Raw genomic sequence first — 57,671 nt, forward strand, 5'->3', positions numbered from 1 at the left:
AACTATTTTTACCATTTTGAAGATAAAATTCGATGACTTGTTGCTTGAAAAGAAAATTGTATTTGGTCATAAAAAATCTGCACCTTAGTGAGTTGGTTATTTAGTCCAACTTTTGGGGTGCAGATCAATAATCCCCCCATTTTATTTTACGCAACTTGTATGAAGAAATCTTTTAATCCGACTAATATATTATTTACGGCCACTGTTGCCAATATTAATCCCATCACACGACTAATGATTGCGGCTCCAGAGTTTCCAATAATATGTTGAATGCTATTTGCCGCAAGGAGCAAGAAGTAGGTAATGAGCAGCACGATTAGCATAATGCCACCAGTGATGATTTGCTCGGTAAGATTAAAACGATGATTATCAGTTAAAAGTACGATTGCCATCATTGCACCTGGCGAGGCAATAGAAGGTACTGCGAGGGGATAAACAGCAATTTCAGTAATGTTTGCTTTTATTTTAATTTCTTGTTCAGGCTTACTTTCACCAAAAATCATAGTTAAGGCAAATAAGAAAAGCACTAAACCACCAGCAATTTGGAATGCGGGAAGTGGTACTTGCATCGCTTCAAAAAGAACTTGTCCACCAATTAAGAAGAAAAGCAAAATGCCAGCTGAAATCACAATGGCATGACGCACAATTTTACGGCGATCTTCTAATGAAAAACCAATCGTTTTCGAAAGATAAACAGGCACAGAACCGATAGGATCGATAACTGCCCAAAGTACCACAAATTGTACGATAAGAGAATCAAACATAGACTTTTCCGATTAAGATTGTAAACGATAGCATTCTATCAGATTGAGTTATGAAAGTGGGATCATTTTTAAATGAATTTTTATACCTTCATTTTTCATGAAAAACACGAAAAAAACCCACCGCACTTTGTAAGGTTCTATCATAAAAAATGAGTGGAATGCGGTTCCGTTGCCAAGGCGGAACACCGAGCTCTTGCCAGATTTTTTTCATGGTTTCGGCAGGGCGATTATGCTGTCGTTTCACTTTGCCAGTATAAGCAAATCGTATTTGAATCGGTTCTTGTGTATCGGCAAGTTGAACCTGTTTTTCGTTCCAATTGACTAAAATGCCTTTCGCGTTGTGGGCTGCAAAAATTGTTCCAAGATTATCAGGCAAGGTAATCTGTTGATTTAATGGCATATCAATACAAGTTTGCGACAAATCAACGAATTTCTCTGTTAAATAGAGACGTTGTTGATATCGGCGAATAATATGTTCTCCGAGTTGAAATTGGGGGGATGCATCCGCTTTTGCCTGAATAACATCATCAATAATATGTATTAATTGAACCTGCGTTGGCATGGCTATCTGATTTTTAGCTAGCCACATTCGCAAAAGTGCGGTTTGTTTTTGCGATGAATATTCTAGAAAGTTTACGAGTGAAAACTGTTTTTGATCATCAAGAAGATGCTGCTCAAAGCAAGGTTGTAATAATTCATTAATTAGTTGTTGTTGCTCAAAACAATGTTGTGCGGCACGCTGAACTGCATGATCAAAATGTCTCCAGCGTTGGCGTATTTCAGGCAAAATTTGGTTACGTAAGAAATTGCGATCGTATCGGTTATCCTCATTACTTTCATCTGTAATCCAGTTGAGTTTTTCTTTTTGCGCATAATCTTCTAACTGTGGGCGAGTAAAGCCTAACAAAGGACGTAAAATTGGCATGCCAAATAATACACTTTGTTGTTGCATTGCGCCTAAGCCTTGCAGTCCGCTGCCACGTTTTAAGGCTAAGAAAAATGTTTCAGTTTGATCGTTTAGATGATGTGCCGTAACGAGTACTTCTTGAGTTTGAAGATGTTTTTTTATGGCTTGATAGCGTGCTTCACGTGCGCCAGCCTCAATGCCATTGGTTTTATCTACTTGTACTCGCTCGATAATCAATGGAATTTGAAATTGATCGCACAAGTTTTGGCAGTGTTTAGCCCATCCGTCTGCATTGGGGCTTAATCCGTGATGAATATGGATTGCTCGTACTGATAAAGGCGGTAAGTGCGGTTGTTTTTGACGAAGTTTTGCAAATAAAGAAAGAAGTACAGTGGAATCTAAACCACCACTCAAGGCGATAAGAAATGCTTGAGCGGTGGTTTGTTTGAGTTGTTTTTCAATGTCTGAAAGTAAGTCCATTAGGCAACTTTTTCAGCTTTATAGTTGCTGCTTGGATTGAGAATTTCAAAACGTGCGGCAATGGTTTGTAATTCATAAGAACCCAGTTCAAAGGTGGTTTTCATTACGCCTGCTACTTCGTTATTCATCGCTTCAAAGGCTTCTACATCAGATTTTCCATTGAGTAAATTAGCTAAGAATGTACCCGCGATTAAATCGCCCACCCCCACTGGTTCAAAGTTGAATTGATAAAGTGGACGGCTTAAATGCCAAACCCCCTCTGGGGTTGCCATAATAATTTCAAATGTATCAGGATCGTTGATTTTACCCGCACTTCCTAAATGTTTAACAAGAACTTTCTTCACGCCTTTTGCAATCAACGCATTCACTGCTTTTAATACATCGTCAAAGGTATTAATTGGGAATTCGGTCAGTTGGCGTAATTCGTGTAAGTTTGGCGTCATAATATCTGCCACTGGAATGGCTTTTTCAATAAGTGCTTCGCGAACGCCATTGGCAACCACACAGATTTTTTTCGGATGTGGCATTACAGGGTCGCATAAATAAAGTGCATTGGGATTACGCAGTTTGATTTGTTCTAAGGCAAAAAGAATTTGATCAACTTGTTCCGCAGAACCTAAATAACCTGATAACAAAGCATCACATTCTTGTAGTTTTTCAATATTATCAAGTCCAGTTACAATTTCTCGGATTTGTTCTTGTGGAATGACCATGCCTGTCCATTTTCCATATTGGGTGTGATTAGAAAATTGAACGGTATTTAATGCCCATACATCGATGCCTAATAACTGCATTGGAAAAGTCGCGGATTTGTTACCCGCAAAACCATAGACCACGTGGGATTGGATTGAAAGTACGTTTTTCATTGTGTTTTCTCCTTTGTTGTATATTTAGATCAAAAAAGAGCGGCAAAAATCACCGCTCTTTTAGAATGTCAGTTAGCAATAACCGTAAGACATTAAACGTTCATAGCGTCTATTTAATAATTCTTCTTTGCTTAGCCCGTCGAGCTCTGCTAAATCTTCTTTTAAACGAAGTTTTAAGTTTTCAGCCATTTCTAGATAATTACGATGTGCACCACCTAAAGGTTCTTGCACAATGCTGTCGATGAGATTTAATTCTTTTAAACGGCTTGCGGTTAATCCCATTACTTCTGCTGCTGTTGATGCCTTTTCCGCACTTTTCCAAAGAATAGAAGCACAGCCTTCAGGCGAGATCACAGAATAAGTGGAATACTGCAACATATTAACTTTATCGCCCACGCCAATAGCTAACGCACCGCCCGAACCACCTTCGCCAATAACAGTACAAATAACAGGAACGGTAAGTTGTGCCATTTCGCGTAAGTTGCGAGCGATAGCTTCCGCTTGACCACGTTCTTCTGCGCCGATACCCGGATAAGCCCCAGGGGTATCAATAAATGTGATAATTGGCAATTTAAAGCGTTCAGCCATTTCCATTAAACGTAACGCTTTACGATAGCCTTCAGGTGCGGGCATACCAAAATTGCGTTGCACTTTTTCTTTTACGGAACGACCTTTTTGATGACCGATAACCATCACTGGGCGACCATCTAAACGCGCCAAGCCACCAACAATCGCTTTATCATCAGCAAAAGCGCGATCGCCTGCAAGTTCTTCAAATTCCGTAAAAATATGTTCGATATAATCTAATGTATAAGGGCGGTTTGGATGTCGCGCCATACGTGAAACTTGCCAAGCATCAAGGTTAGCAAAGGTTTTTTTAGTGAGTTCGTTACTTTTCTTTTGTAAGCGTTTGATTTCATCAGTTAAATCAACTTTATCATCGGATGCTGCACGTAATGCTTCAATTTTTGCTTCTAATTCTGCAATCGGCAATTCAAAATCTAAATATTCTTGGCTCATTTTCTTATCCTAAAAAGACCGTAAAAATTGACCGCACTTTATCAAGAATTAACCTGTGGCGCAAATGGTTTTCACTGGTTGGGCAAGCTTATAATCGCTCTTTTTTAAAGAGTGATAAGACAAATAAAAACGCTGAACAAATCACAACGGAAGGCCCTGCAGCGGTATCATAAAAGGCTGATAAGATTAGCCCGCCTATAATTGATAACATACTGACTACAATCGCCCAGCCCACCATAGATTCTGGCGTTCTCGCAAAACGACGAGCGGTTGCCGCAGGGATGATTAATAACGATGTGATTATTAATGCACCGACAAATTTCATGCTCAAGGCAATAGTCAATGCGGTTAATATCATTAAAATAAAACGCATTTTTTTGATATTAATGCCTTCAACTTGCGCGAGTTCTGGCGATACGGTGGTGGAAAGTAAGGATTGCCAAAAGTAAATTAATGTTGAAAGCACAATTATCACGCCAATTCCAATATAAATTAAATCGGTATAATTAATTGCGAGCAAATCCCCAAATAAGTAACTCATCAAATCTACGCGTACATTCTGTAGTAATCCTACGGTTACAACCCCGAGTGATAAACAGCTATGGGCGATAATGCCGAGCAAGGTATCGATCGAAAATTGTGTATTGCTTTCTAACCACACCATTGCGATAGCAAGAATTAAGGTAAGCACGACAATCGCAATGTAAGGATTGACTTGTAAGAAAATGCCTAACGCTACGCCGAGCAACGCAGAGTGAGAAAGAGTATCGCCAAAATAAGCCATTTTCCGCCACACCACAAATACGCCAAGTGGTGCGGTAATAAGTGAAAGCAAAATGCCTGTTAAAAGGGCAGGAAATAAAATTTCAAACATTATTTATCCTTATTTTGGCAATGCACTGCTGATGAATTACAACCACATACATCACCGTGTAAGGTATGGTGATGATTATGATGATGAGTATAAAAGCCGACATTTTGTGCGAGCTGATTTCCCCATAAACGCATAAATGTTGGATCATTTGACAGAACATCGGGCGTACCTGCACAACAAATATGTTGGTTAATACACAAGACTTCTTTACTATCCGCCATCACAATGTGTAAATCGTGTGATACCATCAACACGGCACAATTTAGTTTTTGTTGGGTTTGATGAATTAGCTGATAAAGCTCTGCTTGACCAGTAATGTCTACGCCTTGAGTGGGTTCGTCTAGCACAAGTAAATTTGGTTTATTTAAAATTGCACGAGCCAATAATACGCGTTGCATTTCACCGCCAGAAAGTTTTTGCATATTACTTTTGCGTAAATGTGAAATCGAAAGTTGCTCAAGTGCGGTGGATATTTCTTGTGTTTTAAGGCCTTTTTTTAGCGAAAGAAATCGCTCCACCGTAATAGGCAAACTATGATCCAAATGGATTTTTTGTGGTACATAACCAATGCGAACATTTTTACTGTAAATCACTTCACCAGAAGTGGGCGTTTGTAGTTTTAATAAGGTTTTTAATAACGTTGATTTACCGCCACCATTTGGCCCAACAATAGTGATAATAGAATTCGGATAAATATTTAAATTAATATTTTGTAGTGCAGTTTTTTGTGCGAAAACCACATTGATATTTTTTAATTGAATGAGCGGTTGTAGGTTTTGCTCGTTGCGAATGGCTGTGATATTCATAAAATCGCCGTGTTTTCAACAATGGTTGGGGAAAATAGCGCATTTTGACAGATTTCTCAAGATTTTCTCTCTTGTGTCGAATATTTAAGCATTTGAATAATGCTTTTTCCATAGGAATGAATTTTCTTTATAATCTGTAGTCTGAATGCTGAAAACTTTTTTATTTTAGGGATGCCAGTGCAACACGTAAAATTAGCTCGAGATAGACGAAAAAAACGCGCGTATATAAAAGTAGGCGTGTTTTTTGTTGCTATTCTGCTTATTTTGACAGGCATTTTACTTACAATAAAAGACAAATCTGAAGAAAATCCCGTATTCTCTACCGCAGACAGTGGGGAATATCACGCATTAAATACATCGCCAAGTAAAACTCCAGTAAATTCTACCGCACTTCAACCTGACGAAAATGCCACCTCTTATGATGATGAGCTACAAGCAAAAGATGACGAAGTTGATGAAATAAAACCACCTACGGATGACTTCGATACTTTGCCTCAACACGCACAAGATGCGCTCAATGGCGTATTGGATGCTGCCGATCAAGCTATAAGAATCACTGATCAATTTAGCTATACGGTGACCGAAGGGGACACCTTAAAAGATGTTTTGGCGCTGTCTGGCTTAGATGATTTAACAGTACAACAGTTGCTTGCGCTAGATCCTGATTTAGCCCACTTAAAAGCAGGTCAGCAGTTTTATTGGGTTTTAGATAAAAGTGACAACTTAGAATATTTGAATTGGCTGGTATCTGAAAAAGAAGAACGGGTTTATGAACGTGTTGAAGATGGGCAATTTAAACGCCAAGTCATTGAAAAGAAAAGTATTTGGCGAAAAGAAGTATTAAAAGGCGAAATTAATGGTTCTTTTTCGGCGAGTTTAAAAGCACAGGGTTTAGATAATCGCCAAATTAGCCAATTAACCACGGCTCTTCAATGGCAGGTAAGTATACAGAAATTGAAAAAAGGAACTCAATTTGCCATTTTAGTTTCTCGTGAATATTTAGGCGATAAACTCACTGGTCAGGGTAATGTTGAGGCGTTACGTATTTCATCTGGTGGTAAGAACTATTATGCAGTGCAAGCTGCAAATGGTCGTTATTACAATCAACAAGGAGAAACCTTAGGCAAAGGTTTTGCTCGTTATCCATTGCAACGTCAAGCTCGGGTTTCTTCCCCTTTTAATCCAAATCGTCGTCACCCAGTAACAGGACGTGTTCGTCCACATAAAGGTGTGGATTTCTCCGTTTCTCAAGGTACACCAATTATTGCTCCAGCAGATGGTACAGTTGAAAAAGTCGCTTATCAGGCTGGCGGTGCTGGGCGTTATGTTGTATTGCGTCACGGGCGTGAATATCAGACTGTTTATATGCATTTGAGCAAACCCTTAGTAAAAGCAGGGCAAACAGTTAAAAAAGGCGAACGTATTGCGCTTTCTGGTAACACGGGAATTTCTACGGGGCCGCATTTACATTATGAATTTCATATTAACGGTCGGGCAGTGAATCCTCTTACCGTAAAATTACCGGGTACTAGCAGCGGTATGAGTTCAGCTGAACGAAAACAATTCCTTGTTCGTGTTCGTGAAGCAGAAAGAATGTTAAAACCCTAACTAATGTAAAGTGCGGTCAAAAATGGTCGCATTTTTACCTTATGTAAAATAATATTTACACTTTGTTGTAAAGAAATTATCATAGCTATATCTTAATTATTTCCATTTCCTGAATATGACAATTTCTAAATTTGATCCACAAAATCCTTTCGAGTGTTTTATTGTACAAAGTGAAGCCATGAAAAGTGCGGTAGAAAACGCAAAACGTTTTGCTATGTTTGATGTGCCTTTGTTAATTCAAGGCGAAACGGGGACAGGAAAGGATTTGTTAGCGAAAGCCTGCCATTATCAGAGTTTACGTCGTGATAAAAAATTTATCGCAGTAAATTGTGCTGGGTTGCCTGATGAAGATGCCGAAAGTGAAATGTTTGGTCGAAAAGTTGGCGACAGCGAAACCATTGGTTTTTTTGAATACGCAAATGAGGGTACAGTTTTACTCGATGGTATTGCTGAACTTTCATTGGGTTTGCAGGCTAAATTATTGCGTTTTTTAACGGATGGATCTTTCCGTCGAGTAGGCGAAGAAAAGGAACATTATGCAAATGTACGCGTAATTTGCACATCACAAATTCCACTTCATTTGCTTGTTGAGCAAGGTAAAGTACGTGCTGATTTGTTTCATCGCTTAAATGTTCTCACTATTAATGTGCCACCATTACGTGATCGAATTGCAGATATTGAGCCGCTGGCACAAGGTTTTTTACAGGAAATCAGTGAAGAATTAAAAATTGCAAAACCAACTTTCGATAAAGATTTTCTTCTTTATTTGCAGAAATATGACTGGAAAGGGAATGTTCGTGAGCTTTATAACACCCTTTATCGTGCCTGCTCTCTAGTACAAGATAATCATTTAACTATCGAAAGTTTAAATCTTGCTCCGCCACAAAGTGCGGTAATTTCTTTGGATGAATTTGAAAATAAAACCTTAGATGAAATCATCAGTTCTTATGAAGCACAAGTCCTAAAATTATTTTATGCAGAATATCCAAGCACGAGAAAATTAGCTCAACGTTTAGGCGTTTCCCATACTGCGATTGCGAATAAATTGAAACAATATGGAATTGGAAAATAATTTTCTATAAATTAGACATTGTCCGATTGTATTTTAATATCCGCTAATCTAGAAAATTGCTTACATAACTTTAACCACATAATCTTATCAATCTGCACATCTAACAAGAATTCTCCTTGTTCAGAAATTTGTTCATGGCGTACACAATCAAGTTGATAAAAAGCATGGCGAAGTTTGCCTTCGTGTGGTTGTAAAATTAAAGAAAGAGAAAGTATCTCGTTTTTTAACCGCACTTTAACGGCTTCAAACAATAAATGAATACCCAGCTCATCTTGCGCAGAGAGATAGACTGCAACAGGCTGATTTTCATCATTGTATTCGATATGCGGCGCAACATTTTCCAACAAATCAATTTTGTTATATACCAATAGAACAGGCACTTCTCCTGCACCAATTTCTTCTAGCACATCATTGACTGCATCGATATTTTCTTGTTTTCGCGAGTCAGCGGCATCAATGATATGGAGTAATAGGCTTGCTTCTACCGTTTCTTGTAAAGTCGATTTAAAGGCTGAAATAAGATCATGCGGAAGCTGTCGAACAAATCCTACTGTATCCGCTAAAATTGCCGTGCCTACATCTTGAATCTGTAATTTTCGTAAAGTTGGATCTAATGTTGCAAAAAGCTGATCTGCAGCATAAACCTCTGCATTGGTTAAAAGATTAAATAAGGTTGATTTCCCTGCATTGGTATAGCCAACAAGTGAAATCGTCGGGATGTCTGCTTTTTGGCGTGTTTGGCGATTTTGATTGCGCTGTTTTTCCACTTTTGCCAATCGATTTTGTAATTGAGAAATGCGCACTTTAATTAAGCGGCGATCTGTTTCTAACTGGGTTTCACCCGGCCCACGTAATCCTACCGCCCCTTTTTGTTGATCTAAGCCTGTTTTGCGACGAACTAATCGAGTCGATAAGTGTTTTAGTTGCGCAAGCTCAACCTGTAATTTTCCCTCATGAGAACGTGCTCGTTGGGCAAAAATATCTAAAATGACGCCAGTGCGATCGACCACTCGACAATGACATAAACTTTCTAAGTTACGTGTTTGTGCTGGGGTTAATTGATGGTTAAAAAGCACAACATCAGCATTATGTGATTGCACCGCATCTGCAATTTCTTGAGCTTTTCCCTCGCCTACAAAATATTTGGCTTGAGGAGTGCTACGGCTTGTGGTGATTGTATCCAATACATCTACATTGGCAGAATCAGCGAGTAGCAAAAACTCTTGTAGATCATCAGTGTTTTTATCTTGCGCAAAGAAAACGTGAACCACGATGGCGGTGTCACGAGTATTTTCAGATTGTTGAGATGAAGAAAGTGCGGTTGAAATTTCCTGAGAATTTTCAACCGCACTTAATAAATATTGATTATCCATCGATGGAGCTGTGATTATTCTGCTTGAGTTTCCACGCTTTCAACGGCTTCAGGTGTTGCTACATGATGGCTGCTATTGTGATGAGAAACAGAGCGCGCAGGCACAACAGTTGAAATTGCGTGTTTATATACCATTTGGTTCACAGTGTTTTTTAATAAAATCACGAATTGATCGAATGATTCAATTTGACCTTGAAGTTTGATTCCGTTTACAAGGTAGATTGATACAGGAATGCGTTCGCGACGAAGCGCATTTAAATAAGGATCTTGTAAAGATTGTCCTTTTGCCATTTTGCTATCCTTTGTTGTCGTTATTATGAAATTTGTTGATAGAAACGAGTTGTCTCCGTACGCAAGTGTAGCAATAAACACAAATGTTGTCTATTTGCTTTCCCGTAACTTTTGTAAAATTGCTTTCATTTGACTGTCTAATGGCGCATTAAAGCGCAGCGTTTCGCCATTTTTAGGATGCTCAAACCGAATTGAAAAAGCGTGTAAAAATAAACGATTCAATCCTAATTCATTCATTTGTTTATCAAAATCTTTATCGCCGTATTTATCATCTAATGCGATAGGATGCCCTGCATGTTGTGTATGCACGCGAATTTGATGTGTTCGCCCTGTGACTGGTGAAGCTTTCACGAGCGTAGCATTTGTATAGCGTTCTTCAATGCTAAATCGGGTTTCAGATGGTTTGCCTTGCTCGCTGACACGCACAATGCGCTCTCCGCTGGATAATTCATTTTTCAAAAGCGGTGCTTGAACAACTTTTACATGGGATTGCCATTGTCCACGTACTAACGCTAAATAATCTTTTTGAACAGTTTTTACGCGAAGTTGCTCATGTAAATTGCGCAATGCAGAACGTTTTTTAGCAATTAATAAAATGCCTGATGTATCGCGATCCAAACGATGAACTAGTTCTAAAAAGCGTGCTTCTGGACGCAATGCCCGCAAGGCTTCAATCACACCAAAATTTAAACCACTCCCGCCATGCACAGCGATTCCTGAGGGTTTATTTAAAACAATCAAACAATCATCTTCAAATAAAATTTGATTTTCAAGTGCGGCGACTTTATTGAGATTTTTTGAAATCGACGCATCGTTTTTTTCAGTCACACGCACAGGCGGAATTCGAACGATATCACCTGTTTGCAATTTATACTCTGGCTTAATACGGCCTTTATTTACCCGCACTTCACCTTTACGCACAATGCGATAAATTAAACTTTTAGGCACACCTTTGAGTTTTGCTAATAAATAATTATCGATACGTTGACCGCTTTCATCTTCACTAATTGTCAGCATTTTTACTGATAAATTAATGATTTTTTCGTTTTGTTCTGTCATCTTTTTTCCTTTTGAAAATTAGCGCGAATCATATCACAAAGGCACTATTAACGTAACTCTATGAACGTAATATTCACCTTGCTAATTAATCGTTTTCTATGGATAATAGAGCGTCTTTTTGCGCCTAAGAATTTGCGTAAAAAAGGATAAGTTTTGTTGGTGAAAACTCAATGCAGCAATCGGCATAAGACATTGATAATCAACTTTTTTCTTGAAATAAATCAGCCGCTTGCAACGCGTGCGGAATATCGCGTTGTTTTATAAAGCAAATGTTTATGCTTAATAACGTTATCAATGCACCCAGCAACATACAGTCGTGAGATTGACTGGCGCGAGAAACACGAGGTCGATAACGAAGCAAAGTGCGGTTTATTTTGAGGTCTTTAAAATATTTAATAAGAGAATTGACAATGAAAAGAATGTTAATTAATGCGACTCAAAAAGAAGAGTTGCGTGTCGCGCTTGTCGATGGACAACGCCTTTTTGACTTGGACATTGAAAGTCCGGGACACGAACAAAAAAAAGCGAACATCTACAAAGGGAAAATTACTCGCGTTGAGCCAAGCTTAGAAGCGGCTTTTGTGGATTATGGTGCAGAACGTCACGGTTTTTTACCATTAAAAGAAATTGCTCGTGAATATTTTCCCGATGATTATGTTTTTCAAGGTCGTCCGAATATTCGCGATATTTTGAGCGAAGGCCAAGAAGTTATCGTTCAAGTTAATAAAGAAGAACGCGGAAACAAAGGCGCAGCCTTAACCACTTTCGTTTCTCTTGCGGGTAGTTATTTGGTTATTATGCCAAACAATCCGCGTGCGGGTGGAATCTCTCGTCGTATCGAAGGGGACGAGCGTACTGAATTAAAAGAGGCATTAAGTTCATTAGATGTGCCTGAAGGCGTAGGGTTGATTGTTCGTACTGCTGGTGTGGGTAAATCTCCAGAAGAGTTGCAGTGGGATTTAAAAGTTTTACTTCACCATTGGGAAGCGATTAAACAAGCATCTCAAAATCGTCCAGCACCTTTCTTGATTCACCAAGAAAGTGATGTAATTGTACGTGCTATTCGTGATTATTTGCGTCGTGACATTGGCGAGATCCTTATTGATAGCCCGAAAGTGTTTGAAAAAGCAAAAGAGCATATCAAACTTGTTCGCCCAGATTTCATCAATCGCGTGAAACTTTATCAAGGCGAAGTACCACTTTTCAGTCACTATCAAATTGAATCTCAAATCGAATCCGCATTCCAACGTGAAGTGCGTTTACCTTCTGGCGGCTCAATCGTTATTGATGTAACTGAAGCATTAACCGCTATTGATATTAACTCCGCGCGTTCTACTCGTGGTGGTGATATTGAAGAAACGGCATTGAATACTAACCTTGAAGCGGCAGATGAAATTGCTCGCCAATTACGTTTGCGTGACTTAGGTGGTTTAGTTGTTATCGATTTCATTGATATGACGCCAGTTCGTCACCAACGTGAAGTGGAAAATCGTATGCGTGATGCTGTACGTCCAGACCGCGCTCGCATTCAAATTAGCCGAATTTCTCGTTTTGGCTTATTGGAAATGTCGCGTCAGCGTTTAAGTCCTTCATTAGGCGAGTCTTCACATCATATTTGCCCTCGTTGTCAAGGTACAGGTAAAGTGCGTGATAACGAATCTCTTTCCTTGTCTATCTTGCGTTTAATCGAGGAAGAAGCATTAAAAGAAAACACCAAGCAAGTGCATACCATTGTTCCAGTACAAATTGCCTCTTATCTTCTTAACGAAAAACGCAAAGCAATCAGTAATATTGAAAAGCGTCATAATGTCGATATTATTGTTGCCCCAAATGAAGCAATGGAAACACCGCACTTTAGTGTTTTCCGTTTACGTGATGGCGAAGAAGTAAATGAATTAAGCTATAACTTAGCGAAAATTCACTGCGCTCAAGATGAAAATACTGAAGAATCACTGGTTTCTCGTAATGTGGAAACAACAGCTGTTATTGAACAACCGGCGGTTGAAAGTGCAGCAGTTGCGCTTTCTATTTCAGAAGCAGCACCAACTCCAGTTGAGCGTAAATCGAATGGACCGTCTTTGTTAGCAAAAATTATTGCGAAAATTAAAGGTTTATTTGCTTCTGAATCCGAAGAAAATAAACCAAAAAATAACCGCACTTCGCGCAATTCTAATCGTAATCAACGTCGCCCACAGGATCGTCGTACTTCTCGTCGTCCACGTTCTGAAAATAACGAAACGGAAAGAACCGAAGAACAAGTTCGTAATACTCGTGAACGTAATCAACGCCGTCCGCGCCGTAACTTAGTGGAAGAAAGTATCGCTGAAAGTGCGGTAAATTCTACACCAGTTTTTGAGGCTCAAGATGAAAAAACTGAGCAAGTGACTCAACGCCGTCAACGTCGTGATTTACGTAAACGCGTGCGTGTTGAAGATAATGAGATGGCTGTTGAAAATAACGCAAACATTGTTGAACAAATGCCAGAAGTGGATGTTGTCGAAGTTCAGGCCGTTCAAGATGATGAAAAACCAGTTCGTCAAAACCAAGAACGTTCTGAACGTCAAGATCGTCAACGCCGTACTCCACGTCATTTGCGTGCAGCGAATAATCAACGTCGTCGCCGTAATCAAGAGCCAAAATCGCCAATGCCATTATTTGCTGCAGTGGCTTCACCTGAGTTGGCAAGTGGAAAAGCTTGGGTAGACTATTCAACAGTGAATGCTCAGAAAGAAAATAATTTCTTATCTGTATATGAATTGCTTGAGCAAGAAAAAACTAAAAAAGGTTTTATCACGCCAGCAATGGGGATTGTCGTTGAAGAAAAATCTCTTGAAGTAAAACCAGCATTAGATTTTATTACTCAGCCAGCTAACGAATCTGTACAGAAAAAAGTACAAGAATCTCTAGAGCGTTTAAATTCTCATAAACCTCAAGAAACAGTTGGGTCTATTGAGTCAACGATTACCGTAAATGAGCCTGAAATTGTAAATGAACCAGCCTTTGTTCGTACTTATGAGTTTAATGGGCGTTTAGGTACCATTTCTTCAGTTACGCATACAAAAGCGGAGATGACTTTGGCGAAAGCGAGCGATGAAATGCCTCAGCCATTCCCAATTATTGAATGGCAAGATTCTCGCTATTATTTTTACGGTAAAGGGGCGGCAGGACATCATTGTGCGATTAGCCATGTATATTCTGAGCCTACCCGAGCAAAATCAGAGTAATCTAAAATAGAAAATTAGAATTGGCGTGATGTTTATTACGTCAATTCTTTTTATTTTGGGAGTGCAGTAAAAATAATCACTTGATAAAAACGAGATGATTTCTGCTTGACGGTCTTTCTCAAAAAACGTATTATGCGTGCGCATTAAATCGCGGAGGAATGGTCGAGTGGTTGAAGGCACCGGTCTTGAAAACCGGCGAGGGTTTACGCCCTCCTAGGGTTCGAATCCCTATTCCTCCGCCATCAACTTTTTAAAGTTAACTAATTCGAGAGAATTAGTTTTTTATTTCTCATCATCTATTTTCCGTATTTTCACGGTTTTCTAATTCTTCTTTAAACACCAAATATTCTTCTAAAAGATCTATTGAATCTTGGCATTTTTGCTGGCGTTTTTTATAGCTTTCCGCAAGTTGCGTATAACGTATTTTCTCATCATTATTTTTTTCTGCCTGTGCTAAATCTTTATGTTGTTGATAAAGCTTATTCAAGCGTTCTAATGCTTCATAGTATTTTTCCAACCGTTCTCTTGGTGGTAATTTATGAATGCTATGTTGAGATTTTTGAATGGTTTGTTTCGTTGTTGTTTGGGGGGCTGTTTGGTGAGTATTCTTGCGAGTTAAAGCTTCTGAAAGAACGGAACATTGAGCGAGTAAACGCTCAGCCAGAAAATTATAGTAATTAAGATCGTTAGATTCTAATGTCTTTATTCTATCTAGCGTTTGATTGATTTCCTTTAGATAAAAGGAAACATTCTGTCCATGTTCACTGAACAAAGTGCGGTCAAATTTGGCGAAGATTTTTTCTTCTCGTTTGGATAAATGAGCTTGATAAAGTTGCTGAACTTTTTTATCTAAGATCTGGATAAGTTGTTGAATGGCCATAAAAAATCCCCCAAGTCGGGGGATTATAATCGTTAAAGGTACATTGCTGCAATCCAGCCAAACGCTAATAATGGAATATTGTAGTGTAGGAAGGTGGGTACAACAGAGTCCCAAATGTGGTCGTGTTTACCGTCCATATTTAAACCTGATGTTGGACCTAAAGTGGAGTCAGATGCAGGGGAACCTGCGTCTCCTAGGGCAGCCGCAACGCCAACGATTGAAACGGTGGCTAATGGGGAGAAACCAAAAGATAAACAAAGTGGTACATAGATAGAGGCAATGATTGGTACCGTTGAGAATGATGACCCAATTCCCATAGTAATTAACAATCCGACCAGTAACATCAAGAATGCAGCCAAACCTTTACTTTGAATTGCACCATTACTTAAGCTTTGAACTAAATCTGTTACGCCAGTGGTGGCATTAATAACATTTGCAAAACCTGAAGCAGCAATCATTACAAAGCCAATCATTGCCATTAAGCGTAAACCTTGTTGGAAGATATCGTTACTTTCTTTCAATTTGAAAATGCCAAATATTGCGAAAATGACTATCCCAACTAACCCACCAATAATGGTTGAACTTGTCACTAATTGTGTTGCGAAGGTCGCTACAATGGCGATTAAACTTGCAGTGATTTGTTTTGGTTTTATGTTTGTGATGTGCGCTTCAATTTCTTTTGTGGTTGGCTCTTGAATAGTTACATCATATTCTCTTGGTTTGCGATAAGTGATGAATATTGCGGTGAGCAACCCTAAAATCATGCCAATTACGGGCAATAACATCGCGAGGGATACTTGAGCTACATTTGTTTGTAAACCAAGAGCAGCACCTGCTTGATTGATATTTTTGACCAAGATACTTTCGATAAAAATTTTACCAAAGCCAACAGGAAGTAACATATAAGTTGCCGTTAAGCCGAATGTGAGGACACAGGTTACAGCGCGACGGTCTATTTTTAGACGATTAAAAATAGAAAGCAACGGCGGCACGACAATCGGAATAAAAGCAATGTGTACAGGAAGTAGGTTCTGTGAAGAAATGGCGAATAATACCAATACACCAAAAATTAAATATTTAAACCAAGTTAAATTGCTGGAGCTTGGTGCTTTATTCATTTTTGTGATGATTTTATAAGCGATTAAATCGGTAATACCTGATTTAGAAATAGCAATCGCGAATGCGCCAAGCATCGCATAGTTCATTGCGACTTCTGCGCCGCCACCTAAGCCACCTGTAAAGGTTTCGATGGTTTTAGTTAAACCTAAATCACCGATAAATCCTGCGGTAAGCGCAGCAATCACCAGTGCGATAATAACGTTGATGCGTAGCAAACTAAGTGCCAGCAAAACGATGATTGAGATAACAACAGGGTTTGATAACATTGTGTTTTTCCTTGTAAATTAAATGATAAATACTTTACTTTAAAATTTTTATTGAATAAAGAATAACGCTAAATTAATGCCTCCTATATCGTAAATAAAACAAAACCCCTCGAAAGTTGCCTTCCGAGGGGTAAGATTTTTATTATCCTGTCAGCTCGGAAGAAATCTTCCAAGCACACCAAAAACCTGAAAGATTATTCAGTTGAATGGTGATGATGGTGACGACGGATAATGTTCATTTTTTATCTCCAAATAAGAATTGCTTTTAAACTACTGGAAAAATAAAACGATTGCAACCAGTTTTTTATTTTTCTTAAAGTGCGGTCTCTTTTTCAGTTGTTTTTTCCTGTTCTAGTTCAGAAGCAATATGTGGGAATCCACCTAAATCTTTTAAATGATTGACCATATAACAGAATAATTCCGCTGTACGTTCGGTGTCGTATAATGCCGAATGTGCTTGCTTTCCATCAAAGGGAATTTTGGCGGCAAGACAGGCCTTAACGAGAACAGTCTGACCAAACATCAATCCTGCTAAACTTGCGGTATCAAACATTCCAAAGGGATGGAAGGGATTACGCTTTACGCCGGTACGTTCAGCGGCAGCCATCACAAAACTTTGGTCAAAAGCAGCATTGTGCGCCACAATGATAGAACGTTGGCAATCTGCATCTTTTTGTCCTCGGCGCACCATTTGAAATAATCCTGTGATTGCATCAAGTTCAGACACCGCGCCACGTAATGGATTGTGAATATCAATGCCATTAAATTTCAAGGACTCTGGATTAATATTTGCCCCTTCAAAAGGCTCGATATGAAAATGGCATTTCTGATCAGGATGCAAATAACCGTTTTCATCCATTTTTAATGTGATGGCGGCTAGTTCGAGTAACGCATCTTTTTTTGCATCAAAACCTGCAGTTTCAACATCAATAATGACGGGGAAATAGCCACGAAAGCGATTTTTTAATTGGTTGTGATAAGGGATTTCTTGAGAATCGGACATAATCTATCTCTTAAAAATAAAATAACGTAGGAATCCCTACGTTATTAAAAATACAATAAAAATTGACCGCACTTTAGTTGCCTAAACCAGATTTAGTACTTTTGTTTTCGATAAATTCAATTTTATAACCATCTGGATCTTCAACAAAAGCAATGACGGTTGAGCCACCTTTAACTGGCCCTGCTTCGCGAGTAACGTTACCACCGCTTGCGCGAACAGCTTCACAAGTCGCATAAATATCATCCACGCCGATAGCGATATGTCCATAGGCAGTGCCATGTTCATATTTATCTACGCCCCAGTTGTATGTTAATTCAATTTCTGCCGCACTTTCGCCATCTTCGTAACCTAAAAAAGCAAGCGTATATTTGTATTCTGGGTTTTCACTGGTACGTAATAAGCGCATACCTAAAACATTTTGATAAAATTTGATTGAGCGATCTAAATCGCCCACGCGTAACATAGTGTGTAAAATTCGCATTGGTTTAATCCTTTTGTGATAAAAAGTGCGGGCATTATGCCATAAAAAAGTTGAATTAAATAAATTTGTTATGAATTATTTAACTGCAATCATCGAGCCAAAATTAAAGCATTGGAACCAAAGTTCTACTTGTGAAAATCCTACGTTTTTTAACCGCACTTTGTGTGTCTCGATAGAATCTGTACGCATCACATTTTCAAGTGCGGTGCGTTTCTGACTCACTTCAAGTTCGCTATAACCATTAGCACGTTTGAATTGGTGGTGGAGATCAATCAGTAGCTCATTTACCTTTTCATCTTCAAAACGGAATTTTTCAGATAGCACCAATACACCATTTGGATTTAAACCTTCATAGATTTTGGTAAGCAATGCGATACGATCTTCAGGCGGTAAAAATTGCAAGGTAAAGTTGAGAATGACCATTGAGGCATTTTTAATCTCAACGTGACGAATATCGTCACAGAGAATTTCCATAGGTACTTCACTATGATATGCCGCAATATGTTGGCGACAACGTTCAACCATAGGTTGAGAATTATCGATACCAATAATTTTTACGTTTGGTTGATGAATATTTCGACGTACTGAAAGTGTGGCGGCACCTCGCGAGCAACCAAGATCATAAACATGACTATCAGCCGTGACGAAACGTTCTGCCAGCATACCGATTGCCGTAATAATGTTGGAATAGCCAGGTACGGAGCGTTGGATCATATCTGGAAAGACTTCGGCAACGTTTTCATCAAAGGTAAAATCGCCGAGTTTTTCAATAGGCGCGGAAAAAATAGTATCTTTCATGGTTTACATTGTGTGGAGCATGTGTGTTTTTTCAACTTTCCACACCCTACAGATTAGAAAATATTTAAAAAGTACGGTCATTTTAAGGAAAGTTTTCAAGGGGTCAAATAAATTTCCGTTTAAGATTTAAAAGACGCGCCTTTTTCCGTATAATTCTGCGGTATTTTTCCATTTTTATAGAGAGTTAAGGAATTGAATATGATGCGTACACATTATTGCGGAGCATTAAACCGTAACAATATCGGACAAGATGTAACATTAAGCGGTTGGGTTCACCGCCGTCGTGATTTAGGTGGCTTAATTTTTATTGATATGCGCGATCGTGATGGCGTTGTGCAAGTTTGTTTTGATCCGAAATATCAAGATGCATTGACAGCGGCTGCGGGTTTACGGAACGAATTTTGTATCCAAATTAAAGGCGAAGTGATTGCACGTCCTGAAAACCAAATCAATAAAAATATGGCGACAGGCGAAGTGGAAGTGTTAGCGAAAGAATTGCGTGTTTACAATGCTTCTGATGTGTTACCTCTCGACTTTAACCAAAACAATACGGAAGAACAACGTTTAAAATATCGTTATTTAGATTTACGTCGCCCAGAAATGGCTCAACGTTTGAAAACCCGTGCGAAAATTACCAGTTTTGTACGTCGTTTCATGGATGATAATGGTTTCCTTGATATTGAAACCCCAATGCTTACTAAAGCAACACCAGAAGGTGCGCGTGACTATTTAGTACCAAGCCGTGTGCATAAAGGCAAATTCTATGCATTGCCACAGTCTCCACAGCTTTTCAAACAGCTTTTAATGATGTCTGGTTTTGACCGTTATTATCAAATTGTGAAATGTTTCCGTGATGAAGACTTACGTGCAGACCGTCAGCCTGAGTTTACTCAAATCGATGTGGAAACCTCTTTCTTAACTGCGCCAGAAGTACGCGAAATTATGGAACGTATGGTGCACGGCTTATGGCTTGATACCATTGGTGTAGATTTAGGTAAATTCCCAGTGATGACTTGGCAAGAAGCAATGCGTCGTTTCGGTTCTGATAAACCGGATTTGCGTAACCCATTAGAAATGGTTGATGTAGCTGATATCGTCAAAGGCATTGATTTTAAAGTGTTTAATGAGCCAGCCAACAATCCAAATGGCCGTGTTACCGTAATTCGTGTACCAAATGGAACAGATATTACACGTAAACAAATTGATGAATATACACAATTTGTCGGTATTTATGGTGCGAAAGGTTTGGCTTGGGCGAAAGTAAACGACATCAATGCTGGCCTTGAAGGCGTACAAAGCCCGATTGCGAAATTCTTAAATGAAGATGTATGGAAAGCGTTAGCAGAACGTGTGAAAGCCCAAACTGGCGATATCTTATTCTTCGGTGCAGATAAATGGCAAACCACCACTGATGCAATGGGTGCGTTACGTTTGAAATTAGGTCGTGATCTTGGTTTAACTCGTTTAGATGAGTGGCAACCACTTTGGGTGATTGATTTCCCAATGTTTGAACGTGATGAAGAGGGTAATCTTGCAGCAATGCACCACCCATTTACGTCGCCAAAAGATTTTAGCCCAGAGCAATTAGAAGCCGATCCGACAAGTGCGGTAGCAAATGCTTACGATATGGTGATCAATGGCTACGAAGTGGGCGGTGGTTCAGTACGTATTTTCGATCCGAAAATGCAACAAACGGTATTCCGCATTCTTGGTATCAACGAACAAGAACAACGTGAAAAATTTGGTTTCTTATTAGATGCGTTAAAATTCGGTACACCGCCACATGCCGGTTTAGCATTTGGTTTAGACCGTTTAACCATGCTTTTAACTGGAACGGAAAACATTCGCGATGTGATTGCTTTCCCTAAAACTACTGCTGCAGCGTGCTTGATGACCGAGGCACCTAGCTTTGCGAATCCGCAGGCGTTAGCGGAGTTGAGTATTGCAGTGACTAAAGCTGAATAATTTTGCTAATATTTAAAAATAAAGAAAGTAAGTGCGGCCAATTGGGGCCGCATTTTTGTGTTAGAGAGAATATATGAATATTGAATATAAAATTAGAAATATTTCTACGGCAATTTTAGTTATTGCAACCGCAATTTTTATTAATCTTATTTATTCACAAATGGCAGGGCTAGGTTCTTCTGTATGGAGAGTTTATGATTACTATTCTGTAACAGACTTTATTTTTCCGGTATGTCTGTTTATTTCTGCTTTTTCTATAAGGAATGGGCATAGTTGGGGAAAATGGTTATATGCTGGGTATGCCATGACAGGAATCTTTTTTAGCATTGGGGTTAGTTTAGAACATAACCTAATGCAGTATACTTTTATGCGACCAGAAATGTTATCTTCAGTTGTATTCGTTATACTTTTCATTTTTTTCTTAATTTCGATTAAAGTTCTTTTTTCAAAAGAAGCTAGTCGTTTTTTTGGTGATAAAAGTCTTAATGTTAATGAAATTGGTAAAAGACCCTTGTTGCTAACAATAGCTTCTATTTGTGGTTTTATTTTGGCTATTTATTGGGGAGCCAGTGTTTTAAGCGAACATTACATTATTGATGGATTTTTCTTTTTAAGACCCTTTTCTTTTTTCTTTGGTGTTTTTAGTTCTTATGTCTTAATGCTAGTGCTTTCTATTGGTTTTTTCTTAGGGAAAAAATGGGCTAGAACATTATATGTGGTTAGAGGAATAGCATTCTTTTTTGTGGCATTAATAAATTTTTTAGAATTAACAGTAAATAATCCATTTAATGAGATTCAAGAGCAATTCTATTTGCTTCTATCCAATCTTATGGTGCTTTGCATATATTTATATGTGTTGTATAACAAGAAAAGTAATGAGTATTTTCATTAAATAGTAAATCCACAATGTCGGTATTACGAGAATATATGTAGATCCCTAAAATTCTATTTTAGGGATTTTTGAAAAAGAAAGTGAGGTCAAAAATTCAACCAATTTTGACCGCACTTTCTTTTGTTGAAAAAATTTTATTCACTTAAATACATCCGTTTTTGGGTATGAATACTGGGGAAATTTATTTGTTTTGGAGTTATATTCTGAAATTTAAAAAAATAATTAGGTTTTTATTTTTTATTAGTGCTTTTAGGTGGATTTTATTTGCTTTACTCAAGGATAAAATTCTATTATAAATGAGGTCTTTTCGATTTATGATTAATTTATAAGAGAACATTTTATGGGTGAAGTTTCAACTCCAGTAGAAAAATCAACATGGGCGAGTAAATTCTCTGCCTTAGGCCCCGGAATCGTCATGGCATCTGCAGCTGTTGGTGGTTCGCATATTATTGCATCTACCCAAGCTGGTGCGATCTATGGTTGGGAATTAGTGAGCATTGTTATTCTTGCTAACTTATTTAAATATCCTTTCTTCCGTTTCGGTGTTCAATATACCCTAGATACGGGTAATACCTTGTTAGAAGGTTACCGTCAAAAAGGGAAGTTCTACCTTTGGTTATTCCTTGCTTTAAACGTTTTTGCCACAGTAATTAATACTGCTGCAGTGGGATTATTAACGGCCGCAATTTTAACCTTCATTACGCCAATTCCTCTACCAATGCCAGTATTAAGCTCATTAGTGATTCTTGTAACAACCAGCATTTTATTGTTGGGTAAATATCGTTTATTAGATAGTTTATCGAAAATCATCATGATTGCTTTAACGGTAACAACCGTGAGCGCTGTCGTGATTGCTTTTATGCGTAATGGTATCAATGGCGTAGCCACACCTGATTTTGTAGCGCCTTCTCCATGGGAATTAAGTAAATTAGCGTTTTTAGTGGCCTTAATGGGCTGGATGCCTGCACCAATTGAAATTTCTGCTGTTAACTCTATGTGGGTGGTGGCAAAACGTCGTCTAACGAAAGTATCTTATGAAGATGGTTTATTTGACTTCAACGTGGGTTATATCGGTACAGCAATTTTAGCTGTCGTATTTTTAGCGCTTGGTGCATTGGTGCAATATGGTTCTCCTGAAACCGTAGAGATGGTTGGCGGAAAATATATCGCACAACTTATCAATATGTATGCAAGTATTATCGGTGAATGGTCTCGCTTATTAATTGCAGTCATTGCGTTCATGTGCATGTTTGGAACAACAATTACGGTAATTGATGGTTATTCTCGTACCAATATTGAAGCCGTGCGTATCTTGTTTGGTAAACAAGAAAGCTCTGTGAGAATTCTTAATATCGGCATGATTTTAGCAGCGTTGTCTGGCTTAGCGATTATTTTCTACTTCAATAATGCTGTGGGTCCAATGCTGAAATTCGCGATGATTGCTTCATTTGTTTCTGCACCAATCTTTGCTTGGTTGAATTTATCTCTGACTAAGCACGCGAAACATAGTGTAAAAGGCGGCTTATTGTGGTTATCCCTTATCGGTTTATTCTACTTAACCGCCTTTGCAGGCTTGTTTATCGCCCAACAAGCTGGCTGGTTAAACTAAAATAATTGAGATAATTACCGCACTTTAGTTTTAAAGTGCGGTAATTTTTTTGAAAGTTTTTAGTAGAAAAGGTATGATGCTGCCCATTCTCAATTATGTAGATGACGAGCTTGAAATATAAAAATAATCAATCGGTTCTCGTGGTAATTTATGCGGAAAGCACGTATCGCATTCTGATGCTCCAGCGCCAAGATGATCCTGATTTTTGGCAGTCTGTTACTGGCACCATTGAACGTGGTGAAACACCAAAAAACACAGCAATTCGTGAGCTTTGGGAAGAAGTGCGGTTAGAAATTTCAGAAAATTCCACCGCACTTTTTGATTGCAAAGAGAGCATAGAGTTTGAAATTTTTCCACATTTCCGATATAAATACGCACCGAATGTGACGCATTGCCGTGAACATTGGTTTTTATTGGCAATGGAGCAAGAATTCAAACCAATATTAAGTGAGCATTTGGCATATCAATGGGTTTCTCCTGAAAAAGCAATCCAAATGACAAAATCTTCCAATAATGCGGAAGCAATTAGAAAATATATTCTTAAAGATAAATAGAAGGAAAACAACATGGCAGGCCATAGTAAGTGGGCTAATATTAAACACCGCAAAGCAGCACAAGATGCTCAACGCGGTAAAATTTTTACTAAATTAATTCGTGAACTTGTTACCGCAGCTAAAATTGGTGGTGGCGATGTGAGTGCTAACCCGCGTTTACGTGCAGCAGTAGATAAAGCACTTAGTAACAATATGACGCGCGATACTATCAACCGCGCTATTGATCGTGGTGTAGGCGGTGGCGATGACACCAATATGGAAACCAAAATCTATGAAGGTTATGGCCCAGGTGGTACAGCGGTTATGGTTGAATGTTTAAGTGATAATGCAAACCGCACCATTTCACAGGTTCGCCCAAGTTTTACCAAATGTGGTGGTAACTTGGGAACAGAAGGTTCTGTTGGTTATTTATTTAGCAAAAAAGGTTTAATCTTAATCGCAGAAGCGGACGAAGATGCATTAACTGAAGCGGCTATCGAAGCTGGCGCTGACGATATTCAACCACAAGATGATGGTTCATTTGAAATCTATACTGCTTGGGAAGATTTAGGTTCAGTTCGTGATGGCATTGAAGCAGCGGGCTTTAAAGTACAAGAAGCTGAAGTAACGATGATTCCATCAACAACCGTTGATCTTGATATTGAAACTGCACCAAAATTACTTCGTTTAATTGATATGTTGGAAGATTGTGATGACGTACAAAACGTATATCACAACGGTGAAATCAGTGACGAAGTGGCATCTCAGCTTTAATGATGCAATAAATGGGTAATTTAATTACCCATTTTTTATAGAAATTATGAGCATTATTTTAGGTATTGACCCCGGCTCTCGCGTAACTGGTTATGGTGTGATTCGCCAAACTGGGAGACATTTGGAATATCTTGGCAGTGGCGCAATTCGTACTCAAGTTGAAGATTTACCAACCCGTTTGAAACGCATTTATGCTGGAGTAACTGAAATTATCACGCAATTTCAACCTGATATGTTTGCGATTGAGCAAGTGTTTATGGCGAAGAATGCGGATTCAGCTTTGAAACTCGGGCAGGCTCGTGGTACGGCGATTGTTGCAGCGGTAAATCATGATTTACCTGTTTTTGAATATGCCGCACGTTTAGTAAAGCAAACGGTTGTAGGCATTGGCTCCGCAGATAAAGTGCAAGTGCAGGAAATGGTGACTCGTATTTTGAAGTTGTCAGATAAACCTCAAGCCGATGCCGCGGATGCGTTGGCCATCGCGATTACACATGCGCATTCTATTCAACATTCTTTACATATTGCCAATTCTGTGAAAATGACAGAAACGCAAGAAAAAATGACCACACTTTTAAAGACCAGATATAGCCGAGGACGCTTTAGATTAAAAATTTAACTGGATGTTCGTCCAGTTTTATTTTATTCTATGTGTTAAGTTTTTTATCATTCGGAAGAATTATGATCGGTCTCTTACAAGGCATTCTTTTAGAAAAACAACCTCCAGAAATTTTACTTAATGTTCAAGGCGTAGGCTATGAATTGCTTTTGCCTATGACGAGTTTCTATGATTTGCCAGAAATCGGGCAAGAGACTACTTTATTCACCCATCTTGTTGTTCGGGAAGATGCTCATTTACTCTTTGGATTTGCCCAGAAAACAGACCGCACTTTATTTCGTGAATTAATTAAAACAAATGGGGTGGGGCCTAAATTAGCCTTAGCGATTTTATCCGCCATGTCGGTCGAACAATTTGCTTATGCAATTGAGAGGGAAGAGCTTTCTAAACTCACCAAAATTCCTGGTGTGGGTAAAAAAACAGCTGAACGTTTGTTAGTTGAGCTCAAAGGTAAATTTAAAGGCGTAAAACAAAGCGATTTCTTTGTAGAAAGTACTCATATTCCGTCAGTTCCATCTATTGAATCGCGTGTAGAAAATTCATCTGATGAAGCTATTTCAGCCTTGATTGCTTTAGGTTATAAACCTTCAGAAGCAGAAAAAATGGTGAAACGAGTTGCTAAGCCAGAATTAACCAGTGAACAAGTTATCCGCGAAGCTTTAAAAGCCGCACTGTAGGTTAGACATGATTGAAGCAGATAGAATTATTAGCGGGCAAGCTAAACTTGATGAAGATGTTATTGACCGCGCTATTCGTCCGAAATTATTAGCAGATTATGTTGGGCAGCCGCAAGTGCGCGAGCAAATGGATATTTTCATCAAGGCAGCCAAACTACGTCAAGATGCCTTGGATCATTTATTGATTTTTGGCCCTCCAGGTTTGGGAAAAACAACGCTTGCTAATATTGTGGCAAATGAAATGGGCGTGAATATTCGTACGACATCAGGACCTGTATTGGAAAAAGCGGGAGATTTAGCCGCAATGCTAACCAATCTTGAACCGCATGATGTGTTATTTATTGATGAAATTCATCGACTTTCCCCTGCTATTGAAGAAGTTCTTTATCCAGCAATGGAAGACTATCAATTGGATATTATGATTGGTGAGGGGCCAGCCGCTCGTTCTATTAAATTAGATTTGCCACCTTTTACTTTGGTTGGCGCAACGACTAGAGCTGGCTCGTTGACTTCGCCATTGCGTGATCGTTTTGGTATTGTGCAACGTTTGGAATTTTATTCTGTAGAAGATTTAACATCTATCGTTGCAAGAAGTGCGGGGTGTTTGAATCTTGAATTAGAACAGCAAGCCGCTTTTGAGGTGGCTCGTCGTTCACGAGGCACGCCTCGAATTGCAAACCGTTTATTACGACGCGTGCGTGATTATGCAGATGTGCGTAATGGGGGCGTAATTTCTGTAGATGTGGCAAAACAAGCGCTTTCAATGTTGGATGTAGATGATGCTGGATTTGATTATTTAGATAGAAAATTATTGTCTGCAGTTATTGAGCGTTTTGACGGCGGGCCAGTAGGACTGGATAACCTTGCTGCTGCAATCGGTGAAGAACGCGATACCATTGAAGATGTCTTAGAGCCTTATTTGATTCAACAGGGGTTTCTACAAAGAACGCCGCGTGGCCGTATCGCAACATCTCAAACTTATCGCCATTTCGGTCTGCAGAAATTATCAGACTAGATAAATTTAACCACTAAAAAAGCCTCATTGTACTCAATAAGGCTTTTTTAATTACTCACTATAACTTTTCAAGTTACTTAATTTTGCTAAACCTACTTCACAACTTTTTAACTGAGTCGCTAATTCCATTTGAAGAATTTGTTGTTTACTATGGTTTAACTTATTTTTAATTTTTCCTACCTGTGTATGTGTGCCAGGTTGTTTTTCTGCTTGAGCAATCAAATTCTCTGTTTCTTTAAATAGTTGTTCACATTGTTGTGGCAGAATATTTGATGCAAAAGTAGAGGTTGATACAGCAGAGAAAAGTGCGGTTAAAATAAGGAATGTTTTTTTCATTTTAAGTCCTTGTTTCTCTTTATTATGAAATCTAAAAATTAAACTAGGCGGGAAAATAGCAAAATATACTTAGTATGTCTAGCTTTTGAAGTCATTTATTGTTGTAAATTGTGATAAGGATCACGTGTAACGTATATTTTTGTACAAAAAATAGCAAAATTGATTTATATCAATTAAATTATTTTTAATAAATAATAGGTATTTTATATTTTATGTCAAAAATGTGATCTAGATATCGTTTTTACTGTTTTTTATCCTTGTATTTAGTAGTAGAATACCCGCCAATTTGGCTTATCTCTATAATAATTGGTGTTTTTTAACTATTTGAGAATGATTATGTAGATAAACCAATTTAAACTTAACTAATTGGAGTTGAGTAATTAGGGATTATTTAAGGCTTTGCCTTTTTAATCATCATTGGAACTAATGTTGTTTATACAGAGGAGTTGAGAATGTTGGACGTTGTTGACCTTTCTCGCTTGCAGTTTGCTTTAACTGCGTTGTATCACTTCATTTTCGTGCCGCTGACATTAGGTTTGTCCTTCGTCCTTGTGATTATGGAAACCATTTATGTGGCGACAGGCAAAGAAGTTTATAAAGATATGACAAGATTCTGGGGTAAGTTATTTGGTATTAACTTCGCCCTTGGGGTGACCACAGGTATCATTATGGAATTCCAATTCGGTACTAACTGGTCTTATTATTCTCATTATGTAGGTGATATTTTTGGTGCGCCATTAGCGATTGAAGCGTTACTAGCCTTTTTCTTAGAATCAACTTTTGTGGGGTTATTCTTCTTTGGCTGGGATCGTTTAACTAAAGGTAAACACTTACTTGCTACATATTGTGTAGCTTTCGGTTCGAACTTATCTGCAATGTGGATTTTAGTTGCTAATGGTTGGATGCAGTCTCCAGCTGGCTCAGAATTTAATTTTGAGACAGTACGTATGGAAATGACCAGCTTCTTAGATCTTTGGTTAAATCCAGTTGCGCAAAGTAAATTCTTACACACATTAACAGCAGGTTATACAACCGGTGCAATGTTTGTATTAGGTATCAGCGCATTCTATTTATTAAAAGGTCGCGATATTGGTTTTGCTAAACGTTCATTCTCTGTCGCGGCAACATTTGGTTTTATTGCTGCATCAGCTGTATTAATTATGGGTGATGAATCAGGTTATGACATCGGTAAAGCACAACCTGTGAAATTGGCTGCAATGGAAGCTGAGTTTGATACTCATGCAGCTCCAGCACCATTCCATCCAGTCGCAATCCCTAATTCGACAGAAATGAAAAATGATTTTGCGATTGAAATTCCTTATCTTGGTGGTTTAATTGCTACTCGCTCTGTAGATAAAGAAATTACTGGCTTGAAAGATCTTCAATTATTAAATGAAAATCGTGTACGTAACGGTATTCATGCTTATGAATTGTTTACTCAATTAAAGTCTGAGAAAAAAGCAAATGGCCAAGTAAATGAAGAAACAAAAGCACAATTTAATGAAGTTAAAAAAGATCTTGGTTTCGGTTTATTGTTAAAACGCTACACAAATAATATTGTTGATGCGACTGAGGAACAAATTAAACAAGCGGCGCGTGATACTATTCCAAATGTAGGTCCTAACTTCTGGGCTTTCCGTGGTATGTTAGCGGCTGGTGGTTTAATTATCTTATTAGCTTTCGGTGCATTTGTTCAGAATTTACGTAACAAAGTGACTTCTTCTCGCTTATTACTTAAAGCATTGCTTTGGAGTATTCCATTGCCATTCTTAGCGATTGAATTTGGTTGGTTCTTAGCTGAATTTGGTCGTCAACCATGGGCAATTTATGAAGTTTTACCTGTTGGGGTATCGGCGTCTCAGTTAAGTACTGGCGATTTATGGTTCTCTATTGGTTTAATTTGTGCGCTTTATCTTGCGTTCATTATTGTTGAGATGTATTTGATGTTTAAATATGCGCGTTTGGGTCCTAGTGCGTTAAAAACCGGCAAATACTACTTTGAACAATCATCTAAATAAGCAGGAGATGAATTATGATTGATTATGAATTTCTACGTTTTATTTGGTGGGTGTTAGTCGTTGTATTATTGATCGGTTTCTCTGTAACTGATGGATTTGATATGGGCGTGACTGCACTTTTACCTGTAACAGGTAAAAAAGAAGTGGAACGCCGTATTATGATCAACTCTATTGCCCCACATTGGGATGGTAACCAAGTTTGGTTGTTAACTGCAGGCGGTGCAGTATTTGCGGCATGGCCAATTGTATATGCAGTTTCATTCTCAGGTTTCTACATTGCGTTAGTATTGGTATTGGCAGCGTTATTCTTACGTCCGCTGGGCTTTGAATATCGTGCAAAAATTGATAACCCGACTTGGCGTTCTGTTTGGGATTGGGGACTATTCGCAGGTGGTTTTGTTCCATCATTAGTATTTGGTGTGGCTTTTGGTAATTTATTACAAGGTGTTCCATTCCATTTCAACGAATTGACTCAAGTAACTTATACCGGTTCATTCTTTGAATTATTAAATCCATTTGCATTATTGTGTGGTGTTATTAGCTTATCAATGCTTGTAACTCACGGTGCGAACTGGTTACAAATGAAAACAACCGAAGAATTGCGTGATCGCGCTCGCTCAGTGAGCCAAATCGGTGCGATTGTCACTTTAATTGCGTTTGTATTAGCTGGAGCATGGTTATACTTTAAAGAGGGTTATGTAGTAACGAGTGTAGTGGATCATTACGCTCCATCTTCTCCAATGAATAAAGAAGTTGCTGTTGAAACTAGTGCGTGGTTTAGAAATTTCAATGAAATGCCAATTCTTTGGATTTTCCCTGCATTAGCAGTAGTCGCTGCATTATTAAATGCGGCATTTTCTAAAGCTAATCGTTGTGGTTTCGCATTCTTTTTCTCTGCATTAACAATGGCTGGCGTAATTATTACTGCTGCAGTATCTATGTTCCCATTTGTGATGCCTTCAAGCTCACACCCTGAACAGAGTTTGTTAATGTGGGATGCAACTTCAAGTGAATTAACATTAACATTAATGTTGATTTTTGCACTTATCTTTGTGGCTATTTCTTTGGTTTATACCATTTGGTCTTATTCGAAGATGTTTGGTCGCTTAGATGCAAATTTCATTGATGAAAATAAACACTCATTATACTAAGGAGATTAATATGTTATATGTAATTTGGGTAGTGGGTGTGTTATTAGCTATATTTGCCAGCGCAAAATTAACCATTGGCAAAGAAAAAGCAGGAAAATTTGACGAGTAATATGATTCATTCACTCTATCAATTAATTAATAAGGGTTCGTTTCGAACCCTTTCATTTATTTTAGCGCTAGGACTAACAGCCGTATTTTTCTTTAATATTGATAATTTTTCAACGTTGTTACGAAATGATTCTCCTTGGTGGATTTTGATGATCTTTTGGGGATTGATTACGGTTTGGATTCATGGAATCGGATTTGAAATTAAAAGCGTAATTTGGAAACTACTTTTCTTACCTTATATCTCTTATATCATTATATTGATTAGTGCTGTAGAGCATTTTTATTTACGAGGATGATTTTTTTCTTCGGCATATTGCTTATCTAAAAAACAGGTTCTAAAATATCCGACCTATTGCGGTGGGCAAAGCTTAATAATGTCAGAAAAAACCTTCTATCTTTCCGTTCGAGTATATTATGAAGATACTGATGCTGGTGGCGTTGTGTATCATGCTCGTTATTTGCATTTTTTTGAGCGGGCTAGAACAGAATATTTGCGAGCGTTAAATTTTACGCAGCAAACTTTATTACAAGAACAACAACTCGCGTTTGTTGTCAAATCGCTCGCTATTGATTATTGCGTTGCGGCAAAATTGGATGATTTACTCACGGTAGAAACAGATGTCATAGAGATAAAAGGCGCAACAATCCTTTTTGAGCAACGACTTATGCGTGATACGGTGATGTTATCAAAGGCTACAGTCAAGGTAGCCAGTGTTCATCTTGGCAATATGAAACCCGTGGCTCTTCCTAAAGAAGTAAAAGCTGCGTTTTATAACTTAAAATAAACTTTTCGGAGTATGCAATGACTGCAGAATTGAATTTTTTAGATCTTTTTCTAAAAGCAAGTATTGTTGTTCAACTTGTAATTGTGATTTTGATTTCATTCTCGATTATTTCTTGGGCGATTATTATCCAACGTAGCCGAGTTTTAACGGCTGCTTTAAAAGAAGCGAATACTTTTGAAGACCGTTTCTGGTCTGGTGAAGATTTGAATAAGCTATATGAAGGATTATCAAATCGTCGTGATATTTTAACGGGTAGTGAGCAAATTTTCTTTGTTGGTTTCAAAGAGTTTTCTCGCTTGAAACAAGTGAATCCAGATGCGCCTGAGGCGATTATTAAAGGAACTACGCGAGCAATGAGTCTTACAATGAATCGTGAAGTTGAAAGTCTTGAAAGTCGCGTCCCATTTTTAGCTACAGTAGCTTCTGTTAGCCCTTATATTGGCTTATTCGGAACCGTTTGGGGTATCATGCACGCTTTTATGGCATTAAGTGGTGCTAAACAAGCAACTTTACAAATGGTTGCTCCTGGTATCGCCGAGGCATTGATTGCTACTGCAATCGGTTTGTTTGCTGCGATTCCAGCTGTAATGGCTTATAACCGTTTAAGTTTACGCGTGAATGCTATCGAACAGAATTATGGTAACTTTATTGATGAATTTACGACGATTTTACATCGCCAAGCTTTCGGCAAAGCACCACACTAAAATATAGAAAAAATATACCGCACTCTTTCGTTAAGTGCGGTGAAAAATAAGAGAGATTTGAATTATGGCTCGTCGTCAGCGTAAAGATATTAAATCTGAAATTAATATTGTCCCGTTTTTGGATGTATTGTTAGTGCTTGTGTTGATCTTTATGGCAACAGCACCAATTATTAGCCAAAGCGTACAAGTGGAATTGCCGGATTCAGTGCAAAGTCAAAATGTATCTAATGAAGATAAAGTGCCGGTAATTCTTGAAGTTTCAGGGATTGGACAATATGCGATTTCTATTGGCGGAGAACGTCAAGAAGGGTTAACGGAAGAAATGGTGACACAGTTATCTCGACAAGAATTTGATAAAGATAATAACACACTATTTTTAGTGGGTGGAGCTAAGGAAGTTCCCTATGAAGAAGTGATTAAAGCACTTAATCTGCTCCACCTTGCTGGAATTAAATCTGTTGGTTTAATGACAAACCCAATTTAACTAAGTAGGTAACCGTGCAAAATAATCGACAAAAAAAAGGCGCAAATGCATTTGTTATTTCTATAGTGATGCACCTTGTTTTGTTTGGATTGTTGATTGTCAGCTCTTTCTACCATACAGTTGAAATTATGGGTGGTGGAGAAGGTGATGGTGATGCTATGGGGGCAGTAATGGTCGATACTGGCTCAGCAGCGCAAGAATGGGGTAGGATTCAACAACAGAAAAAAGGGCAAGCGGATAAGCAGAAACGTCCAGAACCTGTTGTTGAAGAAAAACCACCTGAGCCTAATCAAGAAGAGATTAAGCATCAACAAGAAGTTCAACGACAAGAAGAGTTAAAACGTCAGCAAGAACAGCAACGTCAGCAAGAAATAAAAAAACAACAAGAGCAAGCTCGTCAAGAAGCGTTGGAAAAACAGAAACAAGCTGAAGAGGCAAAAGCTAAACAAGTGGCTGAAGCTGCAAAATTAAAAGCAGATGCAGAGGCTAAACGTTTAGCTGCCGCAGCAAAACAAGCTGAAGAAGAGGCGAAAGCTAAAGCGGCAGAACTTGCAGCACAAAAAGCAAAACAAGAAGCAGAAGCCAAGGCAAAAGCTGAAGCCGCTGCTAAAGCAAAAGCTGAGGCTAAAGCGAAAGCTGAAGCAGATGCAAAAGCTAAAGCCGCTGCTGATGCTAAGGCAAAAGCTGATGCAGAAGCTAAAGCTGCGGCAGAGGCGAAAGCTAAGGCTGCTGCAGATGCTAAAGCTAAAGCGGATGCAGCAAAACGAAAAGCGGACCAAGCCAGTTTAGATGATTTCTTAAATGGCGGAGATATTGGTGGCGGTAGTGCATCTAAAGGCGGAAATGCGAATAAAGGTGGAACTCAAGGTAGTGGTGCTGCGCTTGGTTCTGGCGATGGTGGCAAAGTAGGAGATCAATACGCTGGAGTGATTAAGAAAGAGATTCAACGTCGTTTCTTAAAAGATCCAAGTTTTGCAGGAAAAGTTTGTCGTATTAAAATTCAATTAAGTCGAGATGGAACAATCTTGGGATATCAAAAAATTTCAGGCTCTGATGATATTTGTACAGCAGCATTAAGTGCGGTTGCTAGAACGAAAAAAGTTCCAGCTGCGCCATCAGATGAAATTTATGAAAAATATAAATCGCCAATTATTGACTTTGATATTCGATAATTCTTTAGAAAAATTTATTGTTAAATTTTAAAGGTAACAAAATGAAATTATTAAAACGTTTAGTGAGCGTATTAGCGATTGTACTTGCTGTTGCAAGCAATGCATTCGCAGATGATGAAGTTCGCATTGTAATTGATGAAGGGGTTGATGGTGCACGTCCTATAGCTGTTGTGCCGTTTGCAGGATCTGCACCAGAAGATATTAGCAAAATTGTTGCTGATGATTTACGTTACAGTGGTAAGTTTAGTCCTATTGCTGTGTCTCAAATGCCTCAACGCCCAACTTCAGCAGCAGAGGTAAATCCTGAAGCTTGGTCTAATATTGGCATTGACGCAATTGTGGTCGGACAAGTTGTTCCATCTGGTAATGGTTATAGTATTACTTATCAATTAATTGATACCGTTGGTGCATCAGGTACGCCAGGGGCTGTATTAATGCAAAATAGCTATACAGTGACAAACAAATGGTTACGCTATGGTGCCCATACTGTTAGTGATGAAGTTTTTGAAAAATTAACTGCGATCCGTGGTGCGTTTAGAACTCGTATCGCTTATGTTGTGCAAAAGAATGGCGGTTCACAACCCTATGAAGTGTGTGTTGCAGACTACGATGGCTATAATCAATTTATCGTAAATCGTAGCTCTCAACCAATTATGTCACCAGCTTGGTCTCCAGATGGTCAACGTTTAGCGTATGTATCTTTTGAAAATAAAAAATCACAACTTGTTGTACAAGATTTAAATTCTGGTGCTCGTAAAGTGGTGGCGTCTTTCCCTGGACATAATGGTGCTCCTGCATTCTCTCCAGATGGTTCACGTTTAGCTTTCGCCTCTTCACAGGATGGCTCATTAAATATTTATGTGATGAGTTCTCACGGCGGCGCTCCGACTCAATTAACTCGTGGTGCAGGTAATAATACAGAACCATCTTGGTCTCCAGACGGTAGCTCAATTTTATTTACATCCGATAGAAGTGGTTCACCACAAGTTTATCGTATGAGTGCAAACGGTGGTGGTGCAACACCGGTTGGTGGTCGCGGTAGTGCACAAATTAGCGCTGATGGCAAAACCCTTGTGATGATTAATGGAAACAATAATGTTGTTAAACAAGATCTTACATCTGGCGCATCAGAAGTACTTAGTACCTCTTTCTTAGGCGAAAGCCCAAGTCTTTCACCAAATGGAATTATGATTATTTATAGTTCTACACAAGGCTTAGGAAAGGTGCTACAATTAGTTTCTGCAGATGGTCGCTTTAAGGCGAGCCTTCCAGGAAGTAATGGCCAAGTGAAATTTCCTGCTTGGTCGCCATACTTAACTAAATAAAGAAAACTCATTGAGGAGAAATCTAATGAACAAATTTGTTAAATCATTATTAGTTGCAGGTTCTGTAGCTGCATTAGCTGCTTGTAGTTCATCTAACAACGATGCTGCAGGTAATGGTGCGGGCCAAACTTTTGGCGGATACTCTGTTGCTGATCTTCAACAACGTTATAACACCGTATATTTCGGTTTTGATAAATATGACATCACAGGTGAATACGTTCAAATCTTAGATGCTCACGCAGCATATTTAAATGCAACTCCAGCTGCTAAAGTATTAGTAGAAGGTAACACTGACGAACGCGGTACACCAGAATACAACATCGCGTTAGGTCAACGTCGTGCGGATGCAGTTAAAGGTTATTTAGCTGGTAAAGGTGTTGATGCTGGTAAATTAGGCACAGTATCTTACGGTGAAGAAAAACCTGCAGTATTAGGTCACGATGAAGCTGCATATTCTAAAAACCGTCGTGCAGTGTTAGCATACTAATTCTTAGTATTTCTAATACTTGAAAAACAGGATCCATTTTTTATTGGATCCTGTTTTGTTTTCATCGTTTGTAATTTAACCAATTAGTTTGAAAGAATGAATTTATTCTTTTGATTCTAAAATAAATGCGCTATCATTAATTCATCAACACAGTGGGTCGTTAGCTCAGTCGGTAGAGCAGCGGACTTTTAATCCGTTGGTCGAAGGTTCGAATCCTTCACGACCCACCACTCTCTGATTTAGTTGTCCAGTTGGGTTGTTAGCTCAGTTGGTAGAGCAGCGGACTCTTAATCCGTCGGTCGAGAGTTCGAGCCTCTCACAACCCACCATTCTTATTTTTATTATTCATCTCTAATATTTTAAATTTCTTTAATTTGCTTAAATTCTTGACTATTTTTAGCGGTTATTGTGGTAGAATATCCTTAAATTTTAGTCGGGCATCATTATGTTGGAAAATATTCGTATTGTTTTAATTGAGACTTCGCATAGCGGTAATATTGGTTCTGCTGCTAGAGCAATGAAAACAATGGGATTGACCCAGCTTTGTCTTGTTTCACCAAAATCCATTGATGAACAATCTTATGCTCTTTCAGCTGGCGCAGAAGATATTGTAAAAAATGCTAGAGTTGTCGATAGTTTTGATAAAGCCGTTGATGATTGCTCTTTAGTGATTGGTACAAGTGCTCGTTTACGTCATTTACAAAGTACATTGATCGAGCCTCGAGAATGCGCGGAGAAAGTTGTAGCGCATGAAGGCAAGATAGCTATTGTGTTTGGTCGTGAACGTATTGGATTAACGAATGAAGAGTTGTTGAAATGTCATTACCATTTGAATATCCCAGCTAATCCTGATTATTCTTCTTTAAATTTGGCAATGGCGGTACAGTTGGTAAGCTATGAATTGCGCATGGCATTTTTAGCTCAAGATAAGAAGGAAAATTCACTTTCTTTAATAGAACAAAACTATCCAACCGCAGAACAACTCGCTTATTTTTTTGAGTATACTGAGCGTGTATATCAGTCACTCGGATTCATTCAAAATCAAGGTGTTATACATAAATTAAAGCGTTTATATTATCGCGCTCAACTTGAAAAAAATGAATTAAATATTTTAAATGGCATGCTAAGTGCGGTCGAAAAACGAATTGATCTTGATTTAGATTAATTGACTGATTTAGTAGGATATGTAAATATTGCAACATCACTTTTTAGGAACACTTTATGAAACTTACATCGAAAGGTCGTTATGCAGTCACTGCGGTTTTAGATATCGCTTTAAATGCAGAAAAAGGTCCTGTGAGCCTTGCAGATATTTCTGAACGTCAACATATTTCGTTATCTTATTTAGAACAACTTTTTGCTAAATTACGTCGTGATGGATTAGTAAAAAGTGTTCGTGGACCCGGTGGAGGTTATCAGCTAGGTTTACCAAGTGATCAAATTTCAGTAGGAATGATTATTTCAGCGGTAAATGAAAATATTCATGTGACAAAATGTCTTGGTCGTGGAAATTGTCAAAATGGCGTAGAATGTTTAACTCATACATTGTGGGAAGACTTAAGTAATCGCATTGAAAGTTTTCTTAATGAAATTACTTTGGCTGAATTGGTGAGTAAACGTGACTCAAAACGCCAAACTCATAGTGATTTTGAGAATTTATTAATTGTTAATCAATAAAGGAAAGTAGTCCGTACAGTGTAAAATGCATTAAAAGTGCGGTCAAATTTAGAATGATTTAGGAGTGAAAAATGAAATTACCTATTTATTTAGACTATGCAGCAACTTGTCCTGTGGACGAGCGTGTTGCGAAGAAAATGATGGAATTTTTAACCATTGACGGTACATTCGGTAACCCAGCTTCTCGCTCGCATAAATTTGGTTGGCAAGCAGAAGAAGCGGTAGATGTGGCTCGTAATCAAATTGCGGATCTTATTGGTGCTGATTCTCGTGAAATTGTGTTTACTTCTGGTGCGACAGAATCAGATAACCTTGCAATTAAAGGCGCTGCGCATTTTTACCAAACTAAAGGTAAGCATATCATCACTTGCAAAACTGAGCATAAAGCCGTATTAGATACTTGTCGTCAATTAGAGCGTGAAGGTTTTGAAGTGACTTATTTATCACCTGAGTCTGATGGTTTAATTGATTTAGAAAAATTTAAAGCCGCACTTCGTCCTGATACTATTTTAGTTTCAATTATGCATGCCAATAATGAAATTGGTGTGTTGCAAGATATTAAAGCTATTGGTGAGCTTTGTCGTGCAAATAAAACGATTTTCCACGTAGATGCAACTCAAAGTGTGGGCAAAGTTGCGATTAACTTGGAAGAGTTGCCAGTTGATTTATTATCTATGTCTAGCCATAAACTTTATGGGCCTAAAGGTATTGGTGCGTTATACGTTCGTCGTAAACCACGTATCCGTTTAGAAGCGATTATTCATGGCGGTGGCCATGAGCGAGGAATGCGTTCAGGTACATTACCTGTCCACCAAATCGTGGGAATGGGCGAGGCTTATCGAATTGCAAAAGAAGAAATGGCAACCGAAATGCCACGTTTAAAAGCTCTTCGTGATCGTTTATATAATGGTTTAAAAGATATTGAAGAAACCTACGTAAATGGCTCAATGGAGCATCGTTTAGATAGTAATTTAAATATTAGCTTTAACTATGTTGAAGGTGAATCTTTAATGATGGCGTTGCGTGATATTGCTGTATCTTCTGGTTCTGCTTGTACATCGGCTAGCTTAGAGCCGTCTTATGTGTTACGCGCACTTGGTTTAAATGATGAATTGGCACACAGTTCAATTCGTTTCACACTTGGTCGTTACACCACTGAAGAAGAAATTGATTACACCATTAATTTAGTAAAAGGTGCCGTGGAAAAACTTCGTGCATTATCGCCATTATGGGATATGTTTAAAGAAGGTATCGACCTTAGTACAATTGAGTGGTCAGCTCACTAGGATTTAACTGCTATTATTAAATGGCGTTTCTCAAGGATTTAAAAAAGGAAAGTTAAAATGGCTTATAGCGAAAAAGTAATCGATCATTATGAAAATCCGCGCAATGTGGGTTCTATGGATAAAAAAGATAGCAATGTTGGTACTGGCATGGTAGGTGCGCCAGCTTGTGGCGATGTAATGCAGTTACAAATTAAAGTAAATGATAACGGCATTATTGAAGATGCAAAATTTAAGACTTATGGTTGTGGTTCCGCTATTGCATCTAGCTCATTAATTACGGAGTGGGTGAAAGGTAAATCTTTAGAAGAAGCAGGCGCTATTAAAAATAGCCAAATTGCAGAAGAGTTAGAATTGCCACCAGTGAAAGTACACTGTTCCATTTTAGCGGAAGATGCAATTAAAGCGGCAATTGCTGATTACAAATCCAAAAAAGGCGAATAATATGAAAAAGTGCGGTCGGTTTTGACCGCACTTTTAGTGGTTTTGGGGGATATATGAGTATTACATTAACAGAAAAAGCCGCTCAACGAGTGAAAGCTTTTTTGGATAATCGTGGCAAAGGTATTGGTTTACGTTTAGGCGTTAAAACATCAGGTTGTTCTGGCTTAGCTTATGTGCTTGAGTTTGTCGATGTCTTAAATGAAGAAGATCAAGTTTTTGAACAGCACGGTGTAAATATTATTGTCGATCCAAAAAGCTTAGTTTATCTCAATGGTATTGAGTTGGATTATGTGAAAGAAGGCTTAAATGAAGGCTTCAAATACAATAATCCAAATGTAAAAGAATCTTGTGGCTGTGGTGAAAGTTTCCATGTTTAAGGTAATAATCTGATGTTAAATCCTTTTCAAATTTTTGATTTACCTGTTGATTTTCAGTTAGATGAGAAGGCGCTAAATACACGTTATTTAGAATTACAAAAGGCTCTACATCCTGATAATTTTGTATCAAGTAGTGCGTTAGAACAACGCGTTGCGATGCAAAAATCCACCGAAGTGAATGATGCCTTAAAAACGTTAAAAGACCCAATTTTGCGAGCAGAAGCTATCATTTCGCTTAATACTGGTGAACAGATCGATCTTGAACAAAAAAGTACGCAAGATGTGGCGTTTTTAATGCAACAGTTACAGTGGCGAGAACAACTAGAAGCGCTTGAACATAAGAAAGATGAAGAAGCATTAAATGCTTTTGCAAAAGAAATTAAACAAGAAACTCAGTCATTATTGACCGCACTTTCGGAGAGTCTGAAATCCCAACAATGGACGAAAGCATCTCAACAGTGTGATAAATTACGTTTTACTCGTAAGCTTTCTGAAGAAATTGAACGTGTAGAAGAACGCCTTTTTGAACTGTAATAGATCTATATCTCAATATCCCTTGATATTATGCAAACTCTCGAACAACTAATATCTCCAGAAAATTCTGCTTGGCCTATACTTTCCCAATGGGTTGAAAGTGCACGTAATCATTGTTATGTCATTAAAAAAGATCAATCAAGTGCAGAACGCGAACTTTTTACCATGCAAATGCCTACGTCATCACCAATGGGCGCAGTAATCTATGAAACAGGTGGAATTTTAATTCATTATGGTTGGTTACGTATTTTAGGTTCTGGAAGTTTTAAATTACCGCGTGGCTTGATGGATTGGAATTTCAGTAAATCTTTTAGTGAGTCAGGCGAAAAACCAAAATATTTATTAGTTGCAGATGATGTGATTGGTGGTTATTTTGCGTTAAATGGTGGTTCGTTAGGCGATAATCTTGGCAAAATTTATTACTATTCATCAAAAGATCTTACTTGGCATAATTTAAATTTTACTTACACAGAATTTTTAGCTTGGGCATTGAATGGTGATTTAGAGGCTTTTTATCAAGGTCTATTCTGGCAAAATTGGCAAGATGATGTGAAACAATTGGATGGTAATCAAATTTTTGTATTCTCGCCTGATTTAAGCGAAGATAAAAAAATAGCGATTGATGAACGTCAAAAACACGAAGTCAATATTGAAACACATTACCAATCAAGCTTTGCAGAAAAAAATAAATTTGATTTGGCGTATTCCGTCGCATAACCAGTAGAAAAATAGCATATGGCATTATTACAAATTGCAGAACCAGGACAAGCTGCTGCACCACATCAACATCGTTTAGCCGTTGGGATTGATTTGGGAACAACTAATTCTTTAGTAGCATCTGTGCGCAGTGGAAAATCCGTGATTCTTAATGATGAACAAGATCGCAGTCTTACACCATCAGTTGTTCATTATGGCGTTGCAGAAAAGAAAGTTGGTTTGGAAGCCTTTGAACAAGCATCACTTGATCCCCAAAATACAGTGATTTCAGTCAAACGCTTAATTGGTCGAAGTCTTGCAGATGTGCAATCTCGTTATCCTAGTTTGCCTTATGAATTTGTAGCAAGTGAAAATGGATTGCCTTTAATTGTTACTGCACAAGGGCAGAAAAGTCCAATTGAAGTGTCTTCAGATATTTTGTCGCGTTTAAATCATATTGCCGAACAACGCCTTGGCGGAGAACTTTCTGGTGTTGTGATTACAGTTCCTGCTTATTTTGATGATGCTCAACGTCAAAGCACTAAAGATGCAGCACGTTTAGCTGGGTTAAACGTATTGCGTTTGTTGAATGAACCTACTGCAGCTGCACTCGCTTATGGATTAGATAGTGGGCAGGAAGGCATTATTGCGGTTTATGATTTAGGCGGTGGCACATTTGATATTTCAATTTTACGTTTATCAAAAGGTGTCTTTGAAGTTCTTGCAACGGGTGGAGACACTGCATTAGGTGGAGATGATTTTGATCATTTAATTGCAGATTGGGTAATAGAACAAACTAAGCTAACACCACAAACAGCAAATCAACAGCGTGAGCTAATAACCCTTGCCAACCAAGCTAAAATTACCTTGACTAATGAAAAAAGTGCGGTTATTTCTTGGCAAGATTTTTCAGTAGAAATTTCGCGGGAACAATTCAATGAATTAATTTATCCGCTTGTAAAACGTTCATTGCTAACTTGTCGTCGGGCATTGAAAGATGCCAATGTGGAATTCGAAGAAGTGCAAGCGGTGGTAATGGTTGGCGGTTCAACTCGAGTGCCTTATGTAAGAGAACAAGTTGGCGAGTTTTTTGGTAAAACACCATTAACCTCAATCGATCCTGATAAAGTTGTGGCACTTGGTGCTGCAATTCAAGCAGATATTTTAGTCGGGAATAAAACTGATTCTGATATGTTATTGCTTGATGTTGTACCACTTTCTTTAGGCATTGAGACGATGGGCGGATTAGTGGAAAAAATTATTCCACGTAATACAATAATTCCTGTAGCTCGCGCGCAAGAATTTACTACTTTTAAAGATGGACAAACGGCAATGACTGTTCATGTGCTACAAGGCGAACGAGAGCTAGTGGATGATTGTCGTTCTTTAGGACGTTTTACTCTACGAGGTATTCCGCCAATGGCGGCGGGGGCAGCCCATATTAGAGTGACTTATCAAGTGGATGCAGATGGTTTATTAAGCGTTACAGCGATGGAAAAATCGACAAAAGTACAGGCTTCAATACAAATTAAACCATCTTATGGCTTAACTGATGAAGAAGTAACCGCAATGATTAAATCTTCTTTTGATAATGCACAAGAAGATTTGCAAGCACGTGAATTGGCAGAACAGCGTGTGGAAGCAGATCGTGTTATTGAAAGCGTAATTGTTGCGTTACAAGCAGATGGGGCTGAATTGCTTAGCACAGATGAATTTCATCATATTGAAACTGTGTTAAAACAATTAATGGATGTAAAACAAGGTTCAGATCGCGATGCAATTACGCAAGGAATTAAAGCCTTAGACACGGCTACCCAAGAATTTGCAGCTCGCCGAATGAATGCATCAATTAATAAAGCTTTGACAGGTAAAAATCTGTCAGACATTGAAAAGCCGTAAAAGTGCGGTCAGATATTAAATAATTTTGAGGAAAGTATTATGCCAAAAGTGATTTTTTTACCTAATGAAGATTTTTGTCCTGAAGGTATGGTCGTTGATGCCGCAACTGGAGATAACTTATTAGAAGTTGCTCACAATGCGGGAGTAGAAATTCATCATGCTTGTGATGGTTCTTGTGCTTGTACAACTTGCCACGTGATTGTTCGTGAAGGGTTTGATTCTTTAAATGAAACGAGTGATCAAGAAGAAGATATGCTAGATAAGGCTTGGGGATTAGAAATGGATAGCCGTTTATCTTGTCAATGCGTAGTGGGAAATGAAGATCTTGTGGTAGAAATTCCAAAATATAACCTTAATCACGCAAATGAGGCGGCTCACTAATGAAATGGACAGACGCCCAATTAATTGCAGAAGAACTTTACGATCGTAATCCAGATTTAGATCCAAAAACCGTTCGTTTTACTGATTTACATAAATGGATTTGTGAACTTGAGGATTTTGACGATGATCCGAATAAATCAAATGAATCAATTCTTGAGGCTATTTTATTAAAATGGTTAGATGAATTTGAATAATCAGAAATTTGATTGAAAAAATACCCGCATTTTGATGCGGGTATTTTTTTAAAGATTGTTTAATTTCATTTTCGCCATTTGTTGTTCTAATTGGCTACCCATTTGTTGTGCTTGCTCAAAGCTGTTTTTCGCCGCAACTTTATCTCCTTTTGCAACTTGGATATCGCCAGTTAAAATCGCTTTGCGAGCATTAAAACTTTCGCCTTTCACTTGGTTTAATGTACTTAAAGCATTATCTAATTGACCTAATTGAAATTGCACTGCACTTAAACGTAATGCAATAATAGATGTTAATACTTCATCTTGAGATTGGGTTAATGCTTGGTTTAAATTTGCTTCTGCTGCTGAAAAATCTTGTTTTTCAGTGGCTTTTTTCGCTTCATCTAACAAAGCAAAGACAGCGTATGCCGTTTTGCTGTTAGCTTGCACAAATTGTTCTATATTTGCTTTTTTAGCCTGTTCGTCTTGTTGCACAGAATTAATTAAAGCATCATATTGTGCGGAGGCTTGAGCGATTTGTTCTGCTTGGTGGGCTTGCCAATAACGCCATACAAACATACCGCCAATCCCTAAGATAAAGGCGACAATAATTGTTTTGCCATTCTCTTTCCACCAGTCTTTCAACTGGTTAATCTCTTGTTCTTCTTCAATGGAATAAGCCATGTTTTTCCCCTTTTAAATTAAAATTGAGTTTGAATATAGTCGATTATATTCACTAAATCTAAGGTTTGCTGATCTGCACCACCTTGTAAGTGTTTAACAACGACTTGTTTATTTTGTACTTCGCTTTCGCCGATAACTAATGCCAATGTTGCACCAGATTTATCTGCACGCTTAAATTGTTTTTTGAAATTACCGCCAGAGCAGTGCAGCATGGTATTTAAGTGCGATAATTTTGAGCGTACTTTTTCTGCTAATTCAAAAGCAGCTAATGTTGTGCCTTCGCCTTGATAAACAACATAAATATCCACCGCACTTTTAATAGGAACATTTGGATTAACTTCTTGTACCAACAAGACTAAACGCTCTAATCCCATCGCAAATCCGATGCTCGGCGTTGCGTGTCCGCCAAGTTGTTCCACTAAACCGTCATAACGACCGCCACCACACACTGTACCTTGTGCGCCAAGAGCAGAGGTTACCCATTCAAATACAGTTTTGTTGTAATAATCTAAACCACGCACGAGTTTAGGATTAATTTCATATTGAATACCAACCGCATCTAATAATGCACATAATTGTTCAAAATGTTCACGGCTTTCATCATCTAAATAATCAAGTAATTTTGGTGCATTATCCAATACTTTTTGTAATTCTGGATTTTTGGTATCCAAAATACGCAGTGGATTTTTTACCAAACGCTCTTTTTCTTCATCATTCATTAAATCTTGATGGTTTTCTAAAAATCCAACCAACGCAGAACGATAATTTGCTCGTGCTTCTAAAGAGCCAATTGAGTTAAGTTGAAGTGTAACATGTTGATCGATACCTAATGCTTTCCATAAACGATAGGTAAGCATGATTAATTCTGCATCGATTTCTGGATTTGCAATACCGAATACCTCAACACCTGCTTGATGGAATTGACGGTAACGCCCTTTTTGTGGACGTTCATGACGGAACATTGGCCCGATATACCATAAGCGTTGTTCATTATTATAGATCCAACCGTGTTCAATGGCTGCTCGCACACAACCTGCTGTGCCTTCAGGGCGTAAGGTTAATTGTTCATCGTTATCCCAAAATGTGTACATTTCTTTTGAAACAACATCTGTTACTTCGCCGATTGCGCGCGCAAATAATGGCGTGCTTTCTACAATTGGCATACGCACTTCCGAATAGCCATAACTATTTAATACATTGCGTACTTGTGCTTCAATCCATTGCCATAATGGAGATTCTGTTGGGGCGCAATCGTTCATACCACGAATTGCTTGAATTGTTTTTGCCACGAGCTTTCCTTAAATAATTCTGTTTTTTGGATCTTGTTGTGCGACTTTCGCACGAATTTTTGCTTCTAATTGGTTCACTATATCTTCGTTATCAAAACGCTCTTTTTGGCGTTCGCCGTCAAGATAATAACCGCTTTTTTTGTTACCACCCGTTACGCCGAGATCGGAGACGAGTGCCTCGCCAGGACCATTCACTACGCAACCGATAATCGATACATCCATTGGTGTAATAATATCTTCAAGGCGTTGTTCTAGCGCATTTACTGTGCCGATTACATCGAATTCTTGGCGAGAACAGGTTGGGCAAGCAATAAAATTAATGCCACGAGAGCGAATTCTTAAAGATTTCAAAATATCAAAACCAACTTTAATTTCCTCTATAGGATCTGCCGCCAAAGAAACACGCAGCGTATCGCCAATGCCCTCAGCTAATAACATTCCTAAACCCACCGCAGATTTTACTGCACCAGCACGTGCGCCACCAGCCTCAGTAATACCCAAATGTAAAGGCTGTTTAATTGCTTTAGCCAGTAAACGATAAGATTCCACCGCTAAGAATACATCAGAGGCTTTTACGCTCACTTTAAATTGATCGAAATTTAGGCGATCTAAAATTTCTACGTGACGTAATGCGGATTCTAATAATGCCTCTGGTGTTGGCTCGCCGTATTTTTCTTGTAAATCTTTTTCTAAAGATCCAGCGTTTACGCCAATACGAATCGGAATATTTTTGTCTCGCGCACAATCAACAACGGCACGGATGCGATCTTCACGACCAATATTGCCGGGATTAATACGTAAACAATCCACGCCATATTCTGCGACTTTTAACGCGATACGATAGTCGAAATGAATATCTGCTACGAGCGGGACATTCACTTGTTGTTTAATTTGTTTAAATGCTTCCGCAGCATCCATTGTTGGAACAGATACACGAACAATATCTGCACCAACACGTTCTAATGATTTAATTTGAGCAACTGTCGCTTCCACATCAGTGGTGCGAGTATTTGTCATTGATTGCACGGCAATCGGTGCATCTCCACCAATTGGTACATTTCCCACATAAATTTTTGTCGATTCACGACGCTTAATAGTTGGCTGAAAAGCTGACATTATTTTTCCTAAGGTTGTGAAAGTTTGAATTTTGCTACGCGACCATCCACTTTCAGAGGATAATTCTCGCCTTTGTAAGTGATACGCACATTGCTTGGTGCGCCTACAATTAATGAAAATTCATTGCCATTAAAGGTTAATATTTCGCCTTGTTTATATTCTTTTTGTGCTAATACGTGACGGGCGTTATCTTTTACACTAATCCAACTGCTATTTGTCAATATTTCAATCACTAAATCGCCTTTTGCTATAGGTAACGTTGGAGAAATACTTGGATTTTCGACCGCACTTTGAATGTCTGAAACTGATTTTTCATCGTTTTTAGGTAGTGAAACGCTATTTTCGTGTGCTATTTCTGGTAACACATTATTTGTTATTTCTACTGGTTGTGAGACTGGTGCTGCTGTTTCTGGTGCAGATTTATTACTTTCTTCTGTTGTCACAAGAGCGGTGGCGGGCTGATTGTTTTCGGTAGAGGCAACATAGCTTTGCACTAAATCATCGCGTTCTTGAGTATTTTGTTGATAACTTTGCCACCACCAAAGCCCAGTCATACTAATTACAATCACGAATACTATTGCGGTTAAACGCCCGATCCAACGATTGTGAGAAGAATATTGATTAACGGCACGGGTTGAACGTGCATTTTTTCCTAAATCATTTTTTTCTGTTTCAGCAAAAGCAATATTTTCCCACACAGAATCTGGCAAACGTAAGAATTTTGCATAGCTGCGAACATAACCTTTGACAAATATAGAAGGTGTTGATTTTTGAATAAATTCATTATTTTCAAGTTGCTCTAATATAGAAGGGCGTAGTGTGATTTCTTTAGCGACATCTTCAAGAGAAAGATTTAAGGCTTCGCGTGTTTGACGAAAAATCTCACCAGGAGAAAGCACTTGCTCAGTAGTTGGATTCATAAATTTAATCAAATAATTAGGCGGTAAATAAGGGCTAAATTTTAAAGTCCAATACTTGATTTGGCAATGCTTTATTTTAGACTATTGAATTTTTCCGCACGTTTTCCATCGATTTGACGTAATTTTTCTAATGTTTGCTGATAAATATTCATTTTTTTCGCGGAATAAGCACAAAGCGCGATATTTTCAAATGTATCTGTTTGATGATAATAATTCGGCGAATTAAGTGCTAATTCAAATTGTTGCTGAGCTTGCTCAAATTTCTTTTGACTACATAGAAACGTACCAAAATTATTATGTACATCGCCTTGTTTATGATTAAGTTTTACGGCTATTTCATACTCACGAAAGGCATTTTCTATTTGCCCTTGTTGTTGATAATAATGTGCAAGTGCTGAATGCACGAGATAGTAATTTTTATCGTGTAGAAGTGCTTTGTCTAAATTGATTTTAGCCAGTTGAGGATTATTTTGCTGAAGATAGCTCAAAGCGAGTTCCACACGCGCTTTGGCGGCAGCTTGATGATCTAAGTTAGATACAGATTGTGAAACGCAGGCAGAAAAAATGAAAGGGAAAATAACCGCACTTAGTTGTTTACTTATTGTTTGCATTTTTTCTCCTTTTAACAGGGTAGGAAGAAATATTTAATATGCTTTAATTTGTATGAAAACATAAGGTATGTGAACTTGAACCATTCACATACCTAGAATATTAATTAACTTCTGTTACCTCAATATTTTGTCCAAATTGGCGTTTCATTGCCGTACGTTTAGTACGATCGATCACATCTCCAGCTAGCTGTCCGCAAGCCGCATCAATATCATCGCCACGGGTTTTACGGATAATCACGGTAAAGCCATATTCCATTAATGTTTTTTGGAAGCGGTCAATTCGCGTATTCGAGCTTTTTGCATAAGGTGCTTCAGGGAACGGATTCCACGGAATTAAATTAATTTTACAAGGTGTATTTTTTAATACTTCTGCCAGTTGATGAGCGTGTTCTACACCATCATTCACATGATCGAGCATAACATATTCAATCGTCACTTTGCCGTGGTTTGCATTTGATACGCTTAAATAACGATTTACCGAGTCAATCAACATTTTAATATTATATTTTTTGTTGATTGGAACGATTTCATCACGTAATTCATCGTTTGGGGCATGTAATGAAATAGCCAAAGCCACATCGATCATTTTGCTCAAATTATCTAGTGCTGGTACAACGCCAGAAGTGGATAAAGTCACACGACGTTTTGATAAACCGTAGGCAAAATCATCTAACATAATTTCCATTGCAGGAACAACATTAGCGACATTTAACAAGGGTTCGCCCATTCCCATCATTACTACATTGGTAATGGGTCTAATGCCAGTTACACCAAAGTTACCAATAATTTTAGAGGCTCGCCATACTTGACCGATAATTTCTGAAACCGTTAAATTGCGATTAAATCCTTGTTGTGCTGTTGAACAGAATGTACAAGCTAAGGCACAGCCAACTTGGGAAGATACACAAAGCGTCGCGCGATCTGCTTCGGGAATATACACAGTTTCAACTTGCTGCTCGCCCACTTGCATTGCCCATTTTATCGTGCCATCGGCTGAACGTTGTTCAACAGCAACTTCTGGGGCTTTAATTTCTGCAACCGCTTTAAGTTTTTCACGTAATTTTTTATTAATGTTTGTCATATTGTCGAAGTTATCTTCGCCAAAATGATAAATCCATTTTACTAACTGATCTGCTCGGAATGGTTTTTCGCCAAGTTCTTTAAAAAATTCGCGCATTTGTTGGCGCGTTAAATCCATTAGATTAATTTTTTTAGCGGGTGCATCTGATTGCACAGACAATAATTCTGACATTTTAGCCTCGTTATTACACATTGTGGCGATAGCGTTGTGCAGGTGTTTTATCAAAAACTCACAACGAAAAATTCGCAATTAAAAAATGAACGGCGATTGTACAGATTTGTCATTGCATAATCTAGCGGAATTGAAAAACGATGGAAAATATTACCGCACTTTTTTGCGATCTAGATCGCAAATATTTCCAATTACAGCGTAAAAAGTGCGGTAAAATGTGAGCTTATTTTTTTAAGGTGTCCAATAATGTTTAAAAAAGCTTTATTTATTTTATCTTTGTGTCCTTCTTTTTCGCTGGCACAGTCTTATGTTGTGTATGATTTTACCCATAATCGAGTATTGGAAAGCTATGCGCCTGATAGTATTCAGCCTATTGCCTCTGTAACAAAATTAATGACGGCTAATGTATTTTTAGAGAATAATAAAAATCCTAATTGTCGAATCGCAATCACAAAAGAGGATACGGATCGAATTAAAGGTACAGGAACAAAATTACCTAAAAATATTCCTATCTCTTGTAACGAATTATTGAAAGCAATGCTTGTCCATTCTGATAACTATGCTGCCCACGCGCTTTCTCGTGCAGCGGGAATAAGTCGTCGCCAATTTATTAATAAAATGAACGAAAAAGCCCATCAACTTGGTATGTATTCTACTCGTTTTCACGATAGTTCAGGGTTATCTAGCTACAATATTTCCAGCCCGATGGATTTGGTTAAACTCGCTAAATATTCATTAAATAAATCGGACATTAAACTTTTATCTAATCTTAGTGCAACTTATATTCAAGCTGGGAAACATAAACTTTACATTAAAAATACTAATAAGTTAGTGCGTGATGAAATTTTTGATGCGGCAGTGAATAAAACGGGCTACATTCGAGAATCTGGTTATAATCTCGTTTTCATTAATAAACACCTATGCAAAAATGTAACTATTGGCGTAATTAGTTTAAATAACACTTCCTCTGCGTATCGTTCTAGTTTTACTAAAAGCAAATTAGAAAAATTCGGCTGCACAGCATTAAATGGAAGAACAATTCGTGATGTAGCTGGAGAAGCTCAATATGAAGATGGCTATGATGAAGTGGGATTTAATACGCTAATTCAGAAATTATCAAGATAATGTTCATAAACACAAAAAACGCGAGATAAGAGTTGTTTTATCTCGCGTTTTTTAGTTGATTTAAATAGAAATTAGAAGAATAAATCTTACGCTATTTCTCAGCTTGAGCTTGTTGATTCGCCTTATTAGCCGCATCTTCCGCTTCTTTGGAAAGTTGGATTGAAAGTGCAGAAGCAGCTTTGGATTCTTCCGACAATTTTAAAGCTAATTCTGCAGCTGCATTAGATTCGTCCATTTTTTGTTTAGACAATTTTTCAGCCTCTTCGCCACCTTGACTTAGCGCAATTTCAGCCTCTTGTTGTTTTTGCATTGCTACTTTCACGGCTTCATTAGCTTGAACTGATTTGTCTTGAGCGACTTTCGCTGTATCAATCGCTTGCTGGGATTTGTCTAAGGCAATTTGTTTATAATTGATCAATACGGGCTTTTGAGCAGGTTGTTCTGCAGCCATTTTCGCTTGGTCAGTTGTTTTAGTTTGCTCCGTCATTTTAGGTTTATCATCACAAGCAGCCAAGACTATTGCTGAACTTAATACTAACCAAAATGCTTTTTTCATATCTTATCCTCAAATGGTAAATCTATAATAATTTCAATATTCTAGACTTAATTTGATAAAAAGTCATTCTAATGACAGAAAATACCTTTATTGCTTGTATGATTAAGAAAATTCTTTGTTTTATGCTTTTTTCATAAAAGCAATACATTTTGTACGAAATAATTATAAATAAACCTATTATTTTGATAATCATTTCCATTCCAAAACAACATAAAAAGTAGTACTATTATTTCCGATGAATAATTGTTGTGCTGTTGAACGATTATTCAGGCATTCAATCTATCTTTTTTAAATAAGGACATCTTATGCGAAATTCATTCAAAATTATGACCGCACTTGCACTTGGTTTATTTGCAATGCAAGCTAACGCAAAATTTAAAGTCGTAACCACTTTTACTGTGATTCAAGATATTGCGCAAAATGTGGCAGGCAATGCAGCAACAGTGGAATCTATTACCAAACCCGGTGCTGAAATTCACGAATATGAACCAACACCAAAAGACATTGTAAAAGCACAATCTGCCGATTTAATTTTATGGAATGGCTTAAATTTAGAACGTTGGTTTGAGCGTTTCTTCCAAAATGTTAAAGATAAACCTGCTGTGGTAGTAACAGAAGGTATTCAACCATTATCTATTTATGAAGGCCCGTATAAAGATGCGCCTAATCCACACGCTTGGATGTCGCCATCTAATGCTTTAATTTATATTGAAAATATTAAGAATGCGTTAGTGAAATACGATCCACAAAATGCAGCTGTGTATGAAAAAAATGCCGCTGACTATGCTCAAAAAATTAAACAACTTGATGAACCGCTTCGTGCAAAATTAGCACAAATTCCAGAAGCGCAACGCTGGCTTGTAACAAGTGAAGGTGCTTTCAGTTATTTGGCGAAAGATTACAACTTAAAAGAAGGTTATTTATGGCCAATCAATGCAGAACAACAAGGCACACCACAACAAGTGCGTAAAGTGATTGATTTAGTTCGTAAAAACAATATTCCTGTTGTGTTTAGTGAAAGTACAATTTCAGCGAAACCTGCACAACAAGTAGCTAAAGAAAGTGGTGCAAAATACGGTGGCGTATTGTACGTTGATTCACTTTCTGCGAAAAACGGCCCTGTGCCAACTTATATTGATTTGCTTAACGTCACTGTATCAACCATTGTTAAAGGATTCGGAAAATAATGGACTCTTTCTCGACATCAATTTGGGTTAATGATGTAACTGTGCGTTACAACAATGGTCATACTGCTATTCACAATATGACGTTCTCACTCAATAGTGGAACTATTTGTGCGTTAGTTGGCGTGAATGGAAGTGGCAAGTCCACATTATTTAAAAGCATAATGGGGCTTGTAAAGCCACAACAAGGCGAAATTAAACTTTGTGATTTGCCAATTTCCCAAGCACTGAAACGTAATTTGGTTGCTTATGTTCCACAATCAGAAGAAGTCGACTGGCAATTTCCAGTGTCAGTGTATGATGTCGTGATGATGGGGCGTTATGGGTATATGAATTTTCTTCGTATCCCCAAAGCGATTGATAAACAAAAAGTTCAAGAGGCGATGCAGCGAGTAAATATTGAGCATCTTGCGCATCGTCAAATTGGCGAGTTATCTGGCGGGCAGAAAAAACGCGTGTTTTTGGCCCGCGCTTTAGCACAACAAAGTCCCATTATTTTATTGGATGAACCTTTCACTGGCGTTGATGTGAAAACTGAAAATGCCATTGTTGATCTTCTTCAACAGCTTCGAGAAGAAGGTCATCTGATTCTTGTTTCAACCCATAACTTAGGTTCTGTTCCTGATTTTTGTGATCAAGTGGTCATGATTAATCGCACAGTCATCGCCGCAGGAAAAACAGAAGACACCTTTAACCAACATAATTTGGAAATTGTATTTGGTGGGGTGTTGCGTCATATTAAATTATTGGGCGAAAATTTACATAATGATGAAGATAAACGTTCTGTTACCGTCTTAACAGATGATGAAAAAGCCGTTGTATTCTATGGCGAAACTAAGCAAGATCCACCTGCGCCAACAACACAAAATTGTCATTTTGAAGATTGCCCTTATAAAAGTGCAGTTAAAAATAAGAGGGATTAGGTAATGTTAGATTTATTGCTTGAACCTTTTTCCTATGATTATATGCTCAAGGCGATGATTTTGAGTACCGCAGTGGGTGCTATTTGTGCTTTTTTGTCTTCATATTTAATGCTTAAAGGCTGGTCTCTAATTGGCGACGCGCTTTCCCATTCTGTCGTGCCCGGTGTTGCAATTGCCTATGCTTTTGCGTTGCCTTACGCACTTGGTGCATTTTTTGCCGGAATTTTAGCCGCACTTTCCATTCTTTGGATTAAATCCATTTCAAAATTGAAAGAAGATGCTGTGATAGGTTTTATTTTCAGTACTTTTTTTGCATTAGGTCTGTTAATTATTTCTTTAAATCCAACGGCAGTAAATGTGCAAAATATTATTTTAGGTAATATTTTAGGCATTGCCGATGAAGATATTTATCAAGTGGCAATTATCATCGGTGTTTGTTTAGTATTGCTTTTATTATTTTGGAAGGATTTACTGCTGATTTTTTTTGATGAAACACAAGCGATTACAGTCGGTCTTTCTCCATTATTTTATAAAATTTTATTTTTCACATTATTGAGTGCTTGTGTGGTTGCTGCCTTGCAAACTGTAGGCGCGATTTTAGTGATTGCGATGGTCGTTACCCCAGGTGCGACAGCATATTTACTCACAGATAAATTCAAAACCTTGTCAATCATCGCTATTATTTTAGGGGCGGTGACAAGTTTTGTTGGTGTTTATATTAGCTATTATTTAGATGGTGCCACAGGCGGTGTGATTGTGACCTTGCAAACATTATTATTCTTGGCAGCTTTCTTATTTTCACCAAAATATGGTTTGCTCACGCGTAATAAAAAGGTGGTGGAAAATGTTTGATTGGATTTTAGAACCGCTACAATTTGAGTTTATGCAAAATGCCTTATTGACCGCATTGATTGTTTCGATTATCTGTGCATTACTTTCTTGCTATTTAGTCTTGAAAGGTTGGTCATTAATGGGCGATGCGATTTCCCATGCCGTCTTGCCTGGTATTGTACTTGCTTATTTGGCTGGAATTCCTTTAGCGATTGGTGCATTTTTTTCAGGCATTTTTTGCTCGCTTGGTGTGGGATATTTAAAAGAAAATAGTCGTATAAAAGAAGATACCGCAATGGGTATTGTATTTTCTGGAATGTTTGCCATTGGTCTTGTTATGTTCACCAAAATTCAAACAGAACAGCATTTAACGCATATTTTGTTTGGTAATGTGTTGGGCGTAAGTCATCAAGAGCTCATTCAAAGTGCGGTCATTTCTGCGATAATTTTTTGTATGATTGTCTTTAAACGTAAAGACTTTTTGCTTTATTGTTTTGATCCAAGCCATGCTCGTGTTGCAGGGCTTTCTCCTAAAATTTTACATTATGGATTGTTAATGTTGCTTGCTTTAACCATTGTAAGCACGATGCAAGTGGTAGGCGTTATTTTAGTGGTGGCAATGTTAATTGCGCCAGGAATTACCGCACTTACGCTCACAAAATCTTTTGATAAAATGTTATGGATTGCTATTGTCAGTTCCATTACATCAAGCCTAATTGGCGTAATATTGAGCTATCATTTTGATGCCTCAACAGGTGCTTGTATCATTCTTCTGCAAGCCGCATTTTTTGTTATAGCATTAGCTTATAGCAAAATTAGAACAAGATAATATCCCTCCTTTCAAAAAAAAACGGTGCAAGAATAGTTTGTACCGTTTTTATTTAGTGAAATATTTCTTTAGCTTCCACAAAGTAATTGTTTTACATAAGTATTCTTTATCTGATTTGATATTTATTTCTCTCATAATTCTAAAAATCTTCTTTAGAAAAATGTTGTAGTTCTCTTATTGAATAGATATATATTTAAGGCCGATAGGAATTACAAAGTATGAGACGTTATTTTATAGTTATTCATTTCAATTTTTCTCTACGTTAAACCTTAATGTTTTAAAAAGACTTTAGATTGTTTTATTTAATTTTAGAACACAACAAAAAGGCGAACCTTTCGATTCGCCTTCATAGTTTCTAATTACTTAATTAGAAGAATACACGCATACCTACACCGATAGCTTTGTCTTTAACTTTAGAGTTTGCAACATAAGAACCATTAGCTGCATAGTCTTTAGTAACTTGATATTTACCTTCAACATAGGTTACAACTTGTTTGTGAAGTTTATAATCAGCACCTAACAAGAAACCGTGTTGTTTAGTTTTTCCATTATCAACGTCTTTAGCTTGTTCATACTTGTAGTTACCATATACACTACTTAAATCGGTAACTTGATATTGGAAACCTGGAGATACGAAGTAACGAGTTTCTTTTTTATTGGTATCTGTAAATTTAGTTTTTGCGTAACCGCTATCTAAAGAAAGTGTTAGCCCATCAAATTCATACCCAAAAGTTGCAAGAACACCATCTGTATGTTTTGTTGTTTTAGGTTCTGCGGTAGGGTATTGTTGGATGCCAGGAATCGCAATAGGGTTAGTGATTAGAATACCTGTTGCATAATTTGTACGACCAAAGCCTACTTTAGCGATCACACCATCTTTTTCGTAGCTAGCACCAAATTGGAAAGCATTTTGAAGTGCACCAATTTTTACTTCATTGTTTGAATTACGTTCATTTGCGAATAAGTAATCTGCACTGATAACTAGACCTTCAATGCCTTTATAAGCGTAGCGAATTACAGAATCACCTTCAGTTGGAATATATACATCTTTATCAATAATGCCATATGCGTAATCGTTAGCTGTGCTTAAAGAGTCTGCGGTGGTTAATTGGCGACCAAATGTTAATTCACCACGTTCTTTGTGACCTAAACCAACAAACGCACGTCTAGTTCCTAAAGCACCAAAACCATCTCCTTTAGCACCAGAGCCTTGTTTTCCATCAAATCGAACTTGTAACTGACCTAATGCGTAATAGCCGCTATCTAAATTATGTTTTACTTTAACTTCTAAACGAGAACCAGCATTTCTTAATCCAGAATGAGTACGTTTAGTATCTGCTTTATTGCCACCCTTGTTAGTTTTTTCTAACTGAACACGAATAGAACCACCAATTTCAACTTTAGTTCCTTCGTTGTCGTAAACTACAGCTGCGTTCGCTGATGAAGCTGCGAATGCACCGATGATTAATGCTGCAAGTGTTTTTTTCATAATTTGTATTCCTTATGGTTGTTTACTATCTATGATTGAACTCTTTTCATATAAGATTGTCCAACCGCCTAAATAGACGAGATGAATCATTGCAAATTCGCTTTTTGATGTCAACTCTCCAAAATTTTAATTTTCTTGAAATCTGATCGAGATCACATTTTTTGTATATTTTTGTCTGTTTTTTGTTCTTTTTTTGAGGTTTAAGTATCGTCTATAAATATTTTTAGATATTGGGGAATAGGATGGTATATCTGTTTTCTATATTATTCTTCCATAATAGCCAATATCTTCCTGTGTTGGATTTTCTGCCCCTTTTTTAGCTAATTCATCGCACATTTCATTTTCTCTGTGTCCAGCATGCCCTTTCACCCATTGCCAATTAATTTTATGACGTTGGATGGATTCATCTAAGGCTATCCATAAATCTTGGTTTTTTACAGGCTTTCCAGAACTTACTTTCCAATTATTTTTTTTCCAGTTAAAGATCCATTTTGTGATGCCATTTTTCATATATTGGCTATCACTATAAAGCGTGATTAAACAAGGTTCTTTTAATGTATTTAATGCTTCAATGACAGCACGTAATTCCATTCGATTATTGGTGGTTTTAAAATAGCCTTTGGAGAGCATTTTTTCATGCTGTTTATAGCGTAATACGGCGCCAATTCCCCCTGCTCCAGGATTACCTAAGCAAGAGCCATCAGTAAAAATTTCAATCTGTTTTTGCATAACAAAAAGGTTGTTGTGTAGAATGGCAAGTATTTTAATGGAAAGAGATAGGTTGAACAAATGATTAATCCCAATCGCCAAATTGTGTTAGATACAGAAACTACAGGTATGAATCAGCTTGGCGCGCATTATGAAGGACACTGCATTATTGAAATTGGTGCAGTTGAATTAATAAATCGTCGTTACACAGGTAATAATTTCCATATTTACATTAAGCCAGATCGCCCTGTTGATCCTGATGCGATTAAAGTTCATGGTATTACTGATGAAATGTTAGCGGATAAACCTGAATTCAAAGAGGTTGCCCAAGATTTTTTGGATTATATTAATGGTGCGGAATTGCTTATTCACAATGCGCCCTTTGACGTTGGATTCATGAATTATGAATTTCGTAAACTCAACCTTAATGTAAAAACTGACGATATTTGTTTGGTGACAGATACGCTACAAATGGCACGTCAGATGTATCCTGGAAAACGTAATAATTTGGACGCACTTTGTGATCGTTTAGGTATTGATAATAGCAAACGTACTTTGCACGGTGCGTTACTGGATGCCGAGATCTTGGCTGATGTTTATTTGATGATGACGGGGGGACAAACAAATTTATTCGATGAAGAAGAATCTGTTGAGTCTGAAGTTATCCATGTTGTGCAAGAAAAAGCGGCAGAAGAAATAAAAAGTGCGGTAGATTTTGCGCACAATTTAAAATTACTTCAACCCACTGACGATGAGCTACAAGCGCATTTAGAATTATTAAAGATGATTAATAAAAAAAGTGGAAATAATTGCCTTTGGGATAAACGCTTTGGCAATGACAATGTTCATTAATCGTTTGGAATTTAAGCAGGTAAGTAAAATTTAATAAAAAAAGATTGACGAGATTTATGTTCGTCATTATGATACGCACCACTTAGCGGAGTGGTAGTTCAGCTGGTTAGAATACCTGCCTGTCACGCAGGGGGTCGCGGGTTCGAGTCCCGTCCATTCCGCCAATATCTTATCCCGGAGTGGTAGTTCAGCTGGTTAGAATACCTGCCTGTCACGCAGGGGGTCGCGGGTTCGAGTCCCGTCCATTCCGCCAATTAAGATAAATAAAGATAGCACCTAACGGTGCTTTTTTTG

Annotated in this window: 60 protein-coding genes, 5 tRNA genes and 1 other annotated feature; of the genes, 41 read left to right on the forward strand and 24 right to left on the reverse strand. The window is 38.0% G+C overall.

Features of this window, described 5'->3' with window-relative positions:
• Positions 1–146 precede the first annotated feature (146 nt).
• From DV424_RS07630 to znuC, 6 genes are all read right to left on the reverse strand, one after another.
• Complete coding sequence (locus DV424_RS07630; protein WP_118859608.1) at positions 147–764, reverse strand: MarC family protein; 618 nt, start codon at positions 762–764, stop codon at positions 147–149.
• Between the two features lie 88 nt (positions 765–852).
• Positions 853–2,151: a tRNA lysidine(34) synthetase TilS gene (gene tilS, locus DV424_RS07635; protein WP_118859609.1), complete on the reverse strand. Its 1,299-nt coding sequence runs from the start codon at positions 2,149–2,151 to the stop codon at positions 853–855.
• On the reverse strand, positions 2,151–3,017 hold the full coding sequence (gene pdxY, locus DV424_RS07640) for a pyridoxal kinase (RefSeq protein ID WP_118859610.1): 867 nt from the start codon (positions 3,015–3,017) through the stop codon (positions 2,151–2,153). The genes tilS and pdxY overlap by 1 nt, the downstream gene beginning before the upstream one ends.
• 72 nt (positions 3,018–3,089) lie before the next feature.
• Entirely contained in the window at positions 3,090–4,037 is a 948-nt protein-coding gene (gene accA / locus DV424_RS07645) for an acetyl-CoA carboxylase carboxyl transferase subunit alpha (RefSeq protein WP_118859611.1), read from the reverse strand.
• Between the two features lie 88 nt (positions 4,038–4,125).
• Positions 4,126–4,911, reverse strand: coding sequence for a zinc ABC transporter permease subunit ZnuB (gene znuB / locus DV424_RS07650; RefSeq protein WP_118859612.1), 786 nt, complete (start codon positions 4,909–4,911; stop codon positions 4,126–4,128).
• Positions 4,911–5,717: a zinc ABC transporter ATP-binding protein ZnuC gene (znuC, locus tag DV424_RS07655; RefSeq protein WP_118859613.1), complete on the reverse strand. Its 807-nt coding sequence runs from the start codon at positions 5,715–5,717 to the stop codon at positions 4,911–4,913. The genes znuB and znuC overlap by 1 nt, the downstream gene beginning before the upstream one ends.
• 177 nt (positions 5,718–5,894) lie before the next feature.
• Between znuC and mepM the strand changes: the two genes are divergently transcribed.
• Both mepM and DV424_RS07665 read left to right on the forward strand, forming a co-directional pair.
• Entirely contained in the window at positions 5,895–7,325 is a 1,431-nt protein-coding gene (gene mepM, locus DV424_RS07660) for a murein DD-endopeptidase MepM (RefSeq protein ID WP_479682622.1), read from the forward strand.
• Positions 7,326–7,440: 115 nt separating this feature from the next.
• On the forward strand, positions 7,441–8,397 hold the full coding sequence (locus tag DV424_RS07665; protein WP_118859615.1) for a sigma 54-interacting transcriptional regulator: 957 nt from the start codon (positions 7,441–7,443) through the stop codon (positions 8,395–8,397).
• A gap of 11 nt (positions 8,398–8,408) precedes the next feature.
• On the opposite strand, the gene hflX is transcribed toward DV424_RS07665, so the two are convergent.
• The 3 genes from hflX to rluC form a co-directional block, all read right to left on the reverse strand.
• Positions 8,409–9,770 (reverse strand): ribosome rescue GTPase HflX, encoded by a 1,362-nt coding sequence (gene hflX / locus DV424_RS07670; protein WP_118859616.1) that lies wholly within the window; start codon positions 9,768–9,770, stop codon positions 8,409–8,411.
• Between the two features lie 14 nt (positions 9,771–9,784).
• Positions 9,785–10,060 (reverse strand): RNA chaperone Hfq, encoded by a 276-nt coding sequence (gene hfq / locus DV424_RS07675; protein ID WP_005641641.1) that lies wholly within the window; start codon positions 10,058–10,060, stop codon positions 9,785–9,787.
• A gap of 90 nt (positions 10,061–10,150) precedes the next feature.
• On the reverse strand, positions 10,151–11,119 hold the full coding sequence (rluC, locus tag DV424_RS07680; protein WP_118859617.1) for a 23S rRNA pseudouridine(955/2504/2580) synthase RluC: 969 nt from the start codon (positions 11,117–11,119) through the stop codon (positions 10,151–10,153).
• Between the two features lie 410 nt (positions 11,120–11,529).
• On the opposite strand from rluC, the gene rne reads away from it, so the two are divergent.
• Both rne and DV424_RS07690 read left to right on the forward strand, forming a co-directional pair.
• The gene (gene rne, locus DV424_RS07685; protein ID WP_118859618.1) at positions 11,530–14,343 is read left to right on the forward strand and encodes a ribonuclease E; all 2,814 of its coding nucleotides are present in this window, start codon (positions 11,530–11,532) and stop codon (positions 14,341–14,343) included.
• 152 nt (positions 14,344–14,495) lie between these two features.
• Positions 14,496–14,585: transfer RNA gene (locus DV424_RS07690), tRNA-Ser, on the forward strand.
• A gap of 50 nt (positions 14,586–14,635) precedes the next feature.
• Here the strand turns inward: DV424_RS07690 and priC are convergent.
• From priC to cmoA, 5 genes are all read right to left on the reverse strand, one after another.
• Positions 14,636–15,223 (reverse strand): primosomal replication protein PriC, encoded by a 588-nt coding sequence (priC, locus tag DV424_RS07695; protein ID WP_118859619.1) that lies wholly within the window; start codon positions 15,221–15,223, stop codon positions 14,636–14,638.
• 32 nt (positions 15,224–15,255) lie between these two features.
• Positions 15,256–16,608: a Na+/H+ antiporter family protein gene (locus tag DV424_RS07700; protein WP_118859620.1), complete on the reverse strand. Its 1,353-nt coding sequence runs from the start codon at positions 16,606–16,608 to the stop codon at positions 15,256–15,258.
• Between the two features lie 97 nt (positions 16,609–16,705).
• Positions 16,706–16,827: a sequence feature (His leader region), on the reverse strand.
• A 94-nt stretch (positions 16,828–16,921) separates the two neighbouring features.
• A complete protein-coding gene (rnt, locus tag DV424_RS07705) occupies positions 16,922–17,611 on the reverse strand; it encodes a ribonuclease T (RefSeq protein ID WP_114891609.1) in 690 nt (229 codons plus the stop codon).
• A gap of 73 nt (positions 17,612–17,684) precedes the next feature.
• Positions 17,685–18,092 carry a lactoylglutathione lyase gene (gloA, locus tag DV424_RS07710; protein ID WP_118859621.1) on the reverse strand — a complete coding sequence of 136 codons (408 nt, stop codon included), beginning with the start codon at positions 18,090–18,092 and terminating at the stop codon, positions 17,685–17,687.
• A gap of 75 nt (positions 18,093–18,167) precedes the next feature.
• Positions 18,168–18,890 carry a carboxy-S-adenosyl-L-methionine synthase CmoA gene (gene cmoA / locus DV424_RS07715; protein ID WP_118859622.1) on the reverse strand — a complete coding sequence of 241 codons (723 nt, stop codon included), beginning with the start codon at positions 18,888–18,890 and terminating at the stop codon, positions 18,168–18,170.
• A 198-nt stretch (positions 18,891–19,088) separates the two neighbouring features.
• Here cmoA and aspS point away from each other — a divergent pair, with 198 nt between their 5' ends.
• The 8 genes from aspS (at position 19,089) to ruvB (ending at position 26,974) form a co-directional block, all read left to right on the forward strand.
• Positions 19,089–20,855 carry an aspartate--tRNA ligase gene (gene aspS, locus DV424_RS07720; RefSeq protein WP_118859623.1) on the forward strand — a complete coding sequence of 589 codons (1,767 nt, stop codon included), beginning with the start codon at positions 19,089–19,091 and terminating at the stop codon, positions 20,853–20,855.
• Between the two features lie 73 nt (positions 20,856–20,928).
• Positions 20,929–21,747, forward strand: coding sequence for a hypothetical protein (locus tag DV424_RS07725; protein WP_118859624.1), 819 nt, complete (start codon positions 20,929–20,931; stop codon positions 21,745–21,747).
• A gap of 340 nt (positions 21,748–22,087) precedes the next feature.
• Positions 22,088–23,356, forward strand: a complete 1,269-nt coding sequence (locus tag DV424_RS07730; RefSeq protein WP_118859625.1) for an NRAMP family divalent metal transporter — start codon at positions 22,088–22,090, stop codon at positions 23,354–23,356.
• 101 nt (positions 23,357–23,457) lie between these two features.
• Positions 23,458–23,910, forward strand: coding sequence for a dihydroneopterin triphosphate diphosphatase (nudB, locus tag DV424_RS07735; protein WP_118859626.1), 453 nt, complete (start codon positions 23,458–23,460; stop codon positions 23,908–23,910).
• Positions 23,911–23,922: 12 nt separating this feature from the next.
• Positions 23,923–24,663, forward strand: a complete 741-nt coding sequence (locus DV424_RS07740) for a YebC/PmpR family DNA-binding transcriptional regulator (RefSeq protein WP_005645263.1) — start codon at positions 23,923–23,925, stop codon at positions 24,661–24,663.
• A 46-nt stretch (positions 24,664–24,709) separates the two neighbouring features.
• Positions 24,710–25,282 carry a crossover junction endodeoxyribonuclease RuvC gene (gene ruvC, locus DV424_RS07745; RefSeq protein ID WP_118859627.1) on the forward strand — a complete coding sequence of 191 codons (573 nt, stop codon included), beginning with the start codon at positions 24,710–24,712 and terminating at the stop codon, positions 25,280–25,282.
• 62 nt (positions 25,283–25,344) lie between these two features.
• Entirely contained in the window at positions 25,345–25,959 is a 615-nt protein-coding gene (gene ruvA / locus DV424_RS07750; RefSeq protein ID WP_118859628.1) for a Holliday junction branch migration protein RuvA, read from the forward strand.
• A gap of 7 nt (positions 25,960–25,966) precedes the next feature.
• Positions 25,967–26,974: a Holliday junction branch migration DNA helicase RuvB gene (gene ruvB, locus DV424_RS07755; protein WP_009766712.1), complete on the forward strand. Its 1,008-nt coding sequence runs from the start codon at positions 25,967–25,969 to the stop codon at positions 26,972–26,974.
• 51 nt (positions 26,975–27,025) lie between these two features.
• On the opposite strand, the gene DV424_RS07760 is transcribed toward ruvB, so the two are convergent.
• Positions 27,026–27,310: a DUF5339 domain-containing protein gene (locus DV424_RS07760; protein WP_118859629.1), complete on the reverse strand. Its 285-nt coding sequence runs from the start codon at positions 27,308–27,310 to the stop codon at positions 27,026–27,028.
• Between the two features lie 452 nt (positions 27,311–27,762).
• Between DV424_RS07760 and DV424_RS07765 the strand changes: the two genes are divergently transcribed.
• The 21 genes from DV424_RS07765 to iscX all read left to right on the forward strand — a co-directional run bounded on the left by DV424_RS07765 (position 27,763) and on the right by iscX (position 43,029).
• Positions 27,763–29,328, forward strand: coding sequence for a cytochrome ubiquinol oxidase subunit I (locus DV424_RS07765; protein ID WP_118859630.1), 1,566 nt, complete (start codon positions 27,763–27,765; stop codon positions 29,326–29,328).
• Positions 29,329–29,342: 14 nt separating this feature from the next.
• A complete protein-coding gene (cydB, locus tag DV424_RS07770; protein WP_118803319.1) occupies positions 29,343–30,479 on the forward strand; it encodes a cytochrome d ubiquinol oxidase subunit II in 1,137 nt (378 codons plus the stop codon).
• A 110-nt stretch (positions 30,480–30,589) separates the two neighbouring features.
• Positions 30,590–30,883, forward strand: a complete 294-nt coding sequence (ybgE, locus tag DV424_RS07775) for a cyd operon protein YbgE (RefSeq protein WP_118859631.1) — start codon at positions 30,590–30,592, stop codon at positions 30,881–30,883.
• A 78-nt stretch (positions 30,884–30,961) separates the two neighbouring features.
• Entirely contained in the window at positions 30,962–31,372 is a 411-nt protein-coding gene (gene ybgC, locus DV424_RS07780) for a tol-pal system-associated acyl-CoA thioesterase (RefSeq protein ID WP_118790802.1), read from the forward strand.
• A gap of 17 nt (positions 31,373–31,389) precedes the next feature.
• A complete protein-coding gene (tolQ, locus tag DV424_RS07785) occupies positions 31,390–32,076 on the forward strand; it encodes a protein TolQ (protein ID WP_118859632.1) in 687 nt (228 codons plus the stop codon).
• 64 nt (positions 32,077–32,140) lie between these two features.
• Complete coding sequence (gene tolR / locus DV424_RS07790) at positions 32,141–32,560, forward strand: colicin uptake protein TolR (RefSeq protein ID WP_005634116.1); 420 nt, start codon at positions 32,141–32,143, stop codon at positions 32,558–32,560.
• Positions 32,561–32,574: 14 nt separating this feature from the next.
• Positions 32,575–33,732 (forward strand): cell envelope integrity protein TolA, encoded by a 1,158-nt coding sequence (gene tolA / locus DV424_RS07795; RefSeq protein ID WP_118859633.1) that lies wholly within the window; start codon positions 32,575–32,577, stop codon positions 33,730–33,732.
• Positions 33,733–33,773: 41 nt separating this feature from the next.
• A complete protein-coding gene (tolB, locus tag DV424_RS07800; RefSeq protein WP_118859634.1) occupies positions 33,774–35,057 on the forward strand; it encodes a Tol-Pal system beta propeller repeat protein TolB in 1,284 nt (427 codons plus the stop codon).
• 25 nt (positions 35,058–35,082) lie between these two features.
• Complete coding sequence (gene pal / locus DV424_RS07805; protein ID WP_005630091.1) at positions 35,083–35,544, forward strand: peptidoglycan-associated lipoprotein Pal; 462 nt, start codon at positions 35,083–35,085, stop codon at positions 35,542–35,544.
• 154 nt (positions 35,545–35,698) lie between these two features.
• A tRNA-Lys gene (locus DV424_RS07810) sits at positions 35,699–35,774 on the forward strand.
• 23 nt (positions 35,775–35,797) lie between these two features.
• Positions 35,798–35,873, forward strand: a tRNA-Lys gene (locus DV424_RS07815).
• A 116-nt stretch (positions 35,874–35,989) separates the two neighbouring features.
• Positions 35,990–36,709 (forward strand): tRNA (cytosine(32)/uridine(32)-2'-O)-methyltransferase TrmJ, encoded by a 720-nt coding sequence (gene trmJ / locus DV424_RS07820; protein WP_118859635.1) that lies wholly within the window; start codon positions 35,990–35,992, stop codon positions 36,707–36,709.
• Between the two features lie 56 nt (positions 36,710–36,765).
• Complete coding sequence (gene iscR / locus DV424_RS07825; RefSeq protein ID WP_118859636.1) at positions 36,766–37,221, forward strand: Fe-S cluster assembly transcriptional regulator IscR; 456 nt, start codon at positions 36,766–36,768, stop codon at positions 37,219–37,221.
• 71 nt (positions 37,222–37,292) lie between these two features.
• Positions 37,293–38,507 carry an IscS subfamily cysteine desulfurase gene (locus tag DV424_RS07830; protein WP_046938642.1) on the forward strand — a complete coding sequence of 405 codons (1,215 nt, stop codon included), beginning with the start codon at positions 37,293–37,295 and terminating at the stop codon, positions 38,505–38,507.
• Between the two features lie 57 nt (positions 38,508–38,564).
• The gene (gene iscU / locus DV424_RS07835) at positions 38,565–38,948 is read left to right on the forward strand and encodes a Fe-S cluster assembly scaffold IscU (RefSeq protein WP_005626962.1); all 384 of its coding nucleotides are present in this window, start codon (positions 38,565–38,567) and stop codon (positions 38,946–38,948) included.
• A 53-nt stretch (positions 38,949–39,001) separates the two neighbouring features.
• On the forward strand, positions 39,002–39,325 hold the full coding sequence (gene iscA, locus DV424_RS07840; protein ID WP_005626961.1) for an iron-sulfur cluster assembly protein IscA: 324 nt from the start codon (positions 39,002–39,004) through the stop codon (positions 39,323–39,325).
• Between the two features lie 12 nt (positions 39,326–39,337).
• Entirely contained in the window at positions 39,338–39,859 is a 522-nt protein-coding gene (gene hscB / locus DV424_RS07845; protein WP_118859637.1) for a Fe-S protein assembly co-chaperone HscB, read from the forward strand.
• A gap of 30 nt (positions 39,860–39,889) precedes the next feature.
• The gene (locus tag DV424_RS07850; RefSeq protein WP_118859638.1) at positions 39,890–40,576 is read left to right on the forward strand and encodes a DUF2625 domain-containing protein; all 687 of its coding nucleotides are present in this window, start codon (positions 39,890–39,892) and stop codon (positions 40,574–40,576) included.
• Between the two features lie 18 nt (positions 40,577–40,594).
• A complete protein-coding gene (gene hscA / locus DV424_RS07855; protein WP_118859639.1) occupies positions 40,595–42,454 on the forward strand; it encodes a Fe-S protein assembly chaperone HscA in 1,860 nt (619 codons plus the stop codon).
• Between the two features lie 39 nt (positions 42,455–42,493).
• Complete coding sequence (gene fdx / locus DV424_RS07860; RefSeq protein ID WP_005656373.1) at positions 42,494–42,835, forward strand: ISC system 2Fe-2S type ferredoxin; 342 nt, start codon at positions 42,494–42,496, stop codon at positions 42,833–42,835.
• A complete protein-coding gene (gene iscX / locus DV424_RS07865; protein ID WP_005659903.1) occupies positions 42,835–43,029 on the forward strand; it encodes a Fe-S cluster assembly protein IscX in 195 nt (64 codons plus the stop codon). The genes fdx and iscX overlap by 1 nt, the downstream gene beginning before the upstream one ends.
• A 48-nt stretch (positions 43,030–43,077) precedes the next feature.
• Here the strand turns inward: iscX and DV424_RS07870 are convergent, their stop codons facing one another.
• The 6 genes from DV424_RS07870 to rlmN form a co-directional block, all read right to left on the reverse strand.
• Positions 43,078–43,692: a YfgM family protein gene (locus DV424_RS07870; RefSeq protein WP_118859640.1), complete on the reverse strand. Its 615-nt coding sequence runs from the start codon at positions 43,690–43,692 to the stop codon at positions 43,078–43,080.
• Between the two features lie 17 nt (positions 43,693–43,709).
• Positions 43,710–44,981, reverse strand: a complete 1,272-nt coding sequence (gene hisS, locus DV424_RS07875; protein WP_118859641.1) for a histidine--tRNA ligase — start codon at positions 44,979–44,981, stop codon at positions 43,710–43,712.
• Between the two features lie 9 nt (positions 44,982–44,990).
• Positions 44,991–46,097, reverse strand: a complete 1,107-nt coding sequence (ispG, locus tag DV424_RS07880; protein WP_105904763.1) for a flavodoxin-dependent (E)-4-hydroxy-3-methylbut-2-enyl-diphosphate synthase — start codon at positions 46,095–46,097, stop codon at positions 44,991–44,993.
• An 8-nt stretch (positions 46,098–46,105) separates the two neighbouring features.
• Positions 46,106–47,017, reverse strand: a complete 912-nt coding sequence (locus DV424_RS07885; RefSeq protein ID WP_118859642.1) for a RodZ domain-containing protein — start codon at positions 47,015–47,017, stop codon at positions 46,106–46,108.
• A 71-nt stretch (positions 47,018–47,088) separates the two neighbouring features.
• Entirely contained in the window at positions 47,089–47,628 is a 540-nt protein-coding gene (pilW, locus tag DV424_RS07890; RefSeq protein ID WP_118859643.1) for a type IV pilus biogenesis/stability protein PilW, read from the reverse strand.
• A 100-nt stretch (positions 47,629–47,728) separates the two neighbouring features.
• Positions 47,729–48,880: a dual-specificity RNA methyltransferase RlmN gene (gene rlmN, locus DV424_RS07895; RefSeq protein ID WP_192880669.1), complete on the reverse strand. Its 1,152-nt coding sequence runs from the start codon at positions 48,878–48,880 to the stop codon at positions 47,729–47,731.
• Between the two features lie 246 nt (positions 48,881–49,126).
• Between rlmN and DV424_RS07900 the strand changes: the two genes are divergently transcribed.
• On the forward strand, positions 49,127–50,005 hold the full coding sequence (locus tag DV424_RS07900; protein ID WP_118859645.1) for a D-alanyl-D-alanine carboxypeptidase family protein: 879 nt from the start codon (positions 49,127–49,129) through the stop codon (positions 50,003–50,005).
• Between the two features lie 91 nt (positions 50,006–50,096).
• Here the strand turns inward: DV424_RS07900 and DV424_RS07905 are convergent, their stop codons facing one another.
• Positions 50,097–50,561 (reverse strand): hypothetical protein, encoded by a 465-nt coding sequence (locus DV424_RS07905; protein WP_048950241.1) that lies wholly within the window; start codon positions 50,559–50,561, stop codon positions 50,097–50,099.
• A 305-nt stretch (positions 50,562–50,866) separates the two neighbouring features.
• On the opposite strand from DV424_RS07905, the gene DV424_RS07910 reads away from it, so the two are divergent.
• Genes DV424_RS07910 through DV424_RS07925 form a run of 4 tightly spaced genes read left to right on the forward strand, consistent with a single transcriptional unit; the run spans position 50,867 to position 54,328 of the window.
• The gene (locus tag DV424_RS07910; RefSeq protein ID WP_005656358.1) at positions 50,867–51,748 is read left to right on the forward strand and encodes a metal ABC transporter substrate-binding protein; all 882 of its coding nucleotides are present in this window, start codon (positions 50,867–50,869) and stop codon (positions 51,746–51,748) included.
• Positions 51,748–52,668, forward strand: coding sequence for an ATP-binding cassette domain-containing protein (locus DV424_RS07915; RefSeq protein WP_005630123.1), 921 nt, complete (start codon positions 51,748–51,750; stop codon positions 52,666–52,668). The genes DV424_RS07910 and DV424_RS07915 overlap by 1 nt, the downstream gene beginning before the upstream one ends.
• Positions 52,669–52,671: 3 nt before the next feature.
• A complete protein-coding gene (locus DV424_RS07920) occupies positions 52,672–53,520 on the forward strand; it encodes a metal ABC transporter permease (protein ID WP_118859646.1) in 849 nt (282 codons plus the stop codon).
• The gene (locus DV424_RS07925) at positions 53,513–54,328 is read left to right on the forward strand and encodes a metal ABC transporter permease (RefSeq protein ID WP_118859647.1); all 816 of its coding nucleotides are present in this window, start codon (positions 53,513–53,515) and stop codon (positions 54,326–54,328) included. The genes DV424_RS07920 and DV424_RS07925 overlap by 8 nt, the downstream gene beginning before the upstream one ends.
• 367 nt (positions 54,329–54,695) lie before the next feature.
• Here the strand turns inward: DV424_RS07925 and DV424_RS07930 are convergent, their stop codons facing one another.
• Both DV424_RS07930 and rnhA read right to left on the reverse strand, forming a co-directional pair.
• Entirely contained in the window at positions 54,696–55,817 is a 1,122-nt protein-coding gene (locus tag DV424_RS07930) for a porin (protein ID WP_118859648.1), read from the reverse strand.
• A 258-nt stretch (positions 55,818–56,075) separates the two neighbouring features.
• A complete protein-coding gene (gene rnhA, locus DV424_RS07935; RefSeq protein WP_118859649.1) occupies positions 56,076–56,546 on the reverse strand; it encodes a ribonuclease HI in 471 nt (156 codons plus the stop codon).
• A gap of 60 nt (positions 56,547–56,606) precedes the next feature.
• On the opposite strand from rnhA, the gene dnaQ reads away from it, so the two are divergent.
• From dnaQ to DV424_RS07950, 3 genes are all read left to right on the forward strand, one after another.
• Positions 56,607–57,377 (forward strand): DNA polymerase III subunit epsilon, encoded by a 771-nt coding sequence (gene dnaQ, locus DV424_RS07940; RefSeq protein ID WP_118859650.1) that lies wholly within the window; start codon positions 56,607–56,609, stop codon positions 57,375–57,377.
• 87 nt (positions 57,378–57,464) lie between these two features.
• A tRNA-Asp gene (locus DV424_RS07945) sits at positions 57,465–57,541 on the forward strand.
• A 12-nt stretch (positions 57,542–57,553) separates the two neighbouring features.
• Positions 57,554–57,630: transfer RNA gene (locus tag DV424_RS07950), tRNA-Asp, on the forward strand.
• Positions 57,631–57,671: the final 41 nt, after the last annotated feature.

This window comes from Haemophilus haemolyticus (assembly GCF_003493605.1).
GTDB classification, from domain to species: domain Bacteria; phylum Pseudomonadota; class Gammaproteobacteria; order Enterobacterales; family Pasteurellaceae; genus Haemophilus; species Haemophilus haemolyticus_J.

Bases quoted from the DNA above. Each gene is read 5' to 3' on its own strand.
- DV424_RS07730 (WP_118859625.1), top strand. From the start codon at position 22,088: ATGGGTGAAGTTTCAACTCCAGTAGAAAAATCAACATGGGCGAGTAAA.
- iscX (WP_005659903.1), top strand. From the start codon at position 42,835: ATGAAATGGACAGACGCCCAATTAATTGCAGAAGAACTTTACGATCGT.
- DV424_RS07830 (WP_046938642.1), top strand. From the start codon at position 37,293: ATGAAATTACCTATTTATTTAGACTATGCAGCAACTTGTCCTGTGGAC.
- pal (WP_005630091.1), top strand. From the start codon at position 35,083: ATGAACAAATTTGTTAAATCATTATTAGTTGCAGGTTCTGTAGCTGCA.
- accA (WP_118859611.1), bottom strand. From the start codon at position 4,037: ATGAGCCAAGAATATTTAGATTTTGAATTGCCGATTGCAGAATTAGAA.
- hscA (WP_118859639.1), top strand. From the start codon at position 40,595: ATGGCATTATTACAAATTGCAGAACCAGGACAAGCTGCTGCACCACAT.
- hfq (WP_005641641.1), bottom strand. From the start codon at position 10,060: ATGGCAAAAGGACAATCTTTACAAGATCCTTATTTAAATGCGCTTCGT.
- DV424_RS07930 (WP_118859648.1), bottom strand. From the start codon at position 55,817: ATGAAAAAAACACTTGCAGCATTAATCATCGGTGCATTCGCAGCTTCA.
- pdxY (WP_118859610.1), bottom strand. From the start codon at position 3,017: ATGAAAAACGTACTTTCAATCCAATCCCACGTGGTCTATGGTTTTGCG.
- ybgE (WP_118859631.1), top strand. From the start codon at position 30,590: ATGATTCATTCACTCTATCAATTAATTAATAAGGGTTCGTTTCGAACC.
- DV424_RS07900 (WP_118859645.1), top strand. From the start codon at position 49,127: ATGTTTAAAAAAGCTTTATTTATTTTATCTTTGTGTCCTTCTTTTTCG.
- DV424_RS07760 (WP_118859629.1), bottom strand. From the start codon at position 27,310: ATGAAAAAAACATTCCTTATTTTAACCGCACTTTTCTCTGCTGTATCA.
- iscA (WP_005626961.1), top strand. From the start codon at position 39,002: ATGAGTATTACATTAACAGAAAAAGCCGCTCAACGAGTGAAAGCTTTT.
- tolB (WP_118859634.1), top strand. From the start codon at position 33,774: ATGAAATTATTAAAACGTTTAGTGAGCGTATTAGCGATTGTACTTGCT.
- znuB (WP_118859612.1), bottom strand. From the start codon at position 4,911: ATGTTTGAAATTTTATTTCCTGCCCTTTTAACAGGCATTTTGCTTTCA.
- iscU (WP_005626962.1), top strand. From the start codon at position 38,565: ATGGCTTATAGCGAAAAAGTAATCGATCATTATGAAAATCCGCGCAAT.
- tolQ (WP_118859632.1), top strand. From the start codon at position 31,390: ATGACTGCAGAATTGAATTTTTTAGATCTTTTTCTAAAAGCAAGTATT.
- priC (WP_118859619.1), bottom strand. From the start codon at position 15,223: ATGGCCATTCAACAACTTATCCAGATCTTAGATAAAAAAGTTCAGCAA.
- DV424_RS07910 (WP_005656358.1), top strand. From the start codon at position 50,867: ATGCGAAATTCATTCAAAATTATGACCGCACTTGCACTTGGTTTATTT.
- DV424_RS07885 (WP_118859642.1), bottom strand. From the start codon at position 47,017: ATGAATCCAACTACTGAGCAAGTGCTTTCTCCTGGTGAGATTTTTCGT.
- DV424_RS07870 (WP_118859640.1), bottom strand. From the start codon at position 43,692: ATGGCTTATTCCATTGAAGAAGAACAAGAGATTAACCAGTTGAAAGAC.
- rluC (WP_118859617.1), bottom strand. From the start codon at position 11,119: ATGACAGAACAAAACGAAAAAATCATTAATTTATCAGTAAAAATGCTG.
- ispG (WP_105904763.1), bottom strand. From the start codon at position 46,097: ATGTCAGCTTTTCAGCCAACTATTAAGCGTCGTGAATCGACAAAAATT.
- DV424_RS07665 (WP_118859615.1), top strand. From the start codon at position 7,441: ATGACAATTTCTAAATTTGATCCACAAAATCCTTTCGAGTGTTTTATT.
- dnaQ (WP_118859650.1), top strand. From the start codon at position 56,607: ATGATTAATCCCAATCGCCAAATTGTGTTAGATACAGAAACTACAGGT.
- pilW (WP_118859643.1), bottom strand. From the start codon at position 47,628: ATGCAAACAATAAGTAAACAACTAAGTGCGGTTATTTTCCCTTTCATT.
- rne (WP_118859618.1), top strand. From the start codon at position 11,530: ATGAAAAGAATGTTAATTAATGCGACTCAAAAAGAAGAGTTGCGTGTC.
- DV424_RS07630 (WP_118859608.1), bottom strand. From the start codon at position 764: ATGTTTGATTCTCTTATCGTACAATTTGTGGTACTTTGGGCAGTTATC.
- DV424_RS07740 (WP_005645263.1), top strand. From the start codon at position 23,923: ATGGCAGGCCATAGTAAGTGGGCTAATATTAAACACCGCAAAGCAGCA.
- trmJ (WP_118859635.1), top strand. From the start codon at position 35,990: ATGTTGGAAAATATTCGTATTGTTTTAATTGAGACTTCGCATAGCGGT.
- nudB (WP_118859626.1), top strand. From the start codon at position 23,458: ATGACGAGCTTGAAATATAAAAATAATCAATCGGTTCTCGTGGTAATT.
- DV424_RS07700 (WP_118859620.1), bottom strand. From the start codon at position 16,608: ATGTTATCAAACCCTGTTGTTATCTCAATCATCGTTTTGCTGGCACTT.
- aspS (WP_118859623.1), top strand. From the start codon at position 19,089: ATGATGCGTACACATTATTGCGGAGCATTAAACCGTAACAATATCGGA.
- iscR (WP_118859636.1), top strand. From the start codon at position 36,766: ATGAAACTTACATCGAAAGGTCGTTATGCAGTCACTGCGGTTTTAGAT.
- ruvB (WP_009766712.1), top strand. From the start codon at position 25,967: ATGATTGAAGCAGATAGAATTATTAGCGGGCAAGCTAAACTTGATGAA.
- DV424_RS07915 (WP_005630123.1), top strand. From the start codon at position 51,748: ATGGACTCTTTCTCGACATCAATTTGGGTTAATGATGTAACTGTGCGT.
- rnhA (WP_118859649.1), bottom strand. From the start codon at position 56,546: ATGCAAAAACAGATTGAAATTTTTACTGATGGCTCTTGCTTAGGTAAT.
- DV424_RS07765 (WP_118859630.1), top strand. From the start codon at position 27,763: ATGTTGGACGTTGTTGACCTTTCTCGCTTGCAGTTTGCTTTAACTGCG.
- DV424_RS07905 (WP_048950241.1), bottom strand. From the start codon at position 50,561: ATGAAAAAAGCATTTTGGTTAGTATTAAGTTCAGCAATAGTCTTGGCT.
- rlmN (WP_192880669.1), bottom strand. From the start codon at position 48,880: ATGTCAGAATTATTGTCTGTGCAATCAGATGCACCCGCTAAAAAAATT.
- DV424_RS07925 (WP_118859647.1), top strand. From the start codon at position 53,513: ATGTTTGATTGGATTTTAGAACCGCTACAATTTGAGTTTATGCAAAAT.
- DV424_RS07920 (WP_118859646.1), top strand. From the start codon at position 52,672: ATGTTAGATTTATTGCTTGAACCTTTTTCCTATGATTATATGCTCAAG.
- ybgC (WP_118790802.1), top strand. From the start codon at position 30,962: ATGTCAGAAAAAACCTTCTATCTTTCCGTTCGAGTATATTATGAAGAT.
- hflX (WP_118859616.1), bottom strand. From the start codon at position 9,770: ATGGATAATCAATATTTATTAAGTGCGGTTGAAAATTCTCAGGAAATT.
- cydB (WP_118803319.1), top strand. From the start codon at position 29,343: ATGATTGATTATGAATTTCTACGTTTTATTTGGTGGGTGTTAGTCGTT.
- tolR (WP_005634116.1), top strand. From the start codon at position 32,141: ATGGCTCGTCGTCAGCGTAAAGATATTAAATCTGAAATTAATATTGTC.
- DV424_RS07850 (WP_118859638.1), top strand. From the start codon at position 39,890: ATGCAAACTCTCGAACAACTAATATCTCCAGAAAATTCTGCTTGGCCT.
- fdx (WP_005656373.1), top strand. From the start codon at position 42,494: ATGCCAAAAGTGATTTTTTTACCTAATGAAGATTTTTGTCCTGAAGGT.
- ruvA (WP_118859628.1), top strand. From the start codon at position 25,345: ATGATCGGTCTCTTACAAGGCATTCTTTTAGAAAAACAACCTCCAGAA.
- znuC (WP_118859613.1), bottom strand. From the start codon at position 5,717: ATGAATATCACAGCCATTCGCAACGAGCAAAACCTACAACCGCTCATT.
- hscB (WP_118859637.1), top strand. From the start codon at position 39,338: ATGTTAAATCCTTTTCAAATTTTTGATTTACCTGTTGATTTTCAGTTA.
- ruvC (WP_118859627.1), top strand. From the start codon at position 24,710: ATGAGCATTATTTTAGGTATTGACCCCGGCTCTCGCGTAACTGGTTAT.
- gloA (WP_118859621.1), bottom strand. From the start codon at position 18,092: ATGCGAATTTTACACACTATGTTACGCGTGGGCGATTTAGATCGCTCA.
- tilS (WP_118859609.1), bottom strand. From the start codon at position 2,151: ATGGACTTACTTTCAGACATTGAAAAACAACTCAAACAAACCACCGCT.
- cmoA (WP_118859622.1), bottom strand. From the start codon at position 18,890: ATGAAAGATACTATTTTTTCCGCGCCTATTGAAAAACTCGGCGATTTT.
- rnt (WP_114891609.1), bottom strand. From the start codon at position 17,611: ATGTCCGATTCTCAAGAAATCCCTTATCACAACCAATTAAAAAATCGC.
- DV424_RS07725 (WP_118859624.1), top strand. From the start codon at position 20,929: ATGAATATTGAATATAAAATTAGAAATATTTCTACGGCAATTTTAGTT.